This is a genomic window from Vibrio sp. Vb1755 (assembly GCF_033338635.1).
In the GTDB taxonomy this organism is placed as follows: domain Bacteria; phylum Pseudomonadota; class Gammaproteobacteria; order Enterobacterales; family Vibrionaceae; genus Vibrio; species Vibrio alginolyticus.
This window is the reverse complement of sequence record NZ_JAWOTA010000011.1, coordinates 1-57,671: the sequence shown is the minus strand read 5'-3', so window position 1 is coordinate 57,671 and position 57,671 is coordinate 1. Positions and strand designations below refer to the sequence as shown.

Below are 57,671 nucleotides of genomic sequence, written 5' to 3'. Positions count from 1 at the left end.
GGCTGCTGGCAACCGCGTGATGATGAAGCTCAGCGAATTTACGCCAAAAACCAATAAAGTCATCGTCGATATTTGCCGTGGGTTGTCTGAGTATGTCGAAGTTTTTGAGGGTGAAGCAGACGTCGCACAAGCATTCAGCCAACTGCCATTCGATCACCTTTTGTTCACGGGTTCTACGAGTGTTGGCCGCGCAGTGGCAAAAGCGGCAGCGGAAAACCTTACCCCGGTGACGTTAGAGTTGGGTGGAAAGTCCCCGGTGATCATTGCAAAAGATGCAGACATGAAGAAAGCCGTTGATGCTATCTTGTTTGGTAAATGCATTAATGCAGGCCAGATTTGTGTCGCGCCTGACTACGCATTTGTACCGCAAGAACGTGTCGAAGAGTTCATTTCGCTATTCTTAAAACGTTTTGAAAAGCTCTATTTAAAATCCAACAAGAATCAAAAGCTGACCCATATTGTCAACCAACGACAATATGATCGTTTGACTGCGCTACTTGAGGATGCAAAAGCGCAAGGTGCTAACCTTCACACTGTTGAAGCGTCGCCCCAAGAGGAACGACTTCTGTATCCTCATTTGGTCACGGACGTGTCGCCGAATATGCGAATCATGCAAGAGGAGATCTTCGGGCCATTTCTACCTGTTAAGCCCTACAATGCCGTTGATGAGGCGATTGACTACATTAATCAGCACCAAAGACCACTTGCGCTGTATGTTATGTCGGACGACAAATCGACCATCAAACATATTGTACGCCACACGCACAGTGGTGGCGTCGGCGTTAATGATACGGTTTTACATGTTGGCGCTGAAGATGCACCTTTTGGTGGCGTTGGTGAATCGGGTATTGGGCATTATCACGGAGAGGAAGGATTCAGAACTTTTAGTCATGCGAAAACCATTCTTCACACACCGAAATGGTTGCCAAGAACGAGCGTATTAATGCGCCGTAGGGGTATGGCGATAAAAGCGATCCAAAAGATCTTTGTTCGATAATAATTATGATTTGATTGATAAAAAACCGCCCGAATAGGCGGTTTTTTGTTTCTATATGCTCTGAAACGCTGGGCACCAAAGTCCGAGAAACTTCCTTCGCGTGCTACCAACAAAACAAAGAAAGGCTCTTGTTGAAAGAGCCTTGTTCAGGAAATGTCGAGAGGTTTTGGCAAGTTTAATGCAGAACTTCACTGCTGAATCTTAGATATCTACAGTCGTTCATCAGTTCTTTAAACGCCTTTCTGTCCAGCTTAATCAGAGTTTCATGATCGCCAGCTTCGAGATAGACATGTTCCAAATTTGCTAATCTTTCATCGCAAACTGTCGACATGTGGTAAGGGCTACCAATCGGTGGAATAGCGCCGTGTTCACAATCGGTGAAGAGTCGGTAAACCATACGCTCTTTCACCAAGTGGAAGGTGGCATTAAATTCGTCGTTTAATCGCGACAAACTGATTTTGTTGTTGGCAGGTAAGACCGCCATCATATGACGCCCTTCATGATCCTCTAGAATCACACCTTTTGCGATATTCATTAAAGGCACACCTGCTGCAACACCACTTTGTAGCGAGCTATGACTGTGGCTGTGATTCACGGTTTGAAAGTGAATGTTATGCTCAGTCAAATATTCATCTAATCGGGTTGCAATCGTCATATAGCCTCCACGTGTATGAGACCCATAAAAAGTATAGGTTAGTCGGGCGACAATCGCGCATTTTACTCGGCGACACTGACGCTCTTTACGCTCCTGTTCTACGCTTATTGCAAGCCAGCGAGAAAGCATGGTTAACAATAATAAATAGGGGGCAACATGAGCAAGCCAATCATCGCTGATAACAAGCCGATCAAAGTAGAGTTGAAAGCTGGGCAAGAATATTACTTCTGCCGATGTGGGCGTTCTAAAAATCAACCTTACTGCGATGGGTCTCATTCGGGAACCGGCTTAAAGCCAATGAGCTTTAGTGCGGAAAAAGACGAAGATGCCTATCTCTGCCAATGTAAGAATACCGCCAATGCTCCTTTTTGTGATGGTACACACAAGCGATTTACCGCAGAGCAAGTCGGTAAAGAGGGACCGGAACAAAAGCGAGAGAAAAGAGACAAACCAACGGCGTCTGCTACTCAAGAAGAACCAACCCTCGAGTTTATCCACCAATTAGCGAGAGAAGGACTCTCTAAACTCGGTCATCATGGTCCGATGGCTGCAATGGGGGGTCCTAGGCATTTGCTACCACATTGGGATGCTATACAAATCATGGTGGCGCAAATGGCGACACAACCGTTGTTGGAAGACGTTCCTGTGTCTACCGAGTTGATTGTGGGACCAAACGCGCGTAAGCCGCTCAGACTCGCCATTCCTTTGTTGGTGTCGGACATGAGTTTTGGCGCACTTTCTGAAGAGGCGAAAATTGCACTAGCAAAAGGTGCAGAGTGGGCAGGGACTGGGATTTGCTCTGGTGAGGGTGGCATGTTACCGGAAGAGCAAGCCGCCAATTCACGGTATTTCTATGAGCTTGCTAGTGCTCAATTTGGCTACGACGAATCTAAGCTTCTTAATGTTCAGGCGTTTCACTTCAAAGGCGGGCAAGGAGCAAAAACGGGCACGGGTGGTCATCTGCCTGCAAATAAAAATGTAGGTAAGATCTCTCAGGTGAGAGGCATCCCCGAGGGACAACCAGCGATATCACCACCAACGTTCAAAGATCTTCACACTACTCACGATTTCAGAAAGTTTGCTGACAGAGTTCGTGGCATCACAGGCGGTATTCCAATTGGATTTAAACTCAGTGCCAACCATATTGAGCAAGACATCCAGTTTGCGCTTGATGCTGGGGCTGATTATATCATCTTAGATGGTCGCGGTGGTGGCACGGGTGCGGCGCCAACTATGTTCCGTGATCATATTAGTGTACCCACCATCCCTGCATTAGCTCGTGCACGTAAGTACTTAGATGAAAAAGGCGTAAGTGACCGTGTCACATTAATCATCACCGGTGGGTTGCGAGTTCCTACGGATTTTGTCAAAGCGTTGGCACTTGGAGCAGACGGAGTAGCGATAGCAAACAGTGCGATGCAATCGATCGGTTGTGTCGCCGCTCGCATCTGCAACACCAATAATTGCCCGGCAGGCATTGCGACACAAAATGCCGATTTGAGGCAGCGTCTCGACGTTGAAAAGTCATCCCAGCAACTGAAAAATTTCTTCGAATCCTCGGTCGAGCTCATGCAAGTTATGGCAAGGGCGTGTGGTCATCACGCTCTGAGTGAATTTAGTCATCATGATTTAGCGACCTGGGATCACAACATGGCGAGGCTGTCTGGGATTAAGTATTCAGGTATGGACTTAAACTGATCTCTATCCATATTTTCTACATATAGGTACATGTTTGATAACAATTATTTATTCGCTGAAATGTTTGAAATTTTGACTTGGCGTTAACTAAAAAAACAGTGTATGAACTACGCTGTTTGAGGTGGATATTCGATTTATTGAATAACAAAGAGTGGTTACCACAACCACGACACGAAGGAGCATTATATGAGCAAAGCAAACGGCGGTTCGGTAGGTAAATGTCCAGTTATGCATGGTGGGCAAACATCTACAGATAAGTCGGTGATGGATTGGTGGCCGAATGCCTTGAACTTAGACATCCTGCATCAACACGACTCCAAAACCAACCCATTTGGTCAGGACTTTAATTACAAAGAAGAACTGAAAAAGCTAGATGTCGAAGCACTTAAAAAAGATTTAAAAGATTTAATGACTGATAGCCAAGACTGGTGGCCTGCCGACTGGGGACACTACGGTGGTTTAATGATCCGAATGGCATGGCATGCAGCGGGCAGTTATCGTATTGCGGATGGCCGTGGCGGTGCTGCTACAGGCAACCAACGCTTTGCTCCTCTCAACTCTTGGCCAGATAACGCCAACCTGGATAAGGCTCGACGCCTTTTATGGCCAATCAAGAAAAAATATGGCAACAAACTAAGTTGGGCAGACCTGATTGTCCTTGCCGGTAACATGGCGTACGAATCCATGGGCTTTAAGACCTTTGGCTTTGCGTTTGGACGAGAGGACATCTGGCACCCAGAAAAAGACACTTACTGGGGCTCTGAGCAAGAATGGTTAGCCACAAGTGACGCTGATAACAGCCGCTACTCTGGTGAGCGAGATTTAGAAAACCCGCTTGCTGCGGTAATGATGGGTCTTATCTATGTGAACCCTGAAGGGGTAGACGGTAACCCAGATCCTCTCAAAACAGCACATGACATGCGAGTGACCTTTGCGCGAATGGCAATGAACGATGAAGAAACCGTCGCGCTCACAGCTGGTGGTCACACGGTGGGTAAGTGTCATGGTAATGGTGATGCCGCAAACCTTGGCCCAGAGCCCGAAGCAGCAGACGTTCATGAGCAAGGTCTTGGCTGGATTAACCACAAAACACGTGGTATTGGCCGTGACACGGTAACGAGTGGCATTGAAGGTGCTTGGACAACGCACCCTACACAATGGGACTACGGATACTTCCACCTACTATTTAAGTATGACTGGGAACTGAAAAAGAGCCCAGCTGGCGCATGGCAATGGGAGCCAATCGACATTGAAGAACAAGACAAGCCTGTCGATGTTGAAGACGGTTCTAAGCGCTACAATCCAATCATGACCGACGCCGATATGGCGCTCAAAATGGACCCTGAATATCGTAAGATTGCAGAAAAGTTCCAAAATGACCCTGCGTACTTTGATGACGTTTTTGCTCGTGCCTGGTTTAAGTTGACACACCGCGATCTAGGACCAAAATCATGTTATTTCGGCCCTGATGTGCCAAGCGAAGATCTTATTTGGCAAGACCCAACGCCCGCAGGTAAGACAGACTACGATGTTGATTTAGTAAAAACAAAAATCGAAGCAAGTGGCCTATCCATTAGTGAGTTAGTAAGTACGGCGTGGGATAGTGCGCGTACTTACCGTGGCTCTGACCGCCGAGGCGGTGCAAATGGCGCGAGAATTCGCTTGGCTCCGCAAAAAGATTGGCAAGGGAACGAACCTGAACGTCTAAGACGTGTTCTTGCGGTGTTAGAAAAAATAGCAGCAGAAGAGGGCTGTAGTGTTGCAGATGCTATCGTGCTTGCTGGTAACGTAGGTATTGAACTGGCTGCGCGTGCCGCAGGTCATGATGTTTCCGTACCATTCGCGCCAGGCCGAGGTGATGCCACCCAAGAGATGACGGATGTGGAATCGTTCGAAGTACTTGAGCCTGTTGCTGACGGTTTCCGAAATTGGTTGAAGAAAGACTACGCGGTTAAGCCAGAAGAGCTTTTATTAGATCGTGCTCAGCTTATGGGGCTAACGGCGCCAGAAATGACGGTACTTATCGGTGGTATGCGCGTTCTAGGCAGTAACTACGGCGGTGGAAAAGAGGGCGTATTTACTGACCGAGTCGGCACTTTGTCGAATGATTTCTTCGTGAACCTTACTGACATGTCATATGCGTGGCAACCAGTAAGTGCTAATCAGTACGAAATCCGTGATCGTAAAACCGACGCTGTGAAGTGGACGGCAACCCGTGTGGATCTTGTCTTTGGTTCAAACTCGATCCTGCGTTCGTATGCGGAAGTGTATGCGCAAGATGATAATCAGGAAAAATTCATCCATGACTTCATCGCCGCATGGACGAAAGTCATGAACGCGGATCGTTTTGACTTGCAATAAGTGAAACGATGTTCATCGATAGATGCGTAAACAAAGTTGATGAATAAGTAAGAGAGGCGGGCGAAAAGCTCGCCTTTTTCTTTACCTATCTTTTTACTTTGATTGTTACTTTGATTGAAAATTAAGCTCATTTGAACCATAATAACCGGACCATATGAACCACAGGAGCTTGATATGGCAACTGCAGCATTAAAAAGCTTCAAACCGAAACAACCTCATAAAGCCAATTTCTGGTTTATGTTGGGTATTGAAGACGCTGAAACAGGTCGCACTGATGCGGTTCACAAAGGCTTTGAGCCAAAGGTGTATCGCAATATTGTTGAGCGTGTGAAGCTTTCTCAGAGTGAGTTTCAAAACGTCACATTGATACCTGTTAGCACGATCAAGCGTCGTCTAAAAAACGATGAGCGCTTCAATACGCAAGAAAGTGATGCAATCTATCGATTAGCGATGTTATTGAAACTCGCGACAGAACTGTTTGACGACGAAGAGCGCGCGTTAAAATGGATGAGAGAGAATGTGTATGGCTTAGGTGGAAAACGTCCACTTGATATGGTCTCGACCACGGTGGATTTTGAAATCGTAAAAGATTTGATCGGCCGTTTAGAGCACGGGGTATTCTCGTAATATGAAGCTCTATCGTCTCACACAAAAGAAATTTGCTGACACGCCATTCAGCCCCGTTGGCGCAAAGTTATTTGGAGGGCGATGGAACTCAAAAGGAACCGAAGCCCTCTACTTCTCTGAATCGGAATCCCTTTGCTCGTTGGAAGTGTTTGTGCACGTAAACAACGATCCTGCTATCACCAAACTTTACGATTTATATCGTATTGAAATGCCAGAATACCTCATCGCCACCTTAGATGAAGAAGATCTCCCTGTGACGTGGCGAGCAATACCGGCGAGCGAGTCTACGCAGTACATTGGTGATCAGTTTCTCAATGATCCTCATCCAGAGTTTGCCGCGCTGCAAGTGCCTTCAACGATTTCACCTCGTGATAAAAACTACGTGGTGAATCCAAATCATCCCAAAATGAAAGAGATCATCAAGAAAGCCGAAAAGCTCGATTTCGCGTTTGATCCGCGCATTTTCAAATAGACGCCTAGCTTTGTCTTGCTTTAAAGCATTCAGCGCTTACCTGAGATAAGCGCTGAAGCATAGAAGTTTATTTCCTTGGTTATTGTCGGTCGTAAGTGAACTGTTGCGCTTCATTTGTAGTGTTGAGGTAATGCCCAAGCACCAACTCAGCACCTTTGTAAGATAAATGGCTGTCATCCGTATACATCGCATTGTTTGCTCCAACTCTCATTCGACATACGCCATTTCTGCAAATGGCATCGGTCAAGTCGACAAACTCAACGTGCTCAAATTGCTCAAAGTAGTTCACTAACTTCGCCACGTTTTGAGGGTGATGTTGTTTGGGAGAAAAGTCGCAGGCAGACTCTTCTGTCTCGCCAAACAAACGCGCTTTCCAAAGGCATTCTCCTACCGCAAACGGTGCAGAAGGGGTTGGACCGAAAACGACCACTTCCTTTCCTTTCAGTTCATTCAATAATTTGGTTAATGATGCTTCATAATCGGCTTGTGAAAGCTCTTTATTGAAATTAGAAGAGATAACAACGCGACGAATGGAAGGGGTACTTAGAATGGTATCGACAGCCTCATTGAAGAACTGTCGGCAAGAAATTGAGCCAGCAGCTTCTAGGATGTCGACATAACCGACCGCACAGGAATCTTGAGTAAGTTGCACCACGCCAGTTGGTTTTACTTCAGATAGACGCTTCACGTAAACCATGCTGTGACTATTGCCTAACACAGCAATGGCGGGCTGCGGCGCAGACGAGCACACATCGTTAACGTTGGTGTTGCCGTTGCAATCTAAACCATAACCGTTGTTAACGCGCATGGCCTCGAAAAATGCGCTTCTTTCTGGAAAACCACCGTTTTTATGACCGATAACGCCGAACGTTAGCAAGGGCAACGTCAACAACACAATAACCACGGACGCAGTGCGCATACTCATGGCTTTTCGGCTACGGAACGGCTTTTCAATAAAGCGCCAAGTGAAGTAAGAAAGTACAAAAAGAGTGACAACGTAAAGTGGGATATTGATGTCTTGTGTTGCATCCAACACGTAGCGGTAAAAGACAAATAATGGAATGTGCCACAAGTATAAGCTGTAGCTGATTAAGCCGACGAACACGACCCACTTTAGGCTCAGTAATCTACCGCAGACATTGTCTTTAGAGGCAAACAAAATCACCAACGCGCTACCGATGACCGGCACCAGCAGCGTAATGCCCGCACCATCTTGCGATTTTTCAAACAAAAGCGCGGAAGCCAATATCAAAACGATGCCAATGGTTGCCAGCGTATCGTTAGATTGAACTTGGACTTTTCTCATCACTAATGCGAGTAATGAACCGGTTGCCAGTTCCCAAGCACGAGAGAAGATCATGTAAAAAGCGAAATCAGGATCGTTGCTCGCGTAGACAATAGTCATCAAACTCAGCGCAAATACCGCGATGAAAAAAGTCAGGTAAAACGCGTTTTTGCCACGAGCGAGTAGCATGAGTAGCAAAGGAATGACAATGTAGTATTGTTCTTCAACGCCCAAGCTCCAAGTGTGAAACAGCGGGTTGGCTTGATCTTCTAAACCGAAGTAATTGTGGCCTTTTAAATACAGAAGAATGTTGGATGAGGAAAGAATGGAAGACACTGCAAACTGACCAACGTCTTTGTGTGCTTGCGGCAAAAATAGCCACCAAGACATCAAATAGCTGACGGCGATCACCACCAGTAAGAGGGGGAGTATGCGACGAATGCGTCGCTCATAAAAATCACCAAGGCTGAACTTCTGGTTTTCTAAGTCGTTAATCACGATGGTGGTGATCAAATAGCCGCTGATCACAAAAAACACGTCGACGCCAATAAAGCCACCAGCGAATTGCTCAACTCCTGCATGAAACAAAATCACCAACGTGACAGCAATCGCCCTTAATCCGTCTACTTCTGCTCTGTAAGTCATATCGTGTTGCTCCAACATTCCGTTTAATGAAGTAGAGCAAAATATGAACCAGAAATAATATTTATTTAAATCAGTACCTTAAATTGATTGTCAAAATGAAAATGCTAGATGGGTTAACGAATTCCCAAATTGAATTTCAATATGGAAACCCCATAAAGAATGATCTTAAGAAGCGCTAAATCAAAGAACGTAAAGCGCGAGGCACTTAGACTTCATTGAAAATGATTACGCTAAAGAAACGATGACAGAGAATACGATTCAGGAAAAAATTGCCAGCTTTACTTGTATCGAAGAGGCTTTGAATTACTTCGACATCGAGTTTGATAGCCGATTTATCGAAAACAATCGAACCGAGTTGGTTAAGAGGTTTCACGGCTACTTAATCCTCACTAAACCGGATGATTGGTTTTCAGGTCGTCGTGCTTTAAAGAATGCTTACTGTAAAGTACAACGCAGTTTGCTCAGTAAAACGACGCGCTCTGCGTGCCGAGGTTGTACATCTTGTCAAAGACGTTAATTCTGGTGGCTTGCCTAAAAAGAACCCTGCATCTTGGTGTCACAGGGGGAAGAGCAAGGTTCTTTTGGTTTCGCTATTGGTTTGTCGCGAGTTACGAATCAGCTTTACGTAGATGAATTAACCCGCGTGATACGCAGGGTAGTCCACCAAGCCTTTTTCACCGCCGCCGAACAATGTGGCAGGGTCATGTTCTGCCAGCGGATAGCCATGCTTGATGCGGCTTGGTAAGTCTGGGTTTGCAACAAACGGACGGCCAAAGCCAATCATGTCGACTAAACCACTTTCAATCGCGTGTTGCGCCTTTTCTGCGTTGTAACGACCGGCATAGATCAGTGTGCCTTTATACGCCTCACGAACTGCGGTTTTAAAGTCGTGCGGAGTGTCTGGCGCGTCGTCCCAATCCACTTCTGCAATGTGAATGTAAACCACATTGAGTTTATCAAGCAGCGCTGCAGCGGCGGTGTAGGTTTCGACTGGCGTACTATCAACGGTGCCATTTAACGAAGTGAATGGTGCAAGACGAACACCAACACGCTCTGCGCCAATAGCTTGCGTCATCGCCTCTACCACTTCACCAAGAAAACGCAGACGGTTTTCAATGGAACCACCGTATTCATCGGTGCGATTATTCGCTTCAGAATCGATAAACTGGTTAACCAAGTAGCCATTCGCTGCATGAAGCTCGATACCATCGAATCCGGCTTCTATCGCGTTTAGTGCGGCTTGGCGGTACTCTTCAATAACGTTCTCGATGTCTTGTTTGGTCATTTCACGTGGCTCAACCACGTCGACAAAACCCGGTTCGTCTGTGCCGTTATCGACAAATACTTTCACGTTTTCTGCTTTTAGCGCAGAAGAAGAAATAGGTTGCTCACCGCCAATGTTATCAGGGTGAGTCACACGTCCAACGTGCCACAATTGCGCGAAGATAACGCCGCCTTTCTCGTGCACTGCATCAGTTACTTTTTTCCAGCCAGCAATTTGCTCTGGGCTGTAAATGCCTGGTGTCCATGCATAGCCTTGACCCATTGGCGAAATTTGTGTGCCTTCAGCAACGATTAGGCCCGCTTCAGCACGTTGAGCATAGTAGGTCGCCATCATGTCGTTAGCGATATTACCAGGTTGAGAAGCACGAGAGCGCGTCATCGGAGGCATAACGATACGGTTTTTTAATGAGAGAGAGCCAAGTTGAATGGGTTGAAATAATGCGTCTGTCATAGGAAACCTCGTTATTTTTGAGTTTGGATGAGTTCGATTTGGTAACCATCGGGATCTTTAATGAAGGCGATGTGAGTTTCTCCGCCTTTCATTGGACCTGGCTCGCGAGTAACGTTGCCACCAAGCGCTTTAATTTTTTTGCAAGCGGCGTAAATATCTTCAGACCCAAGTGCCATGTGTCCGAATGCGTTACCCAAGTCGTAACTGTCGGTATCCCAGTTATAAGTTAGCTCGATGGTCGCGCCATCTGGTTGATCAGGGTTACCAACAAACACCAGTGAGTAACGGTATTCTTGGTTTTCAAAACGATCCAAAACACTCATTCCCAGAACTTTTGTATAAAATTCGATAGATTTGTCTAGGTCAGCAACACGGATCATCGTGTGGAGAAACTTCATAAGTCGCCTTTTCATAACGTTGCGTAATCACTATGCAAACCATATCGCCACTCTAAATAAACTGGAAATTATCGTTAATTATTAAAATGATTATTTAGTGTTATGAAAAGCGAGGTTGCTGGCCCTGCAACATGCAAACAAAGATTACTCGCCGTTTCTTTTTAATTGTTGGCATATGCTAATTACTCTTTTGAGAAACCGAGTAACTATCATGTCCACAAACAGCTACTGTCATTACACTCACGAATCTCATCATCAATGTGCGGTTTGTTCTTCAATTAATGTGAATCCGAACTCTTTGGCCGTGAACTACCAATACCTAGCCGATGACTCTGTTGTCGGAGAGTTTCACGTTTTACCGCGTCATCAAGGTTACACAGACCTGTTACATGGTGGTATTGCCAGTTCGCTTCTCGATGGTGCAATGACGCATTGTTTGTTATCTAGAGACATTCAAGCCCTTACGGCGCAGTTGGATGTGCGCTACCATGCACCTATTCAGTTAGATGATCGAGTCACGATTACTGCACACTGTGAAGGTGAACGACGCGGTATATATCAACTGGTGGCTCAATTACGGGTCAATAGCGAAGTTAGAGTGACGGCTAAAGGGAAGTTTATTCGTCCTAAAAAGGCATAAATAAAAACGTGTTCTACGGAGAGGCAATGAAGAAATTTGATGAGCTGTATGCAATTGCGACGAGAAAATCTCAATATGACCAAACCAATACTTGGTTTAAAGGCGTAGAGACTTATCTGGAGGCCATTGGCAAAGAAGTTGATGAAGTCCGCGAAGAGATTCGTGAGGATCGCCTTTGTCATTTGGAAGACGAGTTAGGCGATGTGTTGTGGAACTATCTTAACGTATTAAAAGCGCTGGAAAGAGAAAAGGGTATAGATCCTGAGAAAGTACTCGAAAGAGCCTGCAACAAATACGATCAGCGTGTATCTGCGATTGAGTCGGGACGCAGTTGGGATGAGATAAAACAGCAGCAGAAACAAGCCTTGAACGCAGAGCATGAAGCCGCGCAGTTAGAAGATGTAAAGAGCCAATAACTGCGCTTGGTATTGAAAGGGTTGGTTAATAGGGAATACCTAGTCAGCCCTTGGAACTGTTGACCAACAGTAGGTCACAAGGTGGTTGATCAAGTAACGTGTCTACAGTGCTGCCAGACCAAAATTGAGATGACATGCTTCGTTTACATGCTCCCATAATCAAAATCGACGCTTGTGATTGCTTAACTGCTTTTGGTAACGCCGTTTCAGGGTTTCCTTCCGGTAATAGTAATGGAACTCGCGTTAACTTTTGCGCACTAATAAAATCTGTAATGCCTGCTTTTTGATTGCTTAATATCTCTGCACGATAGCGAGAGAGGTATGGTGCGACGTATCGGCAGTAAACGAGCGTCATTTTCCCGCTTAAGGTTTGTTCTAATTTTGAGCCTCGCGAGACGATGGCTTTATCTACTATCGACTTTTCATCCCCTCGATGAAGTGGGTCGATTGCACAAAGCATGTTGGCGTGAGAAGGCCATGACCGCTCACTCAGTAGCAACAAGTCGCAATCTTGTTGTGCTAGTTCTGTGAGCATCGTTTGAATCTCGTGTTTGTTAAAGTGTCCCACGAGCAGTAAGTCAGTGTGGTCAACAAGTCGTTTCGCAACTTGCTCAACCCAATGGCTCCCTTTGAAATGCTCGTAAGAGAGCGTTGGTGTTTCAAGCTCTTCTTCTTCACAAAGTTCGAAAATTAATGCGTTGAACTTTAAGGTCCAAGCTTCAAACTCAGCTTGTCTTTTTTCTATATGGTCAGAGTTGAAACTGAGAAAATGAGCGAATGCGTGATCTTCACTTCGGCGATGGTCTTCCACTAAAACTACAATAGGCTGGGCCAGCGCTGTCGAAAATTGAATCACTTTACGAAGCACCTTACGACTTGGTAAGGCGGCCTGCTGAGTCAGAAAAAATACAGGTGCCATTGATTACTCCATTATCAAACAAGGCGAATGAGCCTGACACACATTCAAGTCTATACCATGAACTGATGCAGAGGCGTTTTGTTTCTGCGAGCGAAATATAAATTCCGCAATTAAGTCAACTATCGCCTAGAATTTTAACATCAAGAATTCATGCCTTCGGATAGCACATATCGTCAATGCGGCGAATGTGGTAGTGAAAGCTATAGGTAAAAGTAATGATAGATTCCAACCAATTGCAAATTAACCGCAAAGTGCCACATTTGCTTGCTGAGATCATTAAAGCGATAGAATCGACCGAAGACTTGAGCTTTTTGAAAGACTATCAAGAAGCACAGATTGCGAACATTTTGGAGTCGGTCAACATTGCTTACCGTAAACGTGTCATAGAAGCAGTGCCGCCTGAGAAGTATTGGACGGTATTAAATTTGCTCCGATACGACACCGCCAAGCACATTCATCAATCACTCAATAAAGACTTACAACATGAACGCTTGACGTACATAACGGATTCAGAACTGATCATCTTTGCGGACTTTCTACCGACCGAGTTTGTAGATGAATACCTTATTGATCAAAGTGAAGAGTCTGTCGCGCATATCCAACAAGCATTGTCGTATGAAGACAACAAAGTTGGACGTTATGCCGAGCCTCACTTTCTGGTCGCAAACCCTAAAAACAGCGTAGGAGGCATCAAAACCGAGCTGCTAAAACGCGGGCAAAGTCCAGTGCGGTTGATTATTGTGCGTGATGCAAGTGGTGTGATTGGTACGATAGAGCCGCAAACCCTGTTGCTGCACGAGAATCATATCAAACTTACCGACTTGACCGTAGTTACGCCAATCCTAGAAGATATTCAAACGATTCAAAGTGTCAGCAAACAAGTCTCGATTGATGGTGGAGCACATTGGTTTCCTATCATGGCTGGTGGCAAAATTATGGGCGTCTTGTCGATGGCGACCATCGCGATTACGTTGCGCGAACTCAGCCTACAAGCTGTAGTGGCAGAAAACGTACGAAGCGAAGAAGATTTGTTCACACCATTAAGCGTGGCGACAAGGCTAAGAGCACTTTGGCTAGTGATTAACTTGCTGACCGCTTTTGTTGCCTCTGCCATCATTGGTATTTTTGATAATGTGGTCGAGCAAGTCGTTGCGCTTGCTATTTTAATGCCTGTCGTGGCGAGCATGGGCGGCATCGCGGGTAGCCAAACCTTAGCGGTGGCCATTCGAGGTATCGCACTAAACCACTTGCACCAAAGTAACTTGAAGCTATTGGTGAATAAGGAATTAAAAATCGCCACCATTAATGGTTTAATTATGGGATTGGTGATCGCGGGTGTCGTTTACATGGTGTTTGACTCTTGGCCATTGGCACTTATTATTTGCTGTGCCATTTTCCTCAATAGTTTGGCGGCCGCGGCATCGGGTACGTTGATACCATTCACGTTGAAAAAGTTTAACATTGACCCCGCCGTGGCTGGCTCGGTAGTATTGACGACCGTTACCGATGTCGTCGGTTTCTTTGCGTTCTTAGGCTTAGGTGCCATTTTCTTGATATAGATATCCAATTGACGCGTTAACCAGCAGAACCAATCGCACCATTTCCCAACCCAGTATTTTGGGCGAGCTTGCTTCGCTCAGCATTCCTCCGTTTTCCATAACCGATGAACACGTCGTTTCGGTTCTTACTTTGTAAATCTCTTCACTGCTCAGTTCTATTCCCCAAATTTCCCACTACCGATCTCGCTTAACGCTGGCGTGCCAAATGCCAATTTCAAACGCCAGATGATGCCCATTTTCTTGGCTGTATACGCATTACTTCACTCAAACAAAAAATAAGGAAACAATTTTGAATAAACTCATCGTATTCACTGGTGGTCCCGGTGCAGGGAAAACTTCGGTAATCGAACAGCTAAAAACACAAGGCTTTATCTGCGCGCCAGAAACCGGTCGTCACGTGATACAAACGCAGGTTGCCAATCACGGTTCAGCATTACCTTGGAATGACAAACAAGCTTTTCGAGACGAAATGATGAAGGCAGAAGTGAGCAATTACCGAGCTTTCAATGTCCACCAAGGGAATGTGTTTTTTGATCGCAGTATTGCGGACGTATATGGCTACAGTAAGTTGGAACAACTGCCAATCTCGCATGAGCTCATCACGCATTGCCAGACGCTTCGTTATCATTCTCAAGTATTCATTTTTCCACCGTGGACGTCGATATTCAGCAACGACGAAGAGCGAAAGCAAGATTTTTCTGAAGCGGTGGCTACGTATCAACAGATGGTCAACGCTTATCACAAATTTGGTTATCAATTGATCGAAGTGCCCAAAATGTCAGTCGAAGACAGAGTAGCGTTTATTCGCGGCTCAGTCATCGAACGAGGCTGAAAGATGATTGACGCAAACAAATGCGTAAGGCGATTGTGAGCACGACAACAATATGCGTAAAGGGAGTTATTTATACTGGATAAAATTCAATAACTTAATTGAGCATTATGTCTTTTAAATATCTTACCTTATTGCTCGCAACGATGAGTATGAACAGTTTTGCTGATGTGGAGCTGCCTTCGGGGGATGATTGGTTAAACCATGTGACGAATGGCCTAGCCCCATATTGGATGATGGAAAGCGCGCATGGGCAACCTGCGGGGAATTTTCCGACTTTTCGTTGTGATAACGGTGTCATTCTCGACCCACAAAAGCCGTGTGAAGAATTAAACAAAGGGTGGATTAGCCCGCACTTCGATCGCGAGTACACCCGCATGAAATCGCGCCAAACTTACGCTTATGGCGTACTTTTTCATCTTACGGGTGACAAGCAAGCATTAGAGCTGGCAAAGAAAGGGGCTTATTACCTGATTGATCATCTACAAGATGAGAAAAACGGCGGGTTTGTTAGCTTTACGCGTAGTGGGAAACCGGGGATGGAGTGGCAACAACGAACTTCTCAAGACCAAGCTTACGCCTTAGTGGGTTTGGCGATGTACTACTACTTGACTCAAGATCCAAAGGTCGAACAAGCGCTTATCGACCAGCAAGCGTTTATATTTAAACAATACCGACGAAGCGATGATCGCGGTCTGGCTTGGGTTTTGAAAGACGGTGATGGGGAAAGTGCGAAGCAGCAAGAGCTAGTCGCTCAACTTGACCAAATTAATGGCTACCTGTTGTTAACGGCGCCACTTTTACCAGAACCAGCGCAAGCCAAGTGGAAACAAGATCTGGAGTGGCTGACGCAAGTGATGCTGGATAACTACCACTCCGACAAAGAGCGGCGCTTTTATGGCGCGATACACCACAAAGCGGTAATGATGCCAGATGCGAAACACAATGATTTTGGACACACCATCAAAGCGTATTGGATGACGTATCTCACTGGTCAGTTGTTGGAGAATTCCAATTGGACAGAGTTTGGTTTCAAAGGAATGAAACACACACTTAAACAAGCGCAATACCAGCAAAACTTTGAGCAAGTCAAAGCGCTTTTCTCACCAGAATGGCAGAGTAAATGGACGCAAGAGAGCATTCCTGCTTGGCAATCAAGACCATACAAGCACTATAGCTCGTCTTGGGAATGGGCAGAGCTCGATCAAGCGGCGATGACAGTTTCCCTTGTTGATGGTTCGATGAAAGAAACGCTTCAATACACGTTACCCACTTTTATGGATGTATGGGTGGATCATCAATATGGAGGCGTCGGTCTAAGCCCTAAATCAACCAAAGCGTTCCATTGGGGAAATGGTTACCACCAGTTTGAACATGCGTTGGTCGGGTATTTGTACGCGCAACAAATGGCAAAACAGCCTGCCAAGCTTTACTACGCGCGACCAGCAGAGAGCAAAATGCCACTTAATCCGTATTACTTTAGCGCAGACGTAAAATCGTTGTCGTCACAAAGTGATGGAGTCACCATCGCGACATTCACCAATATTCGACCTTAGGTTGGTCGATGGTGATGTGTTAGTTAAAGTCCGCGTAAAAGCCAATAAAGTCCTCCGATAGCAAGGATGACTATTAGCTATCTAGGTCTGTCACTAGATAAGCTTCAAGCAGTAATTGTGTAGGTAATGATCCCTGGGCACTTATAAAAAGCCGTCAGAACCAACTGGTTTTGACGGCTTTTTATTCTATGACAGGTAGAGGCTTCAATTTTCAGCGCTATAGGTCCATGAAAACTTAAGTGAGATTCCAATCACGTCGCATGATCTCACTAGTGTCATTGGAAATAAATGAATTGTTTCTGATACATAGAACGTATTAACATGGTTGCACTGGGTCCATATGAGTAAGCTTATTGAATATACAATTTGAGAGAGAGGGTTTAGTTATTAAAAATAACAGTTAGTTGGAATCTAGGTTAAATGAAAATAAAACTATTTAAAAAGCTACAAGTTGTATTTCTTGTGGTGTTGTTTCTCTAGGTTGTCCAAGCGGAAGCATGATCTAAAACGCTTATTTTATTCAAATAAATGGAAAGAAATGAAAGTGGAATTAAAAAATAACTATTCAGAATCAGAAATAAACCAGCCACCATCGGTACTTCTTGTTACGTCTCTGTTGTGTCTGGCGTCCGTTTGTTGGGCTGCATTGCTGTTGGCCATTGAATATATTGTTGGGATAGAAATGAGTGGTACAGGCTTTCTTAGCACGTTAATCCCAGCCATGAGTGTTGGTTATTACTTCGGCTACAAGACTGGAGATGTAATGCCATCAAAAACAAGATGGTATGCTGTTTTACTGTGGACTTTAGCAAGTTTGGTAGTGTTCTCTCTTATCTTAATGTCGTTAGATATTTCTCCGTTTTATTTATTATCTGAGCTCGGTGGGGTAAGTATTTTTATTGCTATCATAATGCTAATAACGATTGGCATCGCCTACTTAATTTTAAAAAGTGGTGAGAAAATGGCGATTAGAGTATTACTCAAAGCCAAGGAAAGTCAGTAGATAAAATACAACAAACGATTCAATTAGGATCATGACAAGACGCCAGCCATAATGTGCTGGCGTTTTAGTTTCCTGTTTGTAGGATTTTTTGTCTAAAAGGCAAACCCATTTATTGTGTTGTCGTTTGAGTTAATGGTTTATGCCTTGTGCGCAAGATAGCTTAGCAGGTTTATGTATCGAGAAACGTGTGTATAATTCGCCACGAATTACGATTTATAGATATGAAAGGTAAGTATGGCAGTCCTCGAAATTCTCTCCATTCCAGACCCAAGGCTTAAAGTAAAAGCAGAAAAAGTCACTGATGTATCGACAGTACAAACGCTGATAGACGATATGCTAGAAACACTTTACGCAACGGGCAATGGTATCGGTTTAGCTTCAACCCAAGTAGGCAGAAAAGAGGCGGTTGTTGTCATCGATATCTCTGACGAACGCAATGATCCTTTAATCTTGGTTAACCCAGAAGTGGTGAGCGGAGAAAACAAAGCACTTGGTCAAGAGGGATGCCTCTCTGTTCCTGAGTACTACGCAGATGTAGAGCGTTACACGTCAGTTGTTGTTTCTGCACTAGACCGTGATGGCAACCCGATTACAATCGAGAGCGATGAGTTCTTGGCGATTGTGATGCAGCACGAAATTGATCACCTATCTGGTAACTTGTTCATTGATTACCTTTCACCGTTAAAGCAAAAAATGGCGATGAAAAAAGTGAAGAAGTACGTAAAAGCGAAAGCTAAGTAATATGAAAGGAAGTAACTCACAACCGCGAGTTACTTCCTTGTAAGTCAAGAATAGGACGGTAGGGAGAGCGGTTTATCTCTGCTTTTGGGGGACATAACGCTTTACGACCTTCATAAGCTTCTGAAATGAAGAACAGTCCATATGTGACTCATGAGGGCAGGTGGCAACATGGTTTAGGCTGTCTCGCACCGCTTTCAAACGTTTTATTTGCTCATCAATCTCAAGTGCCTTTTTCGTTAGTAAGTCACGATCGATATATGGCTTTGAAACTTCTGATTGATTCAACATTTCTGCCATTTCGTTAAGCGATATTCCAGCGATACGCCCCAAACTAATTAAATTGAGTGTATTGAGTACCTCTGGTGAATATTGGCGTCTCAATCCATTCCTTCCTATCGAGCGAATTAACCCCAGATGTTCGTAATACCTGAGCGTTGAAGTCGGCAATCCTGATTTTCTAACCACTTCTGCAATATCCATATTATTCCCCATTGACTTCAAGTTGGCTTTAAGTTGTAGCATGCAACTAAGACCTTAACAAATCAAAAACTTGAGGAGAGAAAAATGCTGCTTTTAATGGGATTGCAAGCGGTGCTAATAGGGATTGGTGCCACTTTGATAATGGATTTATGGGCATGGTTACAAAGGAGAGTGTTTGGTATTCCTTCATTAAACTATGCGTTGGTTGCGCGCTGGGTTTTGTACATGCCCCAAGGAAAGCTTATGCATGCGCCAATTATGGCGTCAGAGGCGATGCCGGGAGAAAAGTCACTTGGCTGGTTTTTGCATTATGCCATCGGAGTTACTTTCGCTTTGGCTCACGTTACTGTTTTTGGTCATCATTGGTTGGTAGATCCCAGTCTAATGCCCAGCTTAATTACAGGCGTGGTAACGTTGATCTTCCCATTTTTGGTCATTCAACCTTGTCTAGGATTTGGTTTTGCTGCGAGTAAAACCCCAACACCTTGGAAAGCCCGTTTTCTTAGCACATTGGCGCATTTGGGTTATGGTTTGGGTTTATTCATAGCCGGGTTTGCAATCAAAGTTACGAGCCAGTATTTTGCATAGATAAAATGAGCATCATGCAAACGAGTGGTTTTTATCTATGATGCTCAACTCTTGGTTGTTTTTTGCGCTTTGATCATAGTTGACCGATATTTCTAAAGTCTGTTGCATTTATCCAAGACGTAAAGTCGGCGGACATTTAACATTGCCTTAACGTCAGAATGGCAAGCGGTTTACCAAGAAAAACTAAAATTATCTGGTTTGACATAAAGAATATTAAGGGTTTCAGATGGCTTCAAAAGTGGCAGGGATATCAATACTGAGTTTATTGGCAGCGCCAGTTGCGATGGGAGAAACAGCCAGTGCTTATGATTTATGTTTGCTAGACAAAATAAAGCAAAGCAAAGGTGAGGAAACCATAAAGAGCATTCGCGTGCAGTGTGAGCTTGACACAGTAACCAGCACAGTGCCCGCAGATCCAGAAATTGAAGAGCCTGAAGAACTTCAGGAAAGCTTGGTCGACAAGCGTTTGGAATCAGAACGAGAAAACGCGTTCGAACCGTTTAGCCTAGTCGCGCATCGCGTTAACTATATTCTTCCGTTTACGTACAGTGATCGAGTAAATAAACGCGCGTATGCTGACACCAAATACGGCGATGAACTGCGTAAGGAAGAGGCGGAGTTCCAAATCAGTTTTAAAGTACCAATGAACTATGATGACTTGTTGTTTGATGGCGATGGTCTGTTTTTTGGAATGACTCTTAAATCATTTTGGCAGGTATACACGGGTGCAGCATCTCGTCCATTCCGTGAAACCAATTATCGTCCAGAGCTTTTTTACTACACCCCAACTGACTGGATACCACTTGATGGTTCGACTTGGTTAGGTTTTGGTATTGAACATGAGTCTAACGGTCAGAGACAGGAGCTATCGCGCAGTTGGAACCGTGTCTATGCCAACGTAACCTTTGCAAAAGACAATTTTGCGGTTTCTATCCAGCCTTGGTGGCGTATACCTGAAGATGAAAAGACATCGCCTAATGATCCCAAAGGTGATGATAACCCGGATATCGAAGACTATATGGGACACTTTGAGCTATCGAGTGCTTACAAGTGGAATGGTTACGAGTTTACCTTTTTAGGTCGCCAGAACTTTCAAACACATAAGGGTTTTGCAGAACTGGGTGTGTCATTTCCGATTTGGGGCAAAGTTCAGGGGTACGCACAATACTCAGCGGGTTATGGTAAGAGCTTGATCGACTATGATCATAATCAGCAGCGGATTGGTGTTGGTATTGCAATCAACGGTGTTTTGTAGTTTTTCGTAGATGGATAGAAATTAACACTGGCAATTGAAATTTCAATATTTAGAATGCGAGGCTGAAATTGATTTCTAACCTAGAGTGATTTTATGCTTCGTGATTACACCTTCGATTGTCTTGTAACTATGCCTCGCCATGAGCTGGAAGAGTTTAGTGCTCGTATGATCAGTAAAATGGTGCCAGAAGACGTGATGAATGAGCTGTTCACTTTTGATCAAGAAGAAGTGGATAGTGAAGACCGCATGTTGTCTGCACGTCTTGATGCAATGCTACGCATGACAGCAATCGCACTGAGTGAAATTCAACAAGCGTTTGATGACTCAGACAACGCAAAGCAAAATAGCGAGCGAATGACGCGATTGGTGCTTTGGCATTTCTACGCGATCTCATTCCGTTTGGAAGAGGCCATCACGCTAGAAACACACTGTGCTCTAGTGGAAAAACTAATCGAAAATGCACCTTCGGATGTTTTTGCGTGGGTAAAAACATTGACGGAGCTGCTGCACACTTACGCTGAAATCAACGCGAAAGAGAATCCTCAAGACTAAACACCTGTCGTTTATCGTTCAGTAAATTAGAAACAAGGCGAGCCATTTGGTTCGCCTTGTTTTTTCGCGTCAGATAAACCTTCGGGTTTGAAATACCAAACAAGCCTAGACTCAGATTTGTTCGTTCACTAGCGAACGGCGTGATTCCTTCTTACACTAAATCAAGGTGTTTGTTGCTAAACAAGCAAATGCATGACTAAGTCGTGTATTGTTTTCCACTTAAATGCGGATAATTTATGTCGAAGAACCTTCTGGTTTTTAAATTGGAACCGACTATTGAGCGTTCACGCTTTCCAGCTGAGCTTCATCTATCTAAAGGAAGTGAACGATGGATCCGTTAACGCAAGGTTTATTGGGTGCAGCTTTGCCACTGGCCGTGAGCAACAAGCGAAACCTTGCAGTTGTTGGCGTGTTGGGCGTGGTCTCTGGGATGGCTCCGGATTTAGATGTGCTCATCCGTTCTTCAACTGATCCTTTGCTGTATTTGGAATACCATCGCCAATTTACTCACTCGCTCTTGTTTATCCCGTTTGGTAGTTTCATTTGTGCTTTGGTGTTGTATCCATTGTTCGCAAAAAAGCGAGGACTAAGCTTCCGGCAGAGTTGGTTTTACTGCGCGCTTGGTTATAGTACCCATGCGTTATTAGACGCATGCACCAGTTATGGAACACAGCTTCTATGGCCGATAAGCAACACGCGTTATGCTTGGAACACTATTTCGGTAATCGACCCCGCGTTCACACTCCCTATTTTAATATTGCTTTTGTTTGTTGCACTGAAGCGAAGCCCAAACTATGCCCGCATTGCATTTTTATGGTGCCTGGCTTACCTAAGTCTTGGAATGATCCAGCGAGATAGAGCAGAAGTAGCTGGTTGGGAAATCGTCAAAGAGCGACAACACAACGCTGTACAATTAAAAGCCAAACCAAGTTTCAGCAATCTTTTGGTTTGGAAACTAATTTATGAAACGGAAGAGAGCTACTATGTAGATGCCGTAAGGGTGGGGCGTTCAATAAAAATTTACCCTGGCGAATCAACTCCAAAGTTAAATATAAAAGAGCAATTTCCGTGGCTAAACCCGCAATCGCAACAAGCAAGAGACATCGAACGTTTCCGTTGGTTTTCAAACGGTTTTGTAGCGACGGATCCGAATAATGAAATGCGAATTGTTGATATGCGTTATTCCATCGTACCAAACCAAATTAATGCGTTATGGGGCATCAATCTATCCCCAAAAGCCAGCGCAGACGCGCACGTTGAATACACTGCTCATCGAGGAAGTACTGCAGAAGATCGCCAAGTTTTCTTCAACATGCTTACGGATTTTGAGTGATGGCTTTACTTTGGATACCGATGCGGTGTCGTAGTAACCATTACGTAGACTGAAAGTCCTTTACTAGGGTCGGCTTGCTAGCGAAGAAAATCTTGCCAAACAGGGACTTGTACTTCCAGCCAAGAGACAAAAGCCGTTTAGCTAAGTTCTTGTTTTCAATGATTGCAACCTCAACACCTTGGTAGTGGTAAGGATTGCTTTTGATGTAGTCGATAAATGCAGTAAGCACGCCTTGCCCGCGAACGGAGGGTGCAAAGTTGACTGCTACAATAGAAAAGCGTTGGCTACCTGCTGGGCAACGGACTAAACAGTGCCCAAGAGGATGAGTAATAGTCTCAGAAAATTCAGGAAAAGGGCGAGACTCAAGCTCTTGAGAAAGCGCATCGTATCGCTGACATAGATAAGAAAATAGTTGTTTCGCTTCGCTGTTCATATCGGTGCCGCTTTTGTGTTGCTTGGTTTGAAGGCATTGATGTCTCAAACATTGTAACCATAGATAGCAACACAAAACGCGGTAAACTTTTTCAGTAATGATTTCCTATTTTTGAAACCTGAATTGTTACAAATGAAGTTGATTGGGTTTTATATGGTAGTTGTGAACGAGTATTTCTAGTTGAAGGGAGAATACGCTGGTTACTGGATTCTTACTGGAATTCCTTTGTTAAAAGGCGAGCTGCTTGGTTTAATGCCGCTCGTTTAACTGCGAGTGGCATCTTTTGTATTTCGTCACCTTGTACAGCGACGATGGGACATGATGTGGGATCTTCTATCCTAGCTCTTCATGGTCTAAATTATCTCATTAACCACTCAGAGCTAGATTCTTAGTCTCGCCAAGGCTCGCTGGACTGACACAAAAACATCGTTAAACTCCTGTTATTAAATTATTTGGTCCGCCTTTGCTTACTTTTGAACGCTTAACTAGGCGTTACTCCAAGTGCTTAAATTGCAATGCCACAAGTCGCTGATACAACTCACAGCTTTGCATTAATGATTGGTGGTTACCGACATCGACTAACTCGCCATTGTCGAGCACCGCAATTTTATCCGCATGTTGGATAGTCGAAAGACGATGAGCAATAATTAGCGTTGTGCGTCCTTTCATTAGAGCTTCAAGTGCTTGTTGAACGTGATGTTCACTTTCACTATCAAGGGCGCTGGTAGCTTCGTCTAGCAGTAAGATTTTTGGATCTTTTAGAATCGCGCGAGCAATCGCAATGCGCTGCTTTTGTCCGCCCGATAGCCTAACGCCGCGCTCCCCTAAAAAGCTGTGATAGCCCTCGGGAAGCTTCTCAATAAACTCATGGGCATGGGCTTTTTTCGCGGCTTCGATAACTTGTTCATCCGTCGCTTCAGGATTACCGTAGCGAATATTATGGAAAACATCATGGCTAAACAGCGCTGGTTGTTGTGGTACGAGCGCCATTTGACGTCGAAGCTCGTTTGGATCGAACTGTCGAATATCTTCACCACCAAACAACACTTGCCCTTTTTGCGGATCATAAAAGCGTTGCAGCAGTTCGAATAGTGTTGTTTTACCGGCACCAGAAGGGCCGACCAACGCCAACACTTTTCCTTGTTCAGCAGTTAGATTTAATTCTTTGATTGCTGGTTGATTTGGTCGAGAAGGGTAGTTGAAACTCACCGAATTAAAGTTAACCTCAGCAGGCATGTCGGAACGGACAGGCAAATAGTTGCTTGGCGCTTTAATATCACTGTCTACTTGAAGGATCTCAATCAGCCGTTCGGTAGCACCTGCGGCTCTTTGCAATTCACCCATGACTTCGGAAATGGTTGCAGTCGATGAGGCAACCATAATGGCATAAAACACAAATGCGGCTAGGTCACCCGCAGACATTTTTCCGTGAATCACATCGCTGCCGCCTATCCAAAGCATGCCTGAAATCGCGCTGAACACAATCACAATAACGCCTGATATCAGGATCGCGCGCTGTTTTACTCTCTGTCTGCCTACTTCATAAGCTTTTTCCACCTCGACAGCGAAAGCCGCTCGTTCATGCGACTCTGAGCTAAAACTTTGCACGGTTTTAATATGTTCTATCGCTTCTCCAGCGTAGCTTCCGACATCGGCCATTGAGTCCTGACTTTGGCGAGAGAGAGTACGCACGCGTCGTCCATAAAACAAAATTGGCACCAAAACCAAAGGCACAGAAGCAAGCACAATCAGCGTGAGCTTAACGTTGGTAGCGAATAACATAATGATGGCACCAAAACACATCAAAGCGCTACGCATCGCCATCGAGAACGATGAACCAATAATGCTTTGCAGCAATGTGGTATCGGTAGTCAGGCGCGACATTATGTCGCCACTACTGTTAGTCTCAAAATAGCTCGGATGCAGCGTAATCACATGGTTAAACACCGCAAGGCGAATATCCGCACTAACGCGCTCACCTACGGCAGAGACAAGGTAAAAGCGAAAGAAAGTCCCAATGGCAATACACAATGTGACACCGACAATAAACTGAATCGCATTGGTGAGCTCTTGCAATGATTGCTGAGCAAAGCCTTGGTCGATAAGAATGCGCACTCCATAGCCAACGGATAACGTCAAACTTGCCGTCGCGACAAGGGCAACCAAAGCCGCCGCAACCCGCCATTTATAAGGTGCAATAAAGGTGTTGAGTTTAAGAAGAATGCTGAGATTTTTGTTATTTTTTCGGCTCATGAGTGACTCACAAAGCGTTTTAGGTACCTGGCATAGTAAGCCAGTTTGGTTGGTGAGACCAGCGAACTGCCGCATTCAGATTAGGAAGTTCACTGGGATAGCCAATATTGCATCGAAAATCACTTAAACGTCTAAGAGACGAGAATCAGCTTTTAGCTAGGAGGGGGTTACGCACGGCTTTTGGCGAGTAGCAGGTCGACTTTTCCTTTGGCTGTTTTACTGACCGTTTGCATCAACTGAAAACTTGGTTTTTCGACGCCTGAGTTTTCTATCCCTTCGACCATTAAGAGCCAAAGCTTGGCTGTCATTTGCGCATCGGCTAGTGCTCGGTGGAAAACACCGTCGTTGTCGATATTTTTATAGCGAACAAGTTCACCTAGCTTATGTGATGGGGCTTCTTGAATGAGCCGTCTTGCCACTAGTAAGGAGCAAGCAAACTCACCCGAATAACCACAGTTGATTCGTTCAAGATCCGCATCTAAAAATCGTTTATCGAAGGACGCGTTGTGAGCGATAAGGTTTTCGCCTGCAATGAACTCACTAAATGACGCCATTACCTCTTCGCAGCTTGGTGCCGATCGCAACATATTGTTGGTAATGCCGGTGTAGTTCTCAATGAAAGAACTCACTCTGAAACCGGGATTCATGAGTTGCTGAAAACTATCGACAACCTCGCCATTGACTAACTTTACTGCACCAATTTCTATTGCGCGATCACCTAAAGTAGGAGAGAGACCTGTGGTTTCAAAGTCGAGTACGACCACAGAGTTTGCTTGAGGCATAAAATTTTCCAGCTGAGTAATATTGCGCAAGAGTATTATTGAAAGCGACAGAAAAAGAAAGGCGAACACAATGGTGAATATCTGTCTATCTTTACTCCACAAAGTCAGTGTTCGTCGTCCACTGTTTATGGACAGGTACGTTCTGGCTTACCCATCGCGGCTTGTGCGGTAGCCTTATATTTCAAATGTTTTTCGGCTTTTCGATTCATTTCAGTTAAGCATTAACTTTCGATACAACATACTGATTATAAATTGATTTTATAAATTAACTTCGGCATCATTCACGGCTTGATTTTGAGTATGAATATCATCACGGCAAAAAATTAGAACAACTTATAATGCGAGGCTAGGGAACGATGGAAGCAATGAAGAATCATTATTTAGAGATACCTGAAGAAAGAAAATTGCGTATTTTTCGTGAGGAAGATGAAGATTTTTACAACTTCTGGGAAGAAATGCTTGATGAAAAACAATCTTTTTATCAGCAACCTCTCAAAAGAATGAAAGGCGACGCTTGGTATTCGCTTGATTCATTCTTCACTGCTTCAAAATACGGACAACATCAGGCCTCGCCAGCTTATATAAAAAGAGCGCTTGAGTTACTGAATAACGTGTACTTGCTGGCCAATCATTCAGACAAAGTGGTTGAATTCTCCGTTGGGCACCGACATTTTTCGGAAGTAGGTAACCGTTCTATTGCAGGGGGAACGATGGATGCTTGGTTGGATGAAATCTGTTTAGCGATGGCCGCGAGAGATTGGCGCTGCGTAGAGCTGATGACCATCATGGATGAGTCGTTAGTGCGTTTAAAAGATCCATTCGATGTTGCGCTAGTCGAGTTCGTTAACGGTGTATTTAGCAATTCATCAGCGTTACCAGAGTTATTGCAAACTGTGATGGAGAAATCCTCCCCGCAATACTTAGAATCAACCAGAGTGCCATATGTACACTCTTTGTTTATTCCATTTGTGAATGTGTTTGTTGCCATTATCGATGGCGATGAGGCGCATTATCAAGAAGCACTGAGGGATGCGTTAGAGGCGCATTACCAGTTCTACATGAATGAAGATGTTCGCTATTCGCCAAAAGGAAATGTTTCTCTGAAACTGACTGGTCTTGCTGCATTGGCATACGATAAGTATGGTTGGACGATTCCAGAAGCCGCATATTTACCGAAATGGCTTGTTTACGGTGAGCATGATCTTCGTTCTGCGTAAATCACTCTTAAGTTAAATCTATGTCCAATCGGAGGTTCAGCATGGAAGCATAAGCAGAAAATGCATCGCGAAAATGCAGTTTACGCCTCCGTTTTAACAAGTTACATTGTTGAAACTTTGATTCAAAGGACAGAACAATGAGTGCCCACCTAAAACAGCTTTGTCATACCCATCTCCCTGGTAATAAAGAAGATTCTCCAGCCGAACACTTTGTGAAAATGGCAAAGTGGTGCGAAGAAAACAACGTCAATCACGATGTCTACGGCGAGGGCGAAACGGTTCAGGCCTTCGAGAAAAAGGTTGCCGATCTGCTGGGTTACGAGGCAGGGCTTTTTGTTGTAACAGGAACGATGACGCAACCAACGGTGCTTGAAATTGTCACAAGACAAAAGCGTAATCCTATTGTCGCCATGCACGCATCTAGCCATATTCCGGTGCATGAAAAACAAGGTTATCAGCTTCAACATCGCTTTAGTATTTTGCCAGTAGGGAACCCTTATCAAACATGGAAGCTTGAGGATCTCACTGCGTGGCCGGATGAAATCGCAGCCGTTCTTTATGAACTCCCAATGCGAGAAATTGGCGGTCAGCTACCTTCATGGCAAGAACTAGAAGAAATTAAAACGTACTGCGCCGAAAATGACATTCATCTCCACATGGATGGCGCAAGACTATGGGAAACCGCAGCTTACTATCAGAAAGAATACCGCGAGATCGCCGCTAGTTTTGATACGACCTATGTTTCACTTTACAAAGGCATCAACGGCATGGGCGGCTCTATGCTGCTTGGCTCAAAGGCGTTCATTGAACTGGCCTCAATGTGGATGAAGCGCCAAGGTGGCAACCTGTATCACAGAACACCTTATGTGGTGTCTGCGGCGATGCAGTTTGATGAAAGGTTGGCACAAATGCCAGCTCTGTTTGAGCGAACAAAGCAGATCTACAAGATCATTAAAGAGTTCCCAACTTTGGCGGTAAGACCAACCCAGCCTCAAGCAAACATGTTGCACCTTATCCTGCCATTTAGCTGCGAAGAGTTGAAAGAACTCCAATACACGTTTGCCACGGAAAAGGGCATTTGGTTTGGTAACCCGCAAGTCACGGCACATCCAAATCAATCGATCATTGAATGGTATGTTGGTGACTACCTGCTCAATCTTGGTGATGACGAATTAAGGTCGTTTTTCAATCAGTTACTCGGTAATAAGGCATAAACTTATCAATATGCGAGCTTACTAACACGCCATACGTGGCACTTCATGTATTCTTAATTGAAGCGAAGAAGAGGATTTATCAATGTCAAAAAGCTCCAAACTTCACAATGAAGACAAACTGGTTAAGAAGGCACTAGAGATTGGTGGGAAGATGGCGAAGCTACAAGGCTTTGACCTTCCTCAGTCACCACAACCTCTAAGAGTAAAAGCGATTTACCTATTCTTGGTTGATGCCAAACAGATCACCCCATTACCGGAAAGCAAGCTAGACGGCGCAAGCATCAAACACCGACTGGCAGTCTGGATACACAGTGCATTGCCAGACAACGACCCTCTAAAGTAGAAAACCTCATAAGTCATATAGGTCATTAATTAACAAGGCGAGCCAAATGGTTCGCCTTGTTTGATCTTGGCGAGTGCACCGAGGTCTTCTAATGTTTCGTTATCATTGATTTACAAAACAGCATCAAAAGGGCTAAAGATAAAGCCAGAGAAGCGCTACAATGCTCGCGTTGCAAGAGTGCAACCAAGAATACTCATTTACAGAAGCCTTGAAGTAACCATACATGTCTAAAGATTTCGAATTCACTACAGAATACACACTCGACAAGCCATTTTTTGCTGAGTGTTATGATCAAACTAGCCAGCCAGTTAAGTTCCCGCAAGCGTATTTGAAAGGGATCCTCTTTCTAATTTTTGGTGTGGTTTTATTGGAGTTTGAACTGCTACCTAACGGTTACGTCGGTTGGTTCTTTATCGTATTGAGTGTGATTGAAGCGTGCAGCGTTTACTTCAAAAGAACTTGGTGGCTGTGGCGTCAAACCATCAGCTCAAGCCGCGGCAGTAAAGTGGTGTTTGAAGTGAATGCAGATGGCGTGCGCTACAAAAGCGGTAAAGTTGACCGCAGCCTCGCTTGGAATGATATCGACCAACTCGAACAAACTGATTTGGGCTTTATCCTTCACCTTGGTAAACAACGCCAATATATCAGCAAATCTTGCTTAAACGAAGAAGTGATCGCGTTTATGGTAGAGCGGCATCAAAAGCGAGCTAACCAACTCACATCAAGCTGGAATGAGCGATCGAAAAAGTAGGTGATATATGATCGAACATTGTAACAAGTATATGGTCGATTCTGAATCAATGGGGTTTGATGTAGAAAGCTAATAAGGTTTAGAGGTTTCTCTTTCGGACATACTGCTTCGGTGTCATGCGCGCAATCTGCTTACACTCTCTAGTCATGTGTGCTTGATCGGAAAAACCTTGCTCCAGCGCCAACTCCGATAAAGTAAGATCGGGTTGCGCTCGGAGTTGCTCTAAAGTGTGCTTCACTCGTTTAATGCGTTGGTAATGTTTAGGAGTAATCCCCAACCATTTCTGAAAATTGCGCTCTCTCTGGCGCTGACTGATGGTCCCTGTAGGTTGGTCAATAATGTGGCCGACATACTGCGGTTCATATTCCTCAATCAGTGTTTGAACCCAGCGATATAACGTAGAAATCCTTGCATATGGCGAACGCGCTGTTTGCAGAGACTCAAATGTTGCTAGCGCAGAAGAAGCCAAAGGGTGGTCGTCTTGAATCCGCAATAGCTGTTCTAGACGTTTACCAAATAGTTGATAACCAACAGCAGGATGAAAGCGTACGCCAGTCATCACCGCGCCTGGCGGTAGGCAGACCTGATGTGCCAGAATGCTTATAGGCAGTAGGACAACCCCTGGCGTTTGCCACTCACCATCCATTTGTACTTCATTCTGTAAAATGAATACCACACCTGTACCAGCATCACTGAGTAATTGTTTACGTACGGTTTGCGTCGTATCAGGTTTGACGGATGCTGACCAAATGGCTTGAACATAGCCAGCTAAAGCCTTTTGAGGTTTTAAAATATCAAATTCTAAGTTCAAATGAATCATCCTATTTAACCTCAACTTAAAATGAGATAGTGATACACATGTACTTTTCATCCTATTAAGTTGAGGTATAAGCAGCGGCTTACAAGTAAGAACCGTCAAATAGAATTATCGAGGTTTATAGACTCCAACCTTTGGCTTAAATGCCTTAACTATTCGGTTCCAACTATTGATCGCGTTGATCGCAATTGTTAGGTTGACCATAGCTTCTTCTCCAAAGGTATTCAAGGTCAGCTGATAGGTATCATCATCTACTGGTAGGCCAGCAGTTAGTAGTTCAGCCCAGCCTAGTGCAACGTGTTCTGCATCGCTGTAGAATGGCATATCTTTCCATGCACTAAGCCCCCATATGCGTTCCGGCTTTTCACCTAACTGAAGCGCATCTTTACTATGCATGTCTATACAAAATGCACATTGATTGATTTGCGATATGCGTAACTTAACCAGTTCCCATATGATCATGTTCATGGTTTCTGATTGGCTAAATTGTTCATGGAAGTAAGCTTCCTGAGCGTATAGGATTTCTATTGCTTTTGGCGCTACTTCAATATAGTTGAGTCGTTTTTTCATGGTCATTCTCCTTTGTTTTTTACATAGTAAAAAACGCTCTTAGCAAAAGATTGAAGATTTTCGACATGTACTCAATAAAGTTAGATAAAAGAGTGAACGACTAAAGCGAAAAGTGTACCTATTGGAAACCAAGAAAACTTATGCCAATTAACAAAGTATTGCGCTAAATAATGGACTTAAGGTTGGCGTCTATTTTTACTCCACCACCTTCCGTAAACGAGCAAAAGGTGCTGAGTTACCTATATACACACCAGCCGCAACGATAAAGACGCCTAAAACATTTTCCCATTGAGCCTGCTCACCAGAAATGAACGAAATCAGTAGAGTGAATACCGGCATAATATTAAATAATGGAGACATCTTATCTGGACCAAGAACGATAGCGCCTTTCATCCAAAAGTAATAAGCAATCAAAGTTCCAAACAGGCTCATGTAAGCTATTAATGCTAGGTCTTTAAATGTTATGGCATTTAAGCTACGGCTAAAGTCGCCGTGGTACATCGCTATAGCGACCATTTGAATGGCACCAATACTTAACACCCAACGTAACTGCTGAGTTACTGGGATATGAGATGTTAAACGCTTCGCTAGAATTGTGTATAAACACCCACTAATTAAAGCAAATAACATGTATAGATCACCAATATTACTATTGCTGCTAATAGAATGAATATTTCCCCCTGTAATGACGATTACCACTCCACAAAAACTGATTAGTGCACCTAAAATAGTTTTAACCGAAATGGAAGTTTTGAGAATAAAGCCCGACAACAAGATAGTGACAAGTGGTAGATTTGCCTGAACAACCGCTGCGTTCACTGGGGTAGTAAAGCTCATTGCAGAGAAAATAGAGAAGTTTTGGATAGTTACACCCACGGTTGCTATAACAAACAACGACAACATACTTTTTCGTGTGAGCTTGGCTCCATATGGAGAGCGTTTAGTACCTCTTATCAACAAGAGTATTAAAGCTGCAACGGAAAACCGTAACGTCGCTGAATCCAAAGGAGAGACATCGCTATTAATAGCCTTTATTACGTTAAAATTACTAGACCAAAAAAAGATAGCGACAACAACACCGCACCAAATTGATAAATGCTTAGACATAGATCTTCCTGATAAAAATTAACTTGACGCGATAATGCTATATATTTCATATTTGATTTTTAATAGCCAAATTTAAGAGGGTTAATCCCAAATATGGAACGTCACTCTTTGGATGACCTTTTGTTATTCGTTTCTGTTGCTCGTTATCAAAGCCTAACACAAGCATCTGAGCGTCTTAATGTCCCGTTAGCCACGCTAAGCCGGAAGTTAAAAAGGCTGGAAACAAACTTAAATTGCAGACTATTTAACCGCAGTGCACACCACTTTGCGTTAACAACTGATGGCGAAAAATATTATCAACTCTGTGAGCCATTACTTCTTAGCTTAAATAATGTGACATCGAGAATTGCGACTGAGCGTCAGTCTTTAAGCGGAACGATAAAACTATCAGCGCCAATTAACATGACACAGATGTGGTTAAAGCGGTGCGTTTATGAATTTGCAGAGCAACATCCGAAGATATGTATCGATTTAGATGTACAGAATGAAAAAATCAATCTTGTATCTAACCGTGTCGATGTTAGTTTTCGTCTTGGTGATCTTATTGAACAAGACTGGATTGCTCAGAAATTATGGTCGATTCCATTTGCGCTTTGTGCATCACGAAGCAATTTAGAACAACACCAACCGATTACCCATCCAGAACAACTTGTTCATCATCGCCTAATTACGGTAAACAACGACAGCCAATGGAAATTAGTTAATCAAATCACCAATGAAACATTTGATCATCCGCTAAAGTTTCAATTCACTTCAAATGATGTACTACTAGTTAGAGACGCCGTCATCCATGGTTTAGGAATTGCGTGGATTCCAACCTATTACTTTCATGAGCTAAATCATGATCAACATAACCTGCTGCCTTTGTTGCCGGAATGGCAATGCTCGGGTAAAGAAGTATTCATTATGTATCGAGACCGCGATAAAAGGCCTGCAAGAGTTGATGCATTTATTGAACATGTCTTAAATTGGAAAAATCGCATTCAAATGTTTGCTTGAAAGAGGTTTATCACATTGTGCTGTGCCGGTAACCTCAAGTGAAGCTTCATGACTCTGCTTCAATTGAGTTCATTTATTTAACCTCTAAAAGAATCATGAATACATAGGCAGTTAATGGGATTCGAGTTTACAAGTGATTCGGTCAGCTAAAACTCAAGCTAAGTAGAAAGTATTTGCAGTTGTATTTGCCTCTGAAAATCGTTTAGAGCTTTCTCATCCGCGAAGTTCTATAAGAAATTATTAAGGATATATTTGTGTGCGATTTCGTGAAAAAAATTATTGTAGGTTTACTTTTCAGTGCTTCGTCTTTTGCTTCCTTAAGTCAATATGTTCCAGCAATGAATGATAAGAACGGTTATGTAGAACCATTTCAGATGTTTGATAATGTCTATTATGTAGGAGACAAGTGGGTCTCATCATATGCCATTGCTACAGAAGACGGACTTGTTATCATTGATACGCTTGACTTCCCTTACTCTGAGTGGATACCTATCAACCTAGAGAAGCTAGGGCTAAAAGATAAGCCAATAACGCACATATTGGTAACTCATGGGCATTCTGACCACGTTGGGGGCGCCCAGTTACTTCAAGAGAAGTATGGTTCCAAAGTCGTGATGACCAAAAGCGCTCATGAACTATCTATACAGCAATCAAACAAAAGCGAAGGTGAGAACAAGTTCCTTCCTCCAAATTTAGACATAGAGATAAAAAGCGATAGCTCCATGGTTATTGGTGGACATGAGTTTAAGTTCTATCTCACACCTGGCCACACGGAAGGTGATTATTCCTTAGACTTCGCTGTTGAAGATAATGGCGAACAATATCGTGCTTTTATCGTTGGTGGGCATAGCGTAAGTAGCAATGATCCAGAAGTTATTGGCCAGTTCCTGACTAGCATGGAGAAAATTAGAAAAATTTCACTACAGGCACCTATTGTGAACGTTAACCTTTCGAACCATCCACATAAAAATTTCCTTTTTGAAAATAGGAAGAAGCTCGGCACAAGCGGTAACCCGTTTATCAGTGAGGCAAACTTCTTCATGTTCCTTAAGCAACAAGAAGATTTAGCTAAGGGAAAACTAGAAGAACTATAATACCATGGTATACGAGCAGCCTTCGTTATTAGGTTAGAGGTTTACTCTTGAGTTATAGCTAAGGCTTTAATAAGTTGCTCAATCAAGATTCGACACTGGTGGCAGCTATATTGTTTGTCGGTTCTAGTGACAAAGGCGCTGTGCGTAAACATTCGTATTGTGTGCCTTAAACCTTTGCAAGGCGTTACGTGCTTTCTGGAAAAGTCTCAAAATAGCGTACAATTAGCGTTTTGACACAGCGGAAATCATCATGGCCAAAACTGTTCAGCAGCAAATCGGAAACATTGCTCTAGTCGTTGAAAATTACGACGATGCTATCGAGTTCTATACTCAAAAACTTCAATTCACTCTGGTTGAAGATACCAACCTAGGTGGTGGTAAACGCTGGGTTCAAGTTTCTCCTCCAAACTCCAATGGTACAAACCTACTTTTAGCTCAAGCGAGTACACCGGAGCAAACGCATGCAGTAGGAAATCAAACAGGTGGTCGTGTTTTCCTGTTTCTGCAAACTAATGATTTTTGGCGTGACTACGAGTTGATGAAGAAAAATGGTGTTGTATTTAATGAAGAGCCTCGTGTGGAAGAATACGGGACAGTGGTGGTGTTCCAAGATCTCTATGGTAATAAATGGGACTTACTGCAACTGAACTAGAAACTACATAGCACCTGCATAGCATAGTGTTCATGAGGAGTTTCCAACAAGCCTTTAAGGCTCTGAGATATTAGTGCTAATTCAAAGGTTCTCAGAAGTTACTGTATTTCTAAATCACTTTTGTGCAAACAATAACTAGCCATCATTCCTTCTCGATGTATCAACAAGTGTTAGGGCGGCACACCAAAAACAAAAAGGCGAACCAAACGGTTCGCCTTTGTCGATTTAGAGACTACAAAAATTAATCTTCGTAGTTATCGATGCTTGGGCATGAACAGATTAGGTTACGGTCGCCGTATACGTTATCTACGCGGTTTACCGTTGGCCAGTACTTCCAAGATTTGGTCGCTTTAGACGGGAAGCAGCCAATCTCGCGAGAGTAAGGGCGGTCCCAATCTTCAGCTGAAAGATCAACTTGTGTGTGTGGCGCGTTAACAAGTGGGTTGTTATCCAGTGGCCATTCACCGTTTTTCACTTTCTCCATTTCTTCGCGGATAGCGATCATCGCATCACAGAAGCGGTCCAGCTCTTCTAGATCTTCCGATTCCGTTGGCTCAACCATTAGCGTGCCCGCTACAGGGAACGACATAGTTGGTGCGTGGAAACCGTAGTCCATTAGACGCTTCGCGATGTCTTCTTCGCTGATACCTGTTTCTTCTTTCAGCGGACGAATGTCGATAATACATTCGTGCGCTACGCGGCCATTTTTGCCACGGTAAAGAACAGGGTAGTGTTGGCGAAGTGTTTCCATCACGTAGTTTGCGTTCAGAATTGCTACTTTTGTAGCATCTGTTAGGCCAGCTTCGCCCATCATTGCGATGTAAGCCCAAGAGATAGGCAGGATAGAAGCGCTACCCATATCTGCTGCTGATACTGCGAAATCTGCGCCTTCTACACCGTCTTCAATATGCCCTGGTAAGAAAGGAGCTAGGTGAGATTTCACACCGATAGGACCCATACCCGGACCGCCACCACCGTGCGGGATGCAGAAGGTTTTGTGTAGGTTTAGGTGAGAAACGTCTGAACCGATGAAGCCTGGTGATGTTAGACCAACCTGCGCGTTCATGTTAGCGCCGTCTAGGTAAACCTGACCACCAGCGGCATGAACCATTTCACACACTTCTTTCACTTTCTCTTCGTAAACGCCGTGCGTAGAAGGGTAAGTGATCATAATGCTTGATAGGTTGTCTTTGTGTTTCTCGATTTTCGCTGCTAGGTCGTCGATGTCGATGTTGCCTTCTTCATCACACTTAACCACAACCACTTTCATTGACACCATAGATGCTGTCGCAGGGTTAGTACCGTGCGCAGAGCTTGGGATCAAACATACGTTGCGGTGACCTTCGCCACGGCTTTCGTGGTAGCGTTGAATCGCGATAAGACCTGCGTACTCACCCGATGCACCAGAGTTTGGTTGTAGTGAGAATGCGTCATAGCCAGTGATTTCACATAGCTTTTCTTTAAGGTCTTTTGCGAGTGCAGCGTAACCAGCTGCTTGTTCTGCTGGTGCGAACGGGTGGATCGAACCAAACTCAGGCCAAGTTACTGGAATCATCTCTGCTGCTGCGTTCAGCTTCATCGTACAGCTGCCCAGTGGGATCATGCCGTGCGTGAGTGAGAAGTCTTTGTTCTCTAGCTGTTTTAGGTAACGCATCATCTGTGTTTCGCTGTGGTGCGTGTTAAACACAGGGTGTGTTAGATATTCTGTTGTGCGGCGCAATGCTTCTGGAATGGCTGCAAACTCGTTGCCTGCGATTTCAGTTGATAGTGCTGCGACTTCTTCTTTCACACCGAATACTGCGAATAGGGCTTCTACATCTGCCACGGTTGTGGTTTCGTCGAAGCTCACACCTAGCTGAGTACCCAACTTACGTAGGTTGATGTCTGCGGCTAGTGCTTTCGCGTATAGGTCTTCAGTTTGTGCACCTGTGTTGATAGTGATGGTGTCGAAGAAGCTGTTGTGAGCAAGCTCGAAGCCGCCTTTAGTTAGGCCAGCGGCTAGGATGGCTGTCATGTGGTGCGTACGACGAGCAATCGTGCGTAGACCTTCTGCGCCGTGGTAAACCGCGTAGAAAGACGCCATGTTCGCTAGCAGTGCTTGAGCAGTACAGATGTTTGAAGTCGCTTTTTCACGACGGATGTGCTGTTCACGCGTTTGCATTGCCATACGCAGTGCTTGGTTACCGTTGGTATCGATAGAAACACCGATAACGCGACCAGGCATTGTACGCTTGTGCTTATCACGCGTTGCCATGAAAGCAGCGTGTGGACCGCCGTAACCCATCGGCACGCCAAAACGTTGTGCTGAACCGATTGCTACGTCTGCGCCCATTTCACCTGCAGGTTTAAGTAGGGTAGAAGCAAGAAGGTCCGTTGCTACAGTCACTAGTGTTTTGTTTGCTTGCGCTTTAGCGATGATGTCCGTTAGGTCACGAACTTCACCTGTTGTACTTGGGTATTGAACTAGTGCGCCGAACACGTCTTGCTCTGGTAGTGATTCTAAAGAACCAACCAAGACTTCAAAGCCGATGAATTTCGCACGAGTTTTTACCACTTCGATGGTTTGTGGGTGAACGTCGTCAGCAACGAAGAATACGTTGCTCTTGCTTTTACCCGCACGCTTACAAAGTGTCATCGCTTCTGCGGCTGCCGTTGCTTCATCAAGCAATGACGCGTTCGCGATTTCCATACCAGTAAGATCCATCACCATTTGTTGGTAGTTTAGAAGTGCTTCTAAACGACCTTGTGAGATCTCTGGTTGGTAAGGGGTGTAAGCGGTGTACCAGCCCGGGTTTTCCATCACGTTGCGTAGAATCACGTTCGGCGTGAAGGTGTTGTAGTAACCCTGACCAATGAATGTACGTTTAACTTGGTTCTGATCGGCGAACTTACGCATTGCTGCCAGCATGTCTGCTTCGCTTTTCGCTTCTGCCAAGCTCATTGGTTGCTCTAGGCGAATTTGTGCTGGTACGGTTTCGTCGATAAGCGAATCTAGGCTAACTGCGTTGATCGCTTCCAACATTTTCTGTTGGTCAGATTTGTTTGGTCCATTGTGGCGAGCAACGAACTCGTTTTGTGTGCTGAGGCTTTGAAGTAATTCAGTCATTGTCCTTTACCTACTCCTTGGTTCGGGTAACGGATTTGCGTTACTAATAAATTAAATTATACGTCCGAACCTAGAAAAAAAGCTGTTCTCTAAACAGGCTAGGGAACAGCTTTCGTCACATCCTAATTACTCTTCTTCGATAGAGTTTAGGTATTCGTCTGCGTCTTTCAGGTTATCTAGTTCAGATACATCAGACATCTTCACTTTTACGATCCAGCCACCTTCGTACGGCTCTTCGTTAATTAGCTCTGGGCTGTCTTCTAGTTCTTCATTGATTTCTACGATTTCACCAGTGATTGGTGCGTAGATGTCTGACGCTGCTTTTACAGATTCAACGAGAGAGAAGCTTTCACCTGCTTCAACTTCGTCTTCTACGTCTGGTAGGTCAACGAATACCACGTCACCTAGCATTTCTTGTGCATGCTCAGAAATACCAATTGTTACTGTGCCGTCACCGTTGTCACGTACCCACTCGTGGCTATCTGCAAACTTCAGTGTTTTGTCCATTGCTTAATCTCCGAATAACTTGTCAGGAATTATTATGATTTCAAAAAAATCGTTTACTGGTATAGAGGAAAGCGACTGCAAAGTTCTTTTACTTCTTTGCGAACGCGTTTTTCAACTTCTGCGTCACCTTCAGGGTTGTTCACTAAACCGTCCAGTACGTCACCAATCCAATTACCGATGAGTTTGAATTCTTCAGCGCCAAAGCCGCGGCTTGTACCCGCAGGCGTTCCTAAACGGATGCCCGATGTAATCATAGGCTTCTCTGTATCGAATGGGATGCCATTTTTGTTACATGTGATCCCAGCACGCTCTAGAGCTTCTTCTGCTTTATTGCCTTTCAACCCTTTCGGACGAAGGTCAACCAGCATTAGGTGCGTGTCTGTGCCACCAGTTACGATGTCGCAACCGCGAGTTTGCAATACTTCCGCTAGGACTTTTGCGTTATTGATCACCGAATCAATATAAGTTTTAAATTCAGGGCCAAGCGCCTCACCAAATGCGACCGCTTTGGCTGCGATAACGTGCATCAGTGGGCCGCCTTGTAGGCCAGGGAATACGGCTGAGTTGATTTTCTTAATGATGTCTTCGTGGTTAGTAAGAATCATACCGCCGCGAGGGCCACGCAATGTTTTGTGTGTTGTAGTCGTAACAACGTGTGCGTGTGGCAGTGGGCTAGGGTGTGCGCCTGTTGCGATAAGACCAGCGATGTGCGCCATGTCGACCATAAGAATTGCATTTACTTCGTCTGCGATTTCACGGAATTTTGCAAAGTCGATAGTACGTGGAATGGCGCTACCACCTGCGATGATCATTTTAGGTTCGTGCTCAAGTGCTAGCTCACGAACATCTTCGTAGTTGATTTCCAGTGTTTCGCGATCAACACCGTATTGAACTGCGTTAAACCATTTACCAGAAAGTGCAGGGCGTGCACCGTGCGTCAGGTGACCACCTGCGTCTAAAGACATACCAAGAATGGTGTCACCAGGTTGAAGCAGTGCCAGTTTTACTGCGCCGTTTGCTTGCGCGCCTGAGTGTGGTTGAACGTTTGCGTATTCACAATTAAAAAGTTTTTTTGCGCGTTCGATAGCAATGGCTTCCACTGTATCTACGTGCTCACAACCACCATAGTAACGGCGACCTGGGTAACCTTCAGCGTATTTGTTTGTTAGGCATGTGCCTTGAGCTTGCATTACCGCTTTAGAAACAATGTTCTCAGAAGCGATAAGTTCGATTTGTTCGTTTTGGCGAGCGGATTCCGCTTGAATTCCAGCAAAGACAGCATCATCTGTCGCAGAGAGGTTGGTAGAGAAAAAGTTTTCCAAGCTGTGGTTAGGGTAACTCTTATTCATGGTAGTTGACCTTCCAAATCTGAAAATGAACCCGCAATAGATGAGTTATGATTTGCGGTTGTGGTTCATTTGTCCTCAAAAACAGCTGAACTGCGTAGCAGAACAGAGTGAACATCCGGCCCTAAATTTGGGCAAAAACTCCGTTGGATTGCGTGTTTCCTTTACCAATCTCTTACGGAAATATGCATCTCTACATCTAACAAGTTGGTAACATAGCGCCTGTGACGGGAACAATCAACCAAAAATTTCCTATAGGAAACAAGATTTCAAAATTTGTTAACAAGAGCACGCTTTAATTCACTTGGTGGACTTCTATCCACTATGTGCTTCATGCACAATGCGAGTAAGACAAAAAATATGGATATCTATAGAGGGATTTATGGCAGAAAGTATTTACGATGAATACCCATCGATGACGTTGGCAAAAGAGCAACATGACCAAAATATCGAGCCGTTAAAACTGGGCCAGCGTATTAAGGATATCCGCTCGAAACTCGGTATCACATTAGAAGAGGCCAGTCAGCGAACCGGGCTTGCTCGATCTACACTGAGCAAAATAGAAAATGAGCAGATCTCCCCGACGTTTCAAGCGATGCAAAAATTGGCACTTGGCTTACAAATTGACATGCCACAACTCTTTGAGCCACCTAGAAAAAAGGTAGCGACAGGGCGTAGGGATGTTACCAAGAAGAATGAAGGTAAACCACACCCAACACAAACTTATGAACATGAACTGCTCGCGACACAACTTTCCAATAAGAAAATGATGCCGTTTAAGAGCCAAATTCGAGCTCGTAGTTTTGATGAATATAAAGACTGGGTTCGTCATGATGGCGAAGAATTTCTGCTTATCTTATCTGGTGAGGTCATGTTCTATTCTGAGTTTTACGAACCTGTTGTTTTAAGCAAGGGAGACAGCGTTTATTACGATGCAAATATGGGACATATGTTGACCAGTGTTAGCGAGGAAGATGCGCTCATTTTGTGGGTGACAGCCAAATAGTGATAAATACTTGTAAATTTCCTATAGTGAAAGCAAACGATTGCTGTTGGTGGTCGTTATGATGAAAAGGCGCTTTTTTGATGAGAACTTGCTCATTAAAGCGCTTTTTTTGTACGATTTGTTGTGATTAAAATGTTAAGAGTCACACTTTTGCAAGTCGATCTACGTCTTGTTCGTGCAAAATAGAATGAGCCATGTTTATTATTGGAAACACATCGAATGCCGATAGCATTCTCGGGTCTATCTAAATGGAGACGAAAATGACTCAAGAACTACTGAAAACACCACTACACGCACTTCACGTTGAAGTTGGTGCCAAAATGGTCCCGTTCGCGGGTTACGATATGCCTGTTCAGTATCCTCTAGGCGTAAAGAAGGAACACTTACATACTCGTGATGCGGCAGGTCTGTTTGACGTTTCTCACATGGGACAGCTTCGCCTAATTGGTGACGGTGCAGCTGCGTTCCTAGAAACATTAGTTCCAGTGGATATTGTGGATCTTGAGTCTGGTAAACAGCGTTACGCTTTTTTCACTAATGAAGAGGGCGGCATCATGGACGACTTGATGGTGGCTAACCTAGGCGATCATCTGTTTGTGGTTGTGAACGCAGCATGTAAAGCGCAAGATATCGCACACCTACAAGCGCATTTACCATCTGGTGTTGAGCTAGAAATTATCGAAGACCGAGCTCTACTTGCAATCCAAGGCCCTAAAGCGGCGGCTGTATTGGCGCGTTTTGCACCAGAAGTTTCTGAAATGCTGTTCATGGATATTCGTAAAGTCGATATTTTAGGCGCCGAGTGCATTGTTTCTCGTAGTGGTTATACAGGCGAAGACGGTTACGAAATCTCGGTTCCTGCTGACAAAGCGGAAGAGCTAGCACGTAAACTGACTGCGGAAGATGAAGTTGAATGGATTGGCCTTGGTGCTCGTGATTCACTTCGTCTTGAGTGTGGCCTTTGTCTATACGGTCATGACCTAGACACAACAACAACACCTGTTGAAGCGAGCTTGCTATGGGGTATCCAAAAAGTTCGTCGTATTGGTGGTGAACGTGAAGGTGGTTTCCCTGGCGCAGACATTATTCTTAAGCAGATTGAGACTAAAGATGTGGCGCGTAAGCGTGTGGGTCTAGTAGGTCAAACCAAAGCGCCAGTGCGTGAAGGGGTTGAACTGTTTGATGCTGACGGCGTTAAAATTGGCGTTGTAACCAGCGGTACGGCGGGCCCGAATGCAGGTAAGCCAGTCTCAATGGGGTATGTTCGTGCGGATTTGGCGGCGATTGGTACTGAAGTGTTCGCTGAAGTGCGTGGCAAAATGCTACCAATGACAGTTGAAAAAATGCCGTTCGTACCACAACGCTACTACCGTGGTTAAAACGAATTGAAACAAAAATGCCGAGCTTTGTAGCTCGGCATTTTTATGTCTTCTTTTCGCTTGTTTGCTTTTAGTTTACTGCTTCATCAATAGTACAGCACATATCAATAACGATATCTTCAAGCTTTTCCGGATGAATCATCTCTTCTTTTGGGATCCCAAATTGAGAGGCCATAATGGTATTAAACAATTCCCAATGCTTGATCAGCAGTTTTTCGCGATTATCTGCAATATCCGGCCATGTTTCTTGCATCATTGGCGCGAGACTGACAGCACCATGTGCGAAGATCAACATTTGCCACTTTGATTCCCACTGATCAAATTGTGCATTAGGGTTTTCGCTGTTGTACTGCTCGAAAATTCCGGTAAATATTGCAGCGAACTCATCTTTTGACTTTAAGAAATACTGCAGTAGAGCACCGTCATCGCCTTGTCGAATGGCATCGGCGATCATCTGTACTGGATGAGGATTGACGAGAGCAAATGCTAGCATGCGAACCATAAACAGATAAATTTTTCTATTCGAAGGTGTGTTCTCCGGCATTTCATTGATGAGTTCAGCCATATAGCACTGCATGAACTCGTCCATTGCATCGCTAACCGCTTGCCAGATTTTCTCTTTGCTGCCGAAGTGGTGACGGATCAAACTATGTGAAACACCAGCCTTTTCACTGATATTGCGCAGCGAGACACGCTCGTAACCAAGTTCACAAAACATATCTGCTGCCACTTTAAGGATCAGACACTTAGTTTGTTCTGCTGCTTCAGCACTTCTACGCCCCTGCTTTCTTTCATTCATAGTTCGAATTTTCCCGAATATTAATCACGCGCTTACTTTTACCAGAAACCGAACGCTTTGACTAATTAATTTGCTATCCACCTGGAAAATATGTTGATCAATTTCAAATTCTGCTTATACTGCACGGCTGTGTAATATATAAAACCTACGGAGAAAGCGGGTGCGAAAACAATATTTAAAGCGCACTTTAGTTGGCGCAGTGGTGACATTAAGTCTTTCTGGGATGCTAACTGGGTGTAATAAAGCCATTTCTGAGCCGTCTGAACCTTTAATCAAACCTGTAAAATTACTGGCGGTGAAAGACCTAGAACTTGAAGACTCGCACGCCTTTTTAGCGCGTATTGATGCAACACATCGCGCGCAGCTTTCTTTTCAGGTTGGTGGAGAGGTTGATGAATTACGTGTACGCATGGGTCAAAAAGTCCAAAAAGGTGAAGTGCTCGCAACGTTAGACCCTAAAGATCTTCAGCTTGCGTTAGATGCCGCTCAAGCGCAGTACGCGTTAGCGAAAACACAATGGGACCGCGCGAAAAACCTTTACGGAAAAAAACTCATTAGTACTGATGAGTACGATCAGAAAGAAACTCAATATAAAGCGGCATTGGCGAACTACGAACAAGCTAAAACCGATTTGAGCTATACCAAAATTCACGCACCGTTTGATGGCATTGTGTCATATACCTATGTCAACCCGTTTCAAGTAGTAGCAGAGAAGCAGGAGATCTTGAATCTCATTGATAACACGACGTTGGATGTATCTTTCACCTTGCCAGTAAGTTATGCGGAATCTGTATCACTTGAGTCACTGCAAAACTCCGATATGTGGGTGACGATGGATAGCGAGCCAGGAAAACGTATCCCTGGGCAATTTAAAGAAATTTCGACGCAGCCAAACATCGATACCAATAGTTATGAGGCGATCGTGACCATCACTCGACCAGAAGATCGCAATTTGCTGACAGGTATGACTGGGCAGGTACACATTGCTAAACAACATGTATCGGACGCGATGACGTTACCTCAGTCTGCTTGGGTCAACAAAAATGGGACGCAAGGTGAAGTTTGGGTAATGGACAGAAGCACGCAGCAGGTCAATAAAGTCACTGTGTCACTTGACGCAGCAGGTGGTGTGAAAGCCGGGCTTGATAACAATGATTACGTTGTTATTGCTGGTGTTGAGAGACTGGTTGAAGGACAAGTGGTGAAAGCTTGGGTTCGTGAGGGAGGCATTTAATGAAACGTTCTCTACTTACGATCTCTGCGATTGCACTTACAGTTTTAACAGGGTGCAAAAATGAAAACCAAGCTATCGTCGAGCAGCCACTTTTTGTGTCGACTATCTCGGTGGATGCACCAGTACAAAGTGAACATCGCGCGTTCAAAGGCATAGTAGTGCCTGCAGAGCAAACGCCAATGGCATTTCGCCGCGCTGGGGAAGTTCAGCACGTATTGGTTAAAGCGGGTGACGTTGTTAAGCAGGGGCAAATGATCGCAAAGCTAGATGATAGCAAAGAGAAGCAAGCCGTGAATGACGCAGAAGCACAATACACACTTGCAATTCGTCAGCTTAAACGCGGTGAAGACTTGCATGCACGTCAAATGATTTCAAAAGCGGAACTTGATGAGCTAACCGCCAATAAAGAGCTAGCTGAGGCTACTTTCTATAACGCGACCAATCAATTGAATTACACCCGTTTATTCGCCCCGTTCGCCGGTAAAGTATCTGATGTTTTCAAAGAACGTTTTGAGCGTGTGGCAATTGGTGAACCCGTGTTAAACCTATACCAAAACGATTTGGTTTACGTGCGCATTGAGCTTTCCGACAATGTTTTAGCGATGGTAGACCCAAACTCAGACAGCATGAGCTACAAGCCTAGAGCAACCTTCTCCGGCATCGATGGCAGATTTGCTTTGGACTATTTAGAGCACACTAGTGAACCCAACGCCGAAACTCAAACCTACGAAATGTACTTGACGATGCCACAGCCAAAAACAGAGATATTACCGGGAACCAGCGTAAGCGTTTTGGTCGATATGGTGAAGGCGGGCATTACCTCTATTGATGGTTACAGTGTTCCTGTCACGGCGCTTCAAGCAGGCAGTGAAGGGAATGAGTTCTTTGTGTGGAAAAAAGAAGGTGACATTGTCACACGGGTGCCTGTCATGATTTCTCAAGTGAATGGCAATGGAGCCATTGTGTCGTCAGGTGTTAGCCAGGGCGATATTCTGATTAATTCAAATCTGCGTAAATTACGCGAAGGTAAACATGTGGATGTTGTGGAGAATAACCAATAATGAACATTGCTGAGTATTCAATAAAAAACAAAGTCATCAGCTGGTTGTTCATCATTATCCTTGCTGTTGGTGGTTTAACGTCATTTTTGGAGCTGGGACGATTAGAAGACCCGGCATTTACGATCAAAGATGCCATGATCATCTCAACATACCCTGGCGCGACGTCAAAAGAAGTTGAAGAAGAGCTGACGTATCCTCTAGAAAAAGAGATTCGAAAACTTCCTTATATCGACAAAATTACCTCTACGTCTTCTAATGGTATGTCTCAAATAACGGTGAGCATGGAAATGGACTATGGTCCTGATGAACTGCCGCAAATTTGGGATGAAATGCGCCGTAAAATTAATGATTTACGACCATCATTGCCTCAAGGTGTTCAGTCTTTACAGATCATTGATGATTTCGGTGACGTTTATGGCGTGATGTTAATGCTCACTGGTGACGATTACGACTATGTAGAGCTGAAACGTTATGCGGATTACCTGACCCGTGAAATCGAGCTTGTTGATGGTGTTGGTAAGGTAGACATCACGGGCGATCAGCAAGAAATGCTATTCGTTGAGATCTCACTTGATCGCCTTGCTGCACTGAACTTAGACATGAATGTGGTTTCGAGCTTGTTGAACCAGCAAAACAATGTGGTTTCAGCAGGGGAAGTGATGGTCAATGGCGAAAGCCTTGTTATTCGCCCAAGCGGCACCTTAAACACTGTAGAAGCACTAGAAAATCTGATCATTCATGGCCGTGACACAGGAAATCTAATTCGTCTAAAAGACGTAGCAACGATTTCTCGCGGTATTCAAGAGAAGCCAGGCAACGTCGTACTCTTTAACGGTCAAAAAGCGATTAATATCGGTATCTCGTTTGCGTCAGGTGTGAACGTGGTTGAGGTTGGTGAACGTTTGGATGCGGAGCTCGCGAGCCTAGAGTCTATCAAGCCTGCTGGCATCGATATGAACTACTTTTACAACCAAGCCAATGAGGTGGATGAATCTGTTAAAGCGTTTGTAATTAGTCTAGCGGAGGCAGTGGCGATCGTAATCATTGTGTTGCTGTTTACTATGGGTTTACGCAGTGGTGTCATCATTGGAGTTGTGTTGTTATTGACGGTATTTGGTACCTTCATTTTGATGAATTACAACAACATCGAACTGCATCGTATTTCTCTTGGCGCGTTAATTATTGCCTTGGGTATGCTGGTTGATAACGCGATTGTTGTCGTGGAAGGCATATTGGTTGGCCTAAAGAAAGGGCGTACCAAAGTTCAAGCGGCTGTCGATATTGTAAAGCAAACACAATGGCCTTTGCTGGGCGCAACTGTTATTGCAATTACGGCTTTTGCACCTATCGGCTTGTCGCAAGATGCGACAGGCGAGTTCATGGGCTCTCTATTCTGGGTGCTGTGTTTCTCATTATTTTTAAGCTGGATTACCGCTATTACACTGACGCCTTTCCTTGCCGATCTTTTGTTGAAAGAGGAAAACAAAGAGCAGGGTACTAGCGAAGATGATCCTTATAAAGGCTGGTTGTTTGTCGTATTTGGGGCATCGCTGAAATTTGCATTGCGATTCCGCTGGCTTACCGTTGCTGGCATGGTGGCGCTATTAGTGGGTGCTGTCGTGGCATTTGGTAATGTAAAACAGCAGTTCTTCCCACCATCGAATACGCCGATGTTCTACGTGGATATGTGGATGCCAGAGGGTACTGACATCCGTGAAACGATCAAAAAAGCTGAAGAGGTCGAAAGCTACATTCGTCAGCAAGATGATATTGACTTTGTTTCTGCTTCGATTGGGCAGGGCCTACAGCGTTTTGCTTTAACCTATCAACCAGAAAAAAGTTACGAAGCGTACGCTCAGTTCCAAGTTCGCGCGACTGAGCGTGAGAAAATGTTTGGTTTACTGCATAAGTTAGATGCGAATCTGGCGAAAACATTTGATGCGCCTACGTTCCAGTTTAAATTGATGGAATTTGGTCCATCACCAGCGTCTAAGATCGAAGCGCGTATTACTGGCCCTGATCCACAAGTTTTACGTGACTTGGCGGTGCAAGTTGAAGACATCCTTCATACCGACCCTGGTGCCCGAAACATTCGTCACGATTGGCGAGAGCGCACCAAGGAACTTGTACCCGTTTTCAACGAGTCTAAAGCTCGTCGCTTAGGTATTTCGAAAGAAGATCTTTCAAGCACACTGCAAATGGCGTTTGGTGGTAGCACCTTAGGTTACTTACGTGATGGCACACATACGTTGCCAATTATGACACGCCTTCCTGAAGAAGAACGCGTAGATTTTGAATCACTACAAAACGTGACCATTTGGAGTCCTTCGTTGCAAACGTATATTCCGGTTGATCAAGTGATTGATGGCGTTCAACTGGATTGGAGTGAGCCGCTAATTCAGCGTCGTGACCGTAAGCGTACGTTAACCGTTCTCGCGGACCATGATGTGTTGAGTGACGACACGGCAGCAAGCTTATTTGCTCGTGTACAGCCTAAAGTGATGGCATTGCATGTTCCAGAAGGATACGAAATCACATGGGGTGGTGAGTACGAATCATCCAAAGATGCACAAGAAGGCCTATTCGGTTCATTGCCGATGGGTTACTTGTTGATGTTCATCATTACTATTTTATTGTTTAACTCAATCAAAAAGCCGTTGGTAATTTGGTTCACCGTTCCGTTAGCGATCATTGGCGTTGCTTTTGGTTTGCTTACCACGAACATGCCGTTCAGTTTTACAGCATTCCTTGGTTTGTTAAGCCTAAGTGGCATGATTTTGAAAAACGGTATTGTGTTGCTTGACCAAATTAACCTTGAGTTGGAGTCAGGTAAAGATCCTTACCTCGCGATTGTTGATAGTGCGATAAGCCGCGTTCGTCCGGTAAGTATGGCTGCGCTAACAACTATCTTGGGGATGATTCCACTGGTCTTCGACGCCTTCTTTGGCTCGATGGCAATAACGATTATGGCAGGTCTTGGTTTTGCTACTGTACTGACACTGATAGTGGTGCCAGTGATGTTTGCAATTCTGTTTAGGGTAAAACCGACCACTGCATAGGGACTCCTGGCTATTTGCCAGCTTCCTGCCTAGCCCTGAAGGTTTTCTTCGGGGCTTTTTTGATCTTACTAATATATACCAAACCATTCATTTGCTTGATTTTAATGATTTTCTTACGATTACAATGCAAATCATGCGTATACTGATGTAACGACACATCAAAGATTGAGATTACATGAATAAGCGCATATTAAACGGACTCTTCTTCGTTGGTTCTTTCACCTTGGTTGGCTGCACCGCGACGGATAGCATGCCGACAGAAACCAAACAACCTGCCCCTAAAGTCAACAGTGTTAGTGCTGAAGTCATTTCCAGTTGGATTGATAGTAAGGTTTTAGCCCCTGAAGGGCTGTCGCTCGAGCAAGACAATCTACGTTATCTATCGGGTAGCGCCGACCTAAACAGCGACGGCAAGGCAGAATACATAGTGTTGCTTCAAGATCGCTATTTCTGTGGTAGTGGTGGCTGTGCTGCATATATGTTTGATAATGAGGGAAACGTTATTAATCGAATGTCGGTAACTCGCACGCCTATTGTACTAGCCGACAGTTACAGTAATGGTTGGCAGGACTTTATCGTTTGGAGTAATGGCTCCTATCGACTCATGAGTTACAACGGTGAGTCTTATCCAAGTAACCCGTCACTAGAGCCAAAGGTGGATCGAGACGCTAACCAGCAGGCGGCAATCGCAAATGTAATGGCGACAGAGCTTTATCAGCAAGACGGCTATGACATTCTGCCCGCAGAATCAAAAACCTTGTGGACGCCAGCTAACGTTTACCACTTTACCTTCAAGCACTACGGTGACCCGCATAGCGCTTATCAAGCAACGGTGGATATGAGCAGTGGGGAAGTAGACATTGTAGCCGTTCCGGCTGCGGAATAAAAAACACCTCCCTTAACCGGAATTAAAGGGAGGTGCTAAATGCCAAATTCGAGGGTGGCATTGTTAACCGGAGTCGCTCTAATTAAGCTGCGACTTCTTGTTTCGCTTCTGCTTTGCTTTTTAAGAATGCGTAAGTAAAGCCAGTTACCGCTGTACCTGCTGCAATAGCCACTAAATACATTAATACTGGTGAAATTGCGTTAGGAATTAGCAGCACGAATAGACCGCCGTGTGGTGCCATTAATTTCGCACCGAATAGCATCGATAGGGCACCAGTAAGCGCGCCACCTGCCATACAAGATGGAATCACGCGCATTGGATCTTTCGCAGCAAATGGAATTGCGCCTTCAGAGATGAAACAAAGGCCCAAGACAAATGATGCTTTACCTGCCTCACGTTCATTTTGTTCAAATTTGTTCTTCGCAATGAAGGTCGCTAAACCCATACCTAGCGCAGGAACCATACCTGCGGCCATGATTGCCGCCATTGGTGCGTAAGTTTGTGAAGCCAGAAGGCCAACACCAAATGCGTAAGCGGCTTTGTTTACCGGGCCTCCTAGGTCGAAACACATCATAGCGCCAAGGATAATACCCAGTAGTACTGCACTGTCAGAACCCATGTTGTTTAGGAAGTCAGTCAGGCCGTTCATGATGCCTGAAACTGGGCCGCCTACGATGTAGATCATCACAAGACCAGTGAACAATGTTGCCACAAATGGAATGATCAGAATCGGTTTAAGCGCCTCCATCGATTGTGGCAGTTTCACCTTATCTGCGAGGAGTTTCGCTGCGTAACCAGCAATGAAACCAGCCGCGATACCGCCAAGGAAACCTGCGCCAGTAGAACTTGCTAGCATACCACCAACAAGACCAGGAGCCAGACCAGGACGGTCAGCGATTGAAAACGCAATATAGCCAGCAAGTACAGGAATCATCAATGCGAATGCAGAGCCACCACCAATGTTCATCAAGGCTGCTGCTAGTGTGCCTTCTTCTTTAAATGCTTCAATACCAAACACGAACGATAGGGCGATGATCAAACCACCAGCGACAACCACAGGCAGCATGTGCGATACCCCTGTCATCAAGTGTTTGTAAGCGCCTTTCTTCTCGTCTGCTGCCGAAGCAGAATTTGCAGAACCTGAATGTTGGTAAATCGTGGCTTGCTCGAATGCTTTGTCCATCTCTTCGGCTGTTTTTTTCAGAGCTGGGCCTGTTTTCGTGCGGTACATCTTTTTGCCGTTAAAGCGATCAAGTGGCACTTCAATATCCGCAGCAATGATCACCAGATCGGCATCTGCAATTTCTTGCTCAGTCAGTTGGTTTTTAGCGCCAACTGAACCACGAGTTTCCACCTTGATTTGATGGCCACGACGCTTGCCTTCTTCTTCTAAAGCTTCTGCCGCCATAAAGGTATGCGCAACGCCAGTAGGGCATGCCGTGATTGCAACAATCTTCTTTGATGCTGATGTTGTATCTGTAGTGATAGGGGCTGCAAGTGTGGTTGCTTTTTCAAGTAAAGTGGCGTTTTCAACCGCTTGCTGGAGAAACGCAGTTGCGTCTTTTGCTACTTCGCTAATTTCCGCTTGGTAAACCTTTTTTCCTACAAAACGAGAAGTGTCGACGCTAGTATTTGCCGCAATGACAATGACTTCTGCTTGTTCAACGTCAGCTTCCGTCAATAGTGTTGGTTCAACCACACTTGATTGACATTCTATTTTGGCATTCCAGTTTAATTTTGCGGCGGCTTGTTCTAGTAATCCTGCCGCAAGGATGCTATTTGCTACACCGCTCGGACAGGCAGTAATAATGGCAATATTCATACGATAACCTTCTGTTCCTTAGTTTTGTTCTAAGTTTGTAATAGGGTAAAGCGCGCTAACTTCAGTTTGTCGCTTGATATTTTCCAGTTCTTCCTGACTGGTTAGCCCTACGCCAACTTGACTAACTGCCAAAGCAGAAAGTGCCGTAGCGAAGCGCAATAAATCGTTTTTAGGCATCAGTTGCATGTGGCCCCAACACAAGCCAGCGACCAGCGTATCGCCTGCGCCAACGGTGCTCACGACATGCATTCGAGGCGGTTTTGCACTAAGCCATTCGCCTTGGTTGAGCCACATAACACCGTCAGGACCCATAGAAACCACGATGTTTTCTATGCCCTTGTCGCTCAGTGTTTGCGCTGCAGCTTGGCATTGTTCAGGTGTTGCTAGATGTTCGCCAACAAAATCACCAAGCTCTTCATCGTTAGGCTTAATCAACCATGGGTGAGCCTCAATACCTGACTTCAATGCGGCTTTGCTACTGTCGAACAACACCTTTTTGCCTTGTTGATGCAGTGCTTCTATCCATGCAGCGCATTGTTCGGCGGTTACGCCTCCAGGTAAGCTACCTGCAAGTACAAAGTAATCATGCGTCTCCGCTAGACGAAATAGTGTCTCCTCAAAGCGAGTAATTTCGTCGGCCGCTACTTGAACGCCAGGGAAGTTGATATCACTGACGTTGCCATTGGCCTCGACCAGCTTAACGTTGATACGAGTGGCACCCTTTACTTCCACAAATTCATTCTTAACGTTGATGTCATTGAAAAGCTGATGAAATAGCTCAGGGTTATCTTTACCGAGAAAGCCGGTAACCGTGACGTCTGCGCCTAAATCGCTCAATACTTTTGCTACGTTGACACCTTTACCAGCAGCGTGGAGATTGCTTTGCTGTACTAAGCTCACGGAACCAACGTTTAGTTCATTTACTGAACCTGTTAAATCCAATGCTGGGTTGAGCGTAATAGTGACAACCTTATTTGTTTTGTTTGTCATATCGGATCCTTAACCTTCACCAAGGCCAGAAGCGATTGCATTTCCGATAGACTCCAAGGCTTGCGGCGCATCAGGGCCTTCTGCTGTAAATTGAAGTTGGTGACCGTGCTTAACGCCCAGTGCGATGACTTTCATTAGGCTCTTCGCGTTTACTGCTTTTCCATCTCCGTCTAAGTTGGTAACACGTATAGTGGATTCAAACTTTTTCGCTTCTGCGACTAACATTGCCCCAGGACGAGCATGTAGGCCGTGAGAGTTTTTGATTTTAAATACAGCGGTATTGCCTTCTTCTGAAAATGCGGCTGTGACTTCTTCACCTTTGAACAAAGCAAGAATCTGTTCTACTGATGCATCTAAAAGCTTGCCGTGTTCATTGTTAAACACAATGTTAGAAAGCGTTTTTAGGATAGGTTGGTGAGCATTGTTACATGCCGCGAACGCGACAAGTGCACGCACTTTTTGACCTTCATATTCGCAGTCGTTTGCCGTCGAGACAAATGACACGCCTGTGCGAGTGACATGTTTGTCACTGCCAATTAACCACAGGCCATTACCTAAGTGAGTTGGTTGTTTGGTAACGAGATCTGCAACGAATTCGTTATCAGCACATCCCGTATTTTTCAACAGACCACCTGCAACAGCACTCATCTGTAGCATGTCGCTCGCAGGGAACATCAGTTGAATTAAAGAAGCGTCAAAGTCTGCTTCAAGCTGAACATCACCGTGTAGTAGGGCGATGATCTCGTCTTCGTTTTTTGCATTACGCAGACGCTCTTCTACGCCATCTGCGCCTAGCACTTTGGTGAGCTGTTTAAGAATGCCAAGGTGCTCATCAGATTTAGCTGCGATACCGATAGCGACGAACACAGTATTGCCATCACCCCAGTCGACACCTTGTGGGAAGTGGTGCACAGCAACACCCGTTGTTTTCACCATTGCACGAGTGTCGGTTGTACCGTGCGGTATGGCAATACCGTTCCCCAAAAACGTAGAGTTTTGGTTTTCACGGTTTAGCATGCCTTCAACGTAACCTTGCTCAACTAGGCCTTTATCAGTCAGGCTATGAGCAATACTCTTTATTGCTTCAAACTTATCTGTCGCTGATTGCGAGAGGGTAATGTCGTTCTTATTTAGCTTAAGCATGGTGCTTCTCCAGCCTTAAGGTATCAATTTAAAAATGTATTCTGTGTGAGAAGTTGAACGCCGCTTCTTCTGAGCGCTTATCACTCCTCAAACCTTTTATCTTTCAAGCTAAATCGATTCAGCTTGTTGGTAAATTTTTTAAAAGACTCAGAAAAACTGTTTTAAAAACTGAGGTTAACAAACGAGCCTTTGCCGCTGTCCTATAGCCTAGCCTACAAATTGGTTTGTTGTGTATTCAGGTGATTTATGTCAATTTTTAAGTTTTGCTGAATCCTTTCAGCTTTTATACTGAATCGGTTCAGCTTATAATTCAACTTATCGAAAGATCGTTGATGTATTAATATGATCGCGCGCACAGAATAAGGTTTAGAATATGACACTGGATGAAATAGCCAAATTAGCGGGTGTTTCTAAGACAACTGCAAGCTATGTGATTAACGGAAAAGCGCAGAAATACCGCATCAGCGAGAAGACTCAGAAAAAGGTGATGGCCGTTGTAGAAGAGTACAATTATAAGCCAGATCATGCGGCGTCTTCCTTGCGGGCAGGTAATTCACGCTCATTTGGGCTTATCATCCCAGACTTAGAGAACACCAGTTATGCGCGTCTTGCAAAGCTGATAGAGCAAAACTCTCGGAAAGCGGGGTACCAAATTTTGATTGGCTGCTCTGATGATGATCCTGATACAGAGCAAAAGGTGGCGGAAGCATTAGTCAGTCGTCGTATTGATGCGTTGTTTGTGGCAAGTGGTATGCCCACTGCAAACGAGTATTATCTTAAGTTGCAAAATTCTGGTACGCCAGTTATCGCGCTAGACCGTCCAATGGATGATGAGCACTTTTGTTGTGTCATCAGCGAAGATTTTGATGCCGCACTTGAACTCACTCAGTCAGTACTGTCAGAGGGTATTAAGTCCATTGGCTTAATCGGTGCATTGCAAGATCTTCAAGTCTCAAAAGAGCGTGAGCTCGGTTTTCTATCTGCTTCTCAACAAGGTGGTAAAACGGCAACAGTGGGTTATGGACAACACTTCTCCCGGGAAGAAGGCAAGAAAGTCTTAGAGAGATGGTTAACAGAGAACGCATTGCCAGATGCCATTGTTACAACGTCATACACACTGTTAGAAGGTGTGTTGGATGTAATGCTAGAAAAACCAGAACTGATGGGAAAGGTGCGTTTAGCGACATTTGGTGATAATCGACTGCTGGACTTTTTGCCTGTGAAAATCAACTCTTTGCCTCAACAGTTTGAGTTGATCGCGGACAGCGCAATGGAGTTAGCACTCAATGCTTCCGCCAAGCGTTACAAGCCTGGCGTAGAACTTATCCCGCGTAAAATTGTGAAACGTCACTAAGTAACTAAATAGGTTGCTCAAAGCTTTACTTCAGCCGTCAGCGCCACAAATGCGTGGTCGCTGGCGTTTTTATCTCTGTCATAAATCGGGTTGATCAGATGTTGGTTAGACACCTGATAGTCAACAACCTCGGCAACCGATATATCTGATAAGGTGTCAAACTCTTGTGAGAGCAAGATATAGTCGAGTACATTCCCAGTGGAAAAATGATAGTGCGTGGCTGGGCGTTCATCCTTCAGGGTGTCACTTTGCAATAACCAACCATCTTTGAGTTGTAATTCAGTGACGCTGTCACCAGTATTGGATACCAATGCGCTGTTAACGCTGATAGGAGTGATAGGCTGATTCATATCGCCCATTAACACTGTCGGCATTGGTTCTTTTCGATACCTCTTTTGCATCGCGTCTCTTAACATCGCTGCTTCCCAGCCTCTTTGCTGGGTGGATAACCAGCGCCCAATAATCGTGCTAGACGTTTCTGGTTGTTCTGAGTCGGCCGGGCGTTGAGATTTCAGGTGCGTTACGTAAACGGCGATATGACCAAGTACAGGATGTATTACTTGGGCATAGATGGGTTTGCGACTGAACTCTGGAGCAACACTTACTCCAAAAGGCTCAAGCGTTGCTAAGTCAAACTCTACCGCTTGTACTTTTTCTATTGGAAACCGAGAGGCGATTGCCACAACAGGGCTTGAGTAAATGTACTCATCCTCAACATGTGGGGTGTCAACGGTCGCAAAGTAGGGGTAGCCGATGGTTGAAAAAAATTCCTGGGTCTTCTCGATACTGAACACTTCTTGTAAGCCAATCACGTCGCCTTCCAGTTTTTCAACTTGACGTTGCGTCCACGAAAGTTTGTCTCGCCATTGCTCTAACGAGTATATGTTCTCGAAATCATAGTAGGCGTTAGGCGGTGCGACAAAATTAAACAAGTTCGCAGTGACAAAGGTAATTCTACTTGGTTGAGACAAAGTATTCGCTCTTTTCAACAATAACTTAGAGAGTATATACCTTCAGGTTGCGTAATTGCAGCTTCGTTTGAGCTACGCATCGGTATACAAGCTAACGAGCGACAAGTTAAATGGGTTAAGAGGTGCTCAAATGCCAAGGCGAATCGGTGATTGAACATCGCCAGAGGTTTCTATTTTTAAGCATTGCGTTTAAACTTCAGGGCATCAAATAGTAAGAGTAAGTAACATGACCCAAGATTACGACCACGAAGAGTATTTAGAAGGCGAAGAGATTGAGATCGAAGCGATTGGCATCGATGTTGATGCGCATCCAATCGAACTGTACAAGCTTTTTAAGATCGCAAACTTGGTCAGCGGTGGCGGCGAAGCAAAACATATCATCGAGGAAGGCTACGTCGCGGTGAATGGTGAACTAGAAACACGTAAGCGCCGCAAGATGTATGATGGTGACTTTTTTGAGTTTAACCAGGAATATTATGTTGTGGTTTGCGATGCGCCAGTAACCGAACCTGAAACGGCAGAGCAAAAAGCAGAAAAGAAAGCGAAAAAAGAAGCGCAGTCTTCTCGTAAAGATAAGTCTCGTCAAAGTAAGTCACCTAAAGCTTCTGGGCCTAAATCAACAGGCCGTAAAGCGGCACATAAAGAGCGTAAAGCGCAGAAAGAAGCGTTGTCTCAGTATGCTAAGAAAGGCAAAAAAGAAGACAAACCGCAAGCGACTCGTGATCCGAAGAGCGGACGTAATTCTATTGATTTTTTCTAGGGAAATGAACGCTTAACTAAATAAGTGACATCTGAGTAAAACTAAAAAGCGCCGAGCATATTATATCGGCGCTTTTTTGGTTTCACTGTGCTGTAAGTGGGCAGTGTTAATGCACTGTCGTCTCGATGTTTAGGCTATCTGTCCAGTGATGAATGGCGCAAGGCTTTCCTAAGTAAAAGCCTTGGTAATAATCCAAATTAAGTTGATACATAGCTTGTAGCTGCCCGTCTTCTTCAACCCCTTCTATAATGACTTTTGCTCCCATATGATCCGCTAGATCAACGGCGCTATGTATGGAAAAGGTTTCTCCGGCGCAGTAGTCTAGCAAATAGGAACGATCGATTTTGATGATGTCAGGGCAGAGCTGCTGAACACGTGCGATATCAGAATGTTGGGCGCCAAAATCATCGATAGCAAAGATAAAACCATTCGCTTTCATTAACTGTACGGCTTTGATTAATAAATCCGTATTTCCGCATGACTCTTCGACTACTTCAAAAACTACGTCTGATGGGCTCATACCAAGTTCGGAAAGGCGTTTGTAAAGCAGGCCGTTATCTTTAAAGCCCATGTCTTTGGTTAGCGTGAGTAGCGTTTGAGGCATGACGTTAAGAAACAGTTTGATCGGTGTCCCCGCGAAATAGCGTGCAAAATTTCGAATGTGCATTGCTCTGGATAAAAACTCTACACATAAGCGAAAGTAGGGATCAAGACCATTATTGGCCAGAAACACGTCAGGACGAATTAGGGAACCATCAATGCCACGAATACGCAGTAAGGCTTCCATACCAATAATACGTTGGCGTCTATCAAAAATTGGCTGATAAACACTGTGAAAAGTGAATTGATTGAGAACTACGTAATATTCACCAAGATTATCTTGTTTTATGTATCGCTCGTAGTCGGATTGATTCTTTAACTCCATGAAAAACGCCGAAAATTTAGCATCTTGCCAATGTAACAGGGTGCAATTCTGATTTGAAGAATCAAATGTGCCTAATTACATATGCGGTTGAGTTAATTTGAAATGGCTTCCGATTTTGCTTCAATATGGCGAAAAATAAGTGACAGACCAAAACAGATTAAGAAGTAAGCAAAGCCGACAATCAGCCAAATTTCAAATATATACCCTGATGAATTTGCCATCTCTGTCCCAACAAACGTCATTTCTTGTATCGAAATCAGTGAAACAATAGAGGTGTCTTTCACCAAAGAGATAGTTTGACCGGCAAGTGCAGGTGTTATTGATTTAAGCACCTGTGGCGCGATAAC

The 57,671-nt window shown here is 44.5% G+C and carries 53 protein-coding genes and 1 pseudogene (1 of these 54 running past the window's edge); 32 read left to right on the top strand and 22 right to left on the bottom strand.

The features are described from left to right. Window positions 1–997, top strand: the 3' portion of a protein-coding gene (locus R7E00_RS12010; protein WP_213899953.1) for a coniferyl aldehyde dehydrogenase. Its footprint begins 416 nt before the window's first position; 997 of the gene's 1,413 nt are visible here — the last part of the coding sequence; its start codon lies beyond the left edge, outside the window; it ends in the stop codon at window positions 995–997. A gap of 175 nt (window positions 998–1,172) precedes the next feature. Here R7E00_RS12010 and R7E00_RS12005 read toward each other — a convergent pair whose 3' ends face one another. Beyond that, window positions 1,173–1,652 carry an aminoacyl-tRNA deacylase gene (locus R7E00_RS12005; protein WP_005376501.1) on the bottom strand — a complete coding sequence of 160 codons (480 nt, stop codon included), beginning with the start codon at window positions 1,650–1,652 and terminating at the stop codon, window positions 1,173–1,175. Window positions 1,653–1,808: 156 nt separating this feature from the next. Between R7E00_RS12005 and R7E00_RS12000 the strand changes: the two genes are divergently transcribed. The 4 genes from R7E00_RS12000 (at window position 1,809) to R7E00_RS11985 (ending at window position 6,810) form a co-directional block, all read left to right on the top strand. Then, entirely contained in the window at window positions 1,809–3,350 is a 1,542-nt protein-coding gene (locus tag R7E00_RS12000) for a glutamate synthase-related protein (RefSeq protein WP_262606045.1), read from the top strand. A 186-nt stretch (window positions 3,351–3,536) separates the two neighbouring features. Beyond that, a complete protein-coding gene (katG, locus tag R7E00_RS11995; protein ID WP_258628161.1) occupies window positions 3,537–5,711 on the top strand; it encodes a catalase/peroxidase HPI in 2,175 nt (724 codons plus the stop codon). A 174-nt stretch (window positions 5,712–5,885) separates the two neighbouring features. Next, entirely contained in the window at window positions 5,886–6,338 is a 453-nt protein-coding gene (locus R7E00_RS11990; protein WP_017820987.1) for an antitoxin Xre/MbcA/ParS toxin-binding domain-containing protein, read from the top strand. Window position 6,339: 1 nt separating this feature from the next. Continuing rightward, window positions 6,340–6,810 carry an RES family NAD+ phosphorylase gene (locus tag R7E00_RS11985; RefSeq protein ID WP_005376497.1) on the top strand — a complete coding sequence of 157 codons (471 nt, stop codon included), beginning with the start codon at window positions 6,340–6,342 and terminating at the stop codon, window positions 6,808–6,810. A 79-nt stretch (window positions 6,811–6,889) separates the two neighbouring features. Here R7E00_RS11985 and R7E00_RS11980 read toward each other — a convergent pair whose 3' ends face one another. Beyond that, the gene (locus R7E00_RS11980; protein WP_258634074.1) at window positions 6,890–8,740 is read right to left on the bottom strand and encodes an acyltransferase family protein; all 1,851 of its coding nucleotides are present in this window, start codon (window positions 8,738–8,740) and stop codon (window positions 6,890–6,892) included. Window positions 8,741–8,981: 241 nt separating this feature from the next. Here R7E00_RS11980 and R7E00_RS11975 point away from each other — a divergent pair, with 241 nt between their 5' ends. Further along, window positions 8,982–9,257 carry a nitrogenase-stabilizing/protective protein NifW gene (locus tag R7E00_RS11975; protein ID WP_017820985.1) on the top strand — a complete coding sequence of 92 codons (276 nt, stop codon included), beginning with the start codon at window positions 8,982–8,984 and terminating at the stop codon, window positions 9,255–9,257. A gap of 117 nt (window positions 9,258–9,374) precedes the next feature. Here the strand turns inward: R7E00_RS11975 and R7E00_RS11970 are convergent, their stop codons facing one another. Both R7E00_RS11970 and gloA read right to left on the bottom strand, forming a co-directional pair. Next, window positions 9,375–10,475, bottom strand: a complete 1,101-nt coding sequence (locus R7E00_RS11970) for an alkene reductase (RefSeq protein WP_258481977.1) — start codon at window positions 10,473–10,475, stop codon at window positions 9,375–9,377. Window positions 10,476–10,486: 11 nt separating this feature from the next. Then, a complete protein-coding gene (gloA, locus tag R7E00_RS11965) occupies window positions 10,487–10,873 on the bottom strand; it encodes a lactoylglutathione lyase (protein WP_213869825.1) in 387 nt (128 codons plus the stop codon). Between the two features lie 211 nt (window positions 10,874–11,084). On the opposite strand from gloA, the gene R7E00_RS11960 reads away from it, so the two are divergent. Next, window positions 11,085–11,513 carry a PaaI family thioesterase gene (locus R7E00_RS11960; RefSeq protein WP_104976129.1) on the top strand — a complete coding sequence of 143 codons (429 nt, stop codon included), beginning with the start codon at window positions 11,085–11,087 and terminating at the stop codon, window positions 11,511–11,513. A 26-nt stretch (window positions 11,514–11,539) separates the two neighbouring features. Beyond that, window positions 11,540–11,929, top strand: a complete 390-nt coding sequence (locus R7E00_RS11955; protein WP_005376487.1) for a MazG nucleotide pyrophosphohydrolase domain-containing protein — start codon at window positions 11,540–11,542, stop codon at window positions 11,927–11,929. Window positions 11,930–11,972: 43 nt separating this feature from the next. Here R7E00_RS11955 and R7E00_RS11950 read toward each other — a convergent pair whose 3' ends face one another. Continuing rightward, a complete protein-coding gene (locus R7E00_RS11950) occupies window positions 11,973–12,848 on the bottom strand; it encodes a universal stress protein (RefSeq protein ID WP_213907689.1) in 876 nt (291 codons plus the stop codon). Window positions 12,849–13,063: 215 nt separating this feature from the next. On the opposite strand from R7E00_RS11950, the gene R7E00_RS11945 reads away from it, so the two are divergent. The 5 genes from R7E00_RS11945 to def all read left to right on the top strand — a co-directional run bounded on the left by R7E00_RS11945 (window position 13,064) and on the right by def (window position 18,536). Then, complete coding sequence (locus tag R7E00_RS11945) at window positions 13,064–14,407, top strand: magnesium transporter (RefSeq protein ID WP_005388752.1); 1,344 nt, start codon at window positions 13,064–13,066, stop codon at window positions 14,405–14,407. 289 nt (window positions 14,408–14,696) lie between these two features. Next, a complete protein-coding gene (locus tag R7E00_RS11940; RefSeq protein ID WP_213866371.1) occupies window positions 14,697–15,239 on the top strand; it encodes an AAA family ATPase in 543 nt (180 codons plus the stop codon). A gap of 107 nt (window positions 15,240–15,346) precedes the next feature. Continuing rightward, a complete protein-coding gene (locus tag R7E00_RS11935; protein ID WP_258481978.1) occupies window positions 15,347–16,792 on the top strand; it encodes an AGE family epimerase/isomerase in 1,446 nt (481 codons plus the stop codon). Window positions 16,793–17,330: 538 nt separating this feature from the next. Continuing rightward, window positions 17,331–17,795: an ABZJ_00895 family protein gene (locus R7E00_RS11930; protein ID WP_017635325.1), complete on the top strand. Its 465-nt coding sequence runs from the start codon at window positions 17,331–17,333 to the stop codon at window positions 17,793–17,795. A 234-nt stretch (window positions 17,796–18,029) separates the two neighbouring features. Beyond that, window positions 18,030–18,536 (top strand): peptide deformylase, encoded by a 507-nt coding sequence (gene def, locus R7E00_RS11925; RefSeq protein ID WP_017635324.1) that lies wholly within the window; start codon window positions 18,030–18,032, stop codon window positions 18,534–18,536. A 72-nt stretch (window positions 18,537–18,608) separates the two neighbouring features. Here def and R7E00_RS11920 read toward each other — a convergent pair whose 3' ends face one another. After that, entirely contained in the window at window positions 18,609–19,016 is a 408-nt protein-coding gene (locus R7E00_RS11920) for a helix-turn-helix domain-containing protein (RefSeq protein ID WP_213867686.1), read from the bottom strand. A gap of 84 nt (window positions 19,017–19,100) precedes the next feature. Here R7E00_RS11920 and R7E00_RS11915 point away from each other — a divergent pair, with 84 nt between their 5' ends. From R7E00_RS11915 to R7E00_RS11900, 4 genes are all read left to right on the top strand, one after another. Beyond that, on the top strand, window positions 19,101–19,604 hold the full coding sequence (locus tag R7E00_RS11915; protein WP_238843165.1) for a DUF2938 domain-containing protein: 504 nt from the start codon (window positions 19,101–19,103) through the stop codon (window positions 19,602–19,604). A gap of 226 nt (window positions 19,605–19,830) precedes the next feature. Continuing rightward, window positions 19,831–20,859 carry a phospholipase A gene (locus R7E00_RS11910; RefSeq protein ID WP_064354739.1) on the top strand — a complete coding sequence of 343 codons (1,029 nt, stop codon included), beginning with the start codon at window positions 19,831–19,833 and terminating at the stop codon, window positions 20,857–20,859. A 93-nt stretch (window positions 20,860–20,952) separates the two neighbouring features. Next, a complete protein-coding gene (locus tag R7E00_RS11905; RefSeq protein WP_005388759.1) occupies window positions 20,953–21,411 on the top strand; it encodes a hypothetical protein in 459 nt (152 codons plus the stop codon). A 328-nt stretch (window positions 21,412–21,739) separates the two neighbouring features. After that, window positions 21,740–22,744: a metal-dependent hydrolase gene (locus R7E00_RS11900; protein WP_064354740.1), complete on the top strand. Its 1,005-nt coding sequence runs from the start codon at window positions 21,740–21,742 to the stop codon at window positions 22,742–22,744. 40 nt (window positions 22,745–22,784) lie between these two features. Here the strand turns inward: R7E00_RS11900 and R7E00_RS11895 are convergent, their stop codons facing one another. The 3 genes from R7E00_RS11895 to R7E00_RS11885 form a co-directional block, all read right to left on the bottom strand. Continuing rightward, window positions 22,785–23,177 (bottom strand): hypothetical protein, encoded by a 393-nt coding sequence (locus R7E00_RS11895; RefSeq protein ID WP_064354741.1) that lies wholly within the window; start codon window positions 23,175–23,177, stop codon window positions 22,785–22,787. A 492-nt stretch (window positions 23,178–23,669) separates the two neighbouring features. Continuing rightward, the gene (locus R7E00_RS11890; protein ID WP_262606043.1) at window positions 23,670–25,430 is read right to left on the bottom strand and encodes an ABC transporter ATP-binding protein/permease; all 1,761 of its coding nucleotides are present in this window, start codon (window positions 25,428–25,430) and stop codon (window positions 23,670–23,672) included. 167 nt (window positions 25,431–25,597) lie between these two features. Next, window positions 25,598–26,212 (bottom strand): PolC-type DNA polymerase III, encoded by a 615-nt coding sequence (locus R7E00_RS11885; RefSeq protein ID WP_262606042.1) that lies wholly within the window; start codon window positions 26,210–26,212, stop codon window positions 25,598–25,600. Between the two features lie 356 nt (window positions 26,213–26,568). Between R7E00_RS11885 and R7E00_RS11880 the strand changes: the two genes are divergently transcribed. The 4 genes from R7E00_RS11880 (at window position 26,569) to R7E00_RS11865 (ending at window position 29,737) form a co-directional block, all read left to right on the top strand. Next, complete coding sequence (locus R7E00_RS11880; protein WP_258481980.1) at window positions 26,569–27,429, top strand: immunity 49 family protein; 861 nt, start codon at window positions 26,569–26,571, stop codon at window positions 27,427–27,429. 137 nt (window positions 27,430–27,566) lie between these two features. Beyond that, the gene (locus R7E00_RS11875; protein ID WP_258481981.1) at window positions 27,567–28,643 is read left to right on the top strand and encodes a threonine aldolase family protein; all 1,077 of its coding nucleotides are present in this window, start codon (window positions 27,567–27,569) and stop codon (window positions 28,641–28,643) included. An 82-nt stretch (window positions 28,644–28,725) separates the two neighbouring features. Beyond that, complete coding sequence (locus tag R7E00_RS11870; protein ID WP_005376453.1) at window positions 28,726–28,986, top strand: DUF5062 family protein; 261 nt, start codon at window positions 28,726–28,728, stop codon at window positions 28,984–28,986. A gap of 223 nt (window positions 28,987–29,209) precedes the next feature. Further along, complete coding sequence (locus R7E00_RS11865) at window positions 29,210–29,737, top strand: YcxB family protein (RefSeq protein ID WP_062731000.1); 528 nt, start codon at window positions 29,210–29,212, stop codon at window positions 29,735–29,737. A gap of 79 nt (window positions 29,738–29,816) precedes the next feature. On the opposite strand, the gene R7E00_RS11860 is transcribed toward R7E00_RS11865, so the two are convergent. The 3 genes from R7E00_RS11860 to R7E00_RS11850 form a co-directional block, all read right to left on the bottom strand. Then, window positions 29,817–30,557 (bottom strand): helix-turn-helix domain-containing protein, encoded by a 741-nt coding sequence (locus R7E00_RS11860; protein ID WP_170960428.1) that lies wholly within the window; start codon window positions 30,555–30,557, stop codon window positions 29,817–29,819. A 105-nt stretch (window positions 30,558–30,662) separates the two neighbouring features. Further along, the gene (locus R7E00_RS11855) at window positions 30,663–31,124 is read right to left on the bottom strand and encodes a carboxymuconolactone decarboxylase family protein (RefSeq protein ID WP_042520770.1); all 462 of its coding nucleotides are present in this window, start codon (window positions 31,122–31,124) and stop codon (window positions 30,663–30,665) included. Window positions 31,125–31,319: 195 nt separating this feature from the next. After that, window positions 31,320–32,231, bottom strand: coding sequence for a DMT family transporter (locus tag R7E00_RS11850; RefSeq protein WP_258474301.1), 912 nt, complete (start codon window positions 32,229–32,231; stop codon window positions 31,320–31,322). A 93-nt stretch (window positions 32,232–32,324) separates the two neighbouring features. Here R7E00_RS11850 and R7E00_RS11845 point away from each other — a divergent pair, with 93 nt between their 5' ends. The 3 genes from R7E00_RS11845 (at window position 32,325) to R7E00_RS11835 (ending at window position 34,976) form a co-directional block, all read left to right on the top strand. Further along, window positions 32,325–33,230 (top strand): LysR family transcriptional regulator, encoded by a 906-nt coding sequence (locus R7E00_RS11845; protein ID WP_213907683.1) that lies wholly within the window; start codon window positions 32,325–32,327, stop codon window positions 33,228–33,230. Between the two features lie 266 nt (window positions 33,231–33,496). Next, the gene (locus R7E00_RS11840; RefSeq protein ID WP_225455282.1) at window positions 33,497–34,324 is read left to right on the top strand and encodes an MBL fold metallo-hydrolase; all 828 of its coding nucleotides are present in this window, start codon (window positions 33,497–33,499) and stop codon (window positions 34,322–34,324) included. Window positions 34,325–34,574: 250 nt separating this feature from the next. Beyond that, entirely contained in the window at window positions 34,575–34,976 is a 402-nt protein-coding gene (locus R7E00_RS11835) for a VOC family protein (RefSeq protein WP_005388788.1), read from the top strand. A 241-nt stretch (window positions 34,977–35,217) separates the two neighbouring features. Here R7E00_RS11835 and gcvP read toward each other — a convergent pair whose 3' ends face one another. The 3 genes from gcvP to R7E00_RS11820 form a co-directional block, all read right to left on the bottom strand. Beyond that, window positions 35,218–38,082 (bottom strand): aminomethyl-transferring glycine dehydrogenase, encoded by a 2,865-nt coding sequence (gene gcvP, locus R7E00_RS11830; protein ID WP_017820968.1) that lies wholly within the window; start codon window positions 38,080–38,082, stop codon window positions 35,218–35,220. Between the two features lie 126 nt (window positions 38,083–38,208). After that, on the bottom strand, window positions 38,209–38,589 hold the full coding sequence (gene gcvH / locus R7E00_RS11825) for a glycine cleavage system protein GcvH (RefSeq protein WP_005376432.1): 381 nt from the start codon (window positions 38,587–38,589) through the stop codon (window positions 38,209–38,211). A gap of 53 nt (window positions 38,590–38,642) precedes the next feature. After that, window positions 38,643–39,938 carry a serine hydroxymethyltransferase gene (locus R7E00_RS11820; protein WP_169628825.1) on the bottom strand — a complete coding sequence of 432 codons (1,296 nt, stop codon included), beginning with the start codon at window positions 39,936–39,938 and terminating at the stop codon, window positions 38,643–38,645. Window positions 39,939–40,317: 379 nt separating this feature from the next. Between R7E00_RS11820 and R7E00_RS11815 the strand changes: the two genes are divergently transcribed. After that, window positions 40,318–40,941: a helix-turn-helix domain-containing protein gene (locus tag R7E00_RS11815; protein WP_169628826.1), complete on the top strand. Its 624-nt coding sequence runs from the start codon at window positions 40,318–40,320 to the stop codon at window positions 40,939–40,941. A gap of 260 nt (window positions 40,942–41,201) precedes the next feature. Next, on the top strand, window positions 41,202–42,320 hold the full coding sequence (gcvT, locus tag R7E00_RS11810; RefSeq protein WP_017820967.1) for a glycine cleavage system aminomethyltransferase GcvT: 1,119 nt from the start codon (window positions 41,202–41,204) through the stop codon (window positions 42,318–42,320). 70 nt (window positions 42,321–42,390) lie between these two features. On the opposite strand, the gene vdeR is transcribed toward gcvT, so the two are convergent. Next, a complete protein-coding gene (gene vdeR / locus R7E00_RS11805; protein ID WP_005376423.1) occupies window positions 42,391–43,119 on the bottom strand; it encodes an efflux transporter transcriptional repressor VdeR in 729 nt (242 codons plus the stop codon). Between the two features lie 160 nt (window positions 43,120–43,279). Between vdeR and R7E00_RS11800 the strand changes: the two genes are divergently transcribed. From R7E00_RS11800 to R7E00_RS11785, 4 genes are all read left to right on the top strand, one after another. After that, complete coding sequence (locus R7E00_RS11800) at window positions 43,280–44,353, top strand: efflux RND transporter periplasmic adaptor subunit (protein WP_017820965.1); 1,074 nt, start codon at window positions 43,280–43,282, stop codon at window positions 44,351–44,353. Next, window positions 44,353–45,414, top strand: coding sequence for an efflux RND transporter periplasmic adaptor subunit (locus R7E00_RS11795; protein ID WP_054575157.1), 1,062 nt, complete (start codon window positions 44,353–44,355; stop codon window positions 45,412–45,414). Before R7E00_RS11800 ends, R7E00_RS11795 begins: the two co-directional genes overlap by 1 nt. Then, on the top strand, window positions 45,414–48,473 hold the full coding sequence (locus R7E00_RS11790) for an efflux RND transporter permease subunit (RefSeq protein ID WP_213914867.1): 3,060 nt from the start codon (window positions 45,414–45,416) through the stop codon (window positions 48,471–48,473). Before R7E00_RS11795 ends, R7E00_RS11790 begins: the two co-directional genes overlap by 1 nt. Window positions 48,474–48,648: 175 nt before the next feature. Further along, entirely contained in the window at window positions 48,649–49,359 is a 711-nt protein-coding gene (locus tag R7E00_RS11785) for a hypothetical protein (RefSeq protein WP_033906529.1), read from the top strand. 82 nt (window positions 49,360–49,441) lie between these two features. On the opposite strand, the gene fruA is transcribed toward R7E00_RS11785, so the two are convergent. The 3 genes from fruA to fruB are packed head-to-tail and all read right to left on the bottom strand — an operon-like array spanning window position 49,442 to window position 53,314. Continuing rightward, window positions 49,442–51,181 (bottom strand): PTS fructose transporter subunit IIBC, encoded by a 1,740-nt coding sequence (fruA, locus tag R7E00_RS11780; protein WP_033906530.1) that lies wholly within the window; start codon window positions 51,179–51,181, stop codon window positions 49,442–49,444. An 18-nt stretch (window positions 51,182–51,199) separates the two neighbouring features. Further along, entirely contained in the window at window positions 51,200–52,171 is a 972-nt protein-coding gene (gene pfkB / locus R7E00_RS11775) for a 1-phosphofructokinase (protein WP_017634191.1), read from the bottom strand. Window positions 52,172–52,180: 9 nt separating this feature from the next. Beyond that, complete coding sequence (gene fruB, locus R7E00_RS11770; RefSeq protein ID WP_064354756.1) at window positions 52,181–53,314, bottom strand: fused PTS fructose transporter subunit IIA/HPr protein; 1,134 nt, start codon at window positions 53,312–53,314, stop codon at window positions 52,181–52,183. A 373-nt stretch (window positions 53,315–53,687) separates the two neighbouring features. Here fruB and cra point away from each other — a divergent pair, with 373 nt between their 5' ends. Beyond that, window positions 53,688–54,668, top strand: a complete 981-nt coding sequence (gene cra / locus R7E00_RS11765; protein WP_206957501.1) for a catabolite repressor/activator — start codon at window positions 53,688–53,690, stop codon at window positions 54,666–54,668. Window positions 54,669–54,685: 17 nt separating this feature from the next. Here the strand turns inward: cra and R7E00_RS11760 are convergent, their stop codons facing one another. Continuing rightward, window positions 54,686–55,639, bottom strand: a complete 954-nt coding sequence (locus R7E00_RS11760) for an endonuclease/exonuclease/phosphatase family protein (RefSeq protein ID WP_170890110.1) — start codon at window positions 55,637–55,639, stop codon at window positions 54,686–54,688. A gap of 226 nt (window positions 55,640–55,865) precedes the next feature. Between R7E00_RS11760 and R7E00_RS11755 the strand changes: the two genes are divergently transcribed. Next, the gene (locus R7E00_RS11755; RefSeq protein ID WP_213960950.1) at window positions 55,866–56,399 is read left to right on the top strand and encodes an RNA-binding S4 domain-containing protein; all 534 of its coding nucleotides are present in this window, start codon (window positions 55,866–55,868) and stop codon (window positions 56,397–56,399) included. 106 nt (window positions 56,400–56,505) lie between these two features. Here the strand turns inward: R7E00_RS11755 and R7E00_RS11750 are convergent, their stop codons facing one another. Together R7E00_RS11750 and R7E00_RS11745 are read right to left on the bottom strand one after the other, a co-directional pair. Next, window positions 56,506–57,324, bottom strand: a complete 819-nt coding sequence (locus R7E00_RS11750) for an EAL domain-containing protein (RefSeq protein ID WP_213960951.1) — start codon at window positions 57,322–57,324, stop codon at window positions 56,506–56,508. Between the two features lie 92 nt (window positions 57,325–57,416). Further along, window positions 57,417–57,671: pseudogene (locus R7E00_RS11745) on the bottom strand (amino acid ABC transporter permease); the annotation flags it as partial.

What these genes read in the sequence shown, in the direction of transcription:
- R7E00_RS11885 (WP_262606042.1), bottom strand. Translation starts at nt 26,212, where the DNA reads ATGCCTCAAGCAAACTCTGTGGTCGTACTCGACTTTGAAACCACAGGT.
- R7E00_RS11795 (WP_054575157.1), top strand. Translation starts at nt 44,353, where the DNA reads ATGAAACGTTCTCTACTTACGATCTCTGCGATTGCACTTACAGTTTTA.
- R7E00_RS11910 (WP_064354739.1), top strand. Translation starts at nt 19,831, where the DNA reads ATGGCTTCAAAAGTGGCAGGGATATCAATACTGAGTTTATTGGCAGCG.
- R7E00_RS11950 (WP_213907689.1), bottom strand. Translation starts at nt 12,848, where the DNA reads ATGGCACCTGTATTTTTTCTGACTCAGCAGGCCGCCTTACCAAGTCGT.
- cra (WP_206957501.1), top strand. Translation starts at nt 53,688, where the DNA reads ATGACACTGGATGAAATAGCCAAATTAGCGGGTGTTTCTAAGACAACT.
- R7E00_RS11960 (WP_104976129.1), top strand. Translation starts at nt 11,085, where the DNA reads ATGTCCACAAACAGCTACTGTCATTACACTCACGAATCTCATCATCAA.
- R7E00_RS11920 (WP_213867686.1), bottom strand. Translation starts at nt 19,016, where the DNA reads ATGGATATTGCAGAAGTGGTTAGAAAATCAGGATTGCCGACTTCAACG.
- R7E00_RS11915 (WP_238843165.1), top strand. Translation starts at nt 19,101, where the DNA reads ATGCTGCTTTTAATGGGATTGCAAGCGGTGCTAATAGGGATTGGTGCC.
- R7E00_RS11785 (WP_033906529.1), top strand. Translation starts at nt 48,649, where the DNA reads ATGAATAAGCGCATATTAAACGGACTCTTCTTCGTTGGTTCTTTCACC.
- R7E00_RS11975 (WP_017820985.1), top strand. Translation starts at nt 8,982, where the DNA reads ATGACAGAGAATACGATTCAGGAAAAAATTGCCAGCTTTACTTGTATC.
- R7E00_RS11870 (WP_005376453.1), top strand. Translation starts at nt 28,726, where the DNA reads ATGTCAAAAAGCTCCAAACTTCACAATGAAGACAAACTGGTTAAGAAG.
- R7E00_RS11935 (WP_258481978.1), top strand. Translation starts at nt 15,347, where the DNA reads ATGTCTTTTAAATATCTTACCTTATTGCTCGCAACGATGAGTATGAAC.
- R7E00_RS11815 (WP_169628826.1), top strand. Translation starts at nt 40,318, where the DNA reads ATGGCAGAAAGTATTTACGATGAATACCCATCGATGACGTTGGCAAAA.
- R7E00_RS11990 (WP_017820987.1), top strand. Translation starts at nt 5,886, where the DNA reads ATGGCAACTGCAGCATTAAAAAGCTTCAAACCGAAACAACCTCATAAA.
- R7E00_RS11865 (WP_062731000.1), top strand. Translation starts at nt 29,210, where the DNA reads ATGTCTAAAGATTTCGAATTCACTACAGAATACACACTCGACAAGCCA.
- pfkB (WP_017634191.1), bottom strand. Translation starts at nt 52,171, where the DNA reads ATGACAAACAAAACAAATAAGGTTGTCACTATTACGCTCAACCCAGCA.
- R7E00_RS12000 (WP_262606045.1), top strand. Translation starts at nt 1,809, where the DNA reads ATGAGCAAGCCAATCATCGCTGATAACAAGCCGATCAAAGTAGAGTTG.
- R7E00_RS11880 (WP_258481980.1), top strand. Translation starts at nt 26,569, where the DNA reads ATGGAAGCAATGAAGAATCATTATTTAGAGATACCTGAAGAAAGAAAA.
- gcvH (WP_005376432.1), bottom strand. Translation starts at nt 38,589, where the DNA reads ATGGACAAAACACTGAAGTTTGCAGATAGCCACGAGTGGGTACGTGAC.
- gloA (WP_213869825.1), bottom strand. Translation starts at nt 10,873, where the DNA reads ATGAAGTTTCTCCACACGATGATCCGTGTTGCTGACCTAGACAAATCT.
- R7E00_RS11945 (WP_005388752.1), top strand. Translation starts at nt 13,064, where the DNA reads ATGATAGATTCCAACCAATTGCAAATTAACCGCAAAGTGCCACATTTG.
- R7E00_RS11985 (WP_005376497.1), top strand. Translation starts at nt 6,340, where the DNA reads ATGAAGCTCTATCGTCTCACACAAAAGAAATTTGCTGACACGCCATTC.
- gcvP (WP_017820968.1), bottom strand. Translation starts at nt 38,082, where the DNA reads ATGACTGAATTACTTCAAAGCCTCAGCACACAAAACGAGTTCGTTGCT.
- R7E00_RS11750 (WP_213960951.1), bottom strand. Translation starts at nt 57,324, where the DNA reads ATGGAGTTAAAGAATCAATCCGACTACGAGCGATACATAAAACAAGAT.
- R7E00_RS11850 (WP_258474301.1), bottom strand. Translation starts at nt 32,231, where the DNA reads ATGTCTAAGCATTTATCAATTTGGTGCGGTGTTGTTGTCGCTATCTTT.
- R7E00_RS12005 (WP_005376501.1), bottom strand. Translation starts at nt 1,652, where the DNA reads ATGACGATTGCAACCCGATTAGATGAATATTTGACTGAGCATAACATT.
- R7E00_RS11875 (WP_258481981.1), top strand. Translation starts at nt 27,567, where the DNA reads ATGAGTGCCCACCTAAAACAGCTTTGTCATACCCATCTCCCTGGTAAT.
- R7E00_RS11890 (WP_262606043.1), bottom strand. Translation starts at nt 25,430, where the DNA reads ATGAGCCGAAAAAATAACAAAAATCTCAGCATTCTTCTTAAACTCAAC.
- R7E00_RS11755 (WP_213960950.1), top strand. Translation starts at nt 55,866, where the DNA reads ATGACCCAAGATTACGACCACGAAGAGTATTTAGAAGGCGAAGAGATT.
- R7E00_RS11895 (WP_064354741.1), bottom strand. Translation starts at nt 23,177, where the DNA reads ATGAACAGCGAAGCGAAACAACTATTTTCTTATCTATGTCAGCGATAC.
- R7E00_RS11930 (WP_017635325.1), top strand. Translation starts at nt 17,331, where the DNA reads ATGAAAGTGGAATTAAAAAATAACTATTCAGAATCAGAAATAAACCAG.
- R7E00_RS11820 (WP_169628825.1), bottom strand. Translation starts at nt 39,938, where the DNA reads ATGAATAAGAGTTACCCTAACCACAGCTTGGAAAACTTTTTCTCTACC.
- R7E00_RS11980 (WP_258634074.1), bottom strand. Translation starts at nt 8,740, where the DNA reads ATGACTTACAGAGCAGAAGTAGACGGATTAAGGGCGATTGCTGTCACG.
- R7E00_RS11900 (WP_064354740.1), top strand. Translation starts at nt 21,740, where the DNA reads ATGGATCCGTTAACGCAAGGTTTATTGGGTGCAGCTTTGCCACTGGCC.
- R7E00_RS11845 (WP_213907683.1), top strand. Translation starts at nt 32,325, where the DNA reads ATGGAACGTCACTCTTTGGATGACCTTTTGTTATTCGTTTCTGTTGCT.
- fruB (WP_064354756.1), bottom strand. Translation starts at nt 53,314, where the DNA reads ATGCTTAAGCTAAATAAGAACGACATTACCCTCTCGCAATCAGCGACA.
- R7E00_RS11905 (WP_005388759.1), top strand. Translation starts at nt 20,953, where the DNA reads ATGCTTCGTGATTACACCTTCGATTGTCTTGTAACTATGCCTCGCCAT.
- def (WP_017635324.1), top strand. Translation starts at nt 18,030, where the DNA reads ATGGCAGTCCTCGAAATTCTCTCCATTCCAGACCCAAGGCTTAAAGTA.
- R7E00_RS11860 (WP_170960428.1), bottom strand. Translation starts at nt 30,557, where the DNA reads ATGATTCATTTGAACTTAGAATTTGATATTTTAAAACCTCAAAAGGCT.
- katG (WP_258628161.1), top strand. Translation starts at nt 3,537, where the DNA reads ATGAGCAAAGCAAACGGCGGTTCGGTAGGTAAATGTCCAGTTATGCAT.
- R7E00_RS11955 (WP_005376487.1), top strand. Translation starts at nt 11,540, where the DNA reads ATGAAGAAATTTGATGAGCTGTATGCAATTGCGACGAGAAAATCTCAA.
- vdeR (WP_005376423.1), bottom strand. Translation starts at nt 43,119, where the DNA reads ATGAATGAAAGAAAGCAGGGGCGTAGAAGTGCTGAAGCAGCAGAACAA.
- R7E00_RS11970 (WP_258481977.1), bottom strand. Translation starts at nt 10,475, where the DNA reads ATGACAGACGCATTATTTCAACCCATTCAACTTGGCTCTCTCTCATTA.
- R7E00_RS11855 (WP_042520770.1), bottom strand. Translation starts at nt 31,124, where the DNA reads ATGAAAAAACGACTCAACTATATTGAAGTAGCGCCAAAAGCAATAGAA.
- fruA (WP_033906530.1), bottom strand. Translation starts at nt 51,181, where the DNA reads ATGAATATTGCCATTATTACTGCCTGTCCGAGCGGTGTAGCAAATAGC.
- gcvT (WP_017820967.1), top strand. Translation starts at nt 41,202, where the DNA reads ATGACTCAAGAACTACTGAAAACACCACTACACGCACTTCACGTTGAA.
- R7E00_RS11790 (WP_213914867.1), top strand. Translation starts at nt 45,414, where the DNA reads ATGAACATTGCTGAGTATTCAATAAAAAACAAAGTCATCAGCTGGTTG.
- R7E00_RS11835 (WP_005388788.1), top strand. Translation starts at nt 34,575, where the DNA reads ATGGCCAAAACTGTTCAGCAGCAAATCGGAAACATTGCTCTAGTCGTT.